General features: G+C 72.7%; 45 protein-coding genes and 1 pseudogene. 24 read left to right on the forward strand and 22 right to left on the reverse strand.

What is annotated here, in order from left to right; genetic code table 11:
• Window positions 1-215: 215 nt before the first annotated feature.
• Both hutH and hutI read right to left on the reverse strand, forming a co-directional pair.
• Complete coding sequence (gene hutH, locus QR78_RS10215) at window positions 216-1,751, reverse strand: histidine ammonia-lyase (protein WP_048427411.1); 1,536 nt, start codon at window positions 1,749-1,751, stop codon at window positions 216-218.
• Window positions 1,748-2,971, reverse strand: coding sequence for an imidazolonepropionase (gene hutI / locus QR78_RS10220; RefSeq protein WP_089504263.1), 1,224 nt, complete (start codon window positions 2,969-2,971; stop codon window positions 1,748-1,750). The genes hutH and hutI overlap by 4 nt, the downstream gene beginning before the upstream one ends.
• A 120-nt stretch (window positions 2,972-3,091) precedes the next feature.
• On the opposite strand from hutI, the gene QR78_RS10225 reads away from it, so the two are divergent.
• From QR78_RS10225 to mqo, 4 genes are all read left to right on the forward strand, one after another.
• Window positions 3,092-4,450 (forward strand): formimidoylglutamate deiminase, encoded by a 1,359-nt coding sequence (locus QR78_RS10225; RefSeq protein WP_048427413.1) that lies wholly within the window; start codon window positions 3,092-3,094, stop codon window positions 4,448-4,450.
• 374 nt (window positions 4,451-4,824) lie between these two features.
• A complete protein-coding gene (gene hutC, locus QR78_RS10230; protein WP_048427414.1) occupies window positions 4,825-5,595 on the forward strand; it encodes a histidine utilization repressor in 771 nt (256 codons plus the stop codon).
• A gap of 140 nt (window positions 5,596-5,735) precedes the next feature.
• Window positions 5,736-6,242 carry a CYTH domain-containing protein gene (locus QR78_RS10235; RefSeq protein ID WP_048427415.1) on the forward strand — a complete coding sequence of 169 codons (507 nt, stop codon included), beginning with the start codon at window positions 5,736-5,738 and terminating at the stop codon, window positions 6,240-6,242.
• A 497-nt stretch (window positions 6,243-6,739) separates the two neighbouring features.
• A complete protein-coding gene (mqo, locus tag QR78_RS10240; RefSeq protein ID WP_048427416.1) occupies window positions 6,740-8,446 on the forward strand; it encodes a malate dehydrogenase (quinone) in 1,707 nt (568 codons plus the stop codon).
• A 66-nt stretch (window positions 8,447-8,512) separates the two neighbouring features.
• Here mqo and QR78_RS10245 read toward each other — a convergent pair whose 3' ends face one another.
• Window positions 8,513-9,562 (reverse strand): DUF2278 family protein, encoded by a 1,050-nt coding sequence (locus QR78_RS10245; RefSeq protein ID WP_048427417.1) that lies wholly within the window; start codon window positions 9,560-9,562, stop codon window positions 8,513-8,515.
• A 56-nt stretch (window positions 9,563-9,618) separates the two neighbouring features.
• Window positions 9,619-11,349 (reverse strand): phospholipase D-like domain-containing protein, encoded by a 1,731-nt coding sequence (locus QR78_RS10250; protein ID WP_048427418.1) that lies wholly within the window; start codon window positions 11,347-11,349, stop codon window positions 9,619-9,621.
• A 461-nt stretch (window positions 11,350-11,810) separates the two neighbouring features.
• Here QR78_RS10250 and QR78_RS10255 point away from each other — a divergent pair, with 461 nt between their 5' ends.
• Both QR78_RS10255 and pepT read left to right on the forward strand, forming a co-directional pair.
• Window positions 11,811-12,431: a glutathione S-transferase family protein gene (locus QR78_RS10255; RefSeq protein ID WP_048427419.1), complete on the forward strand. Its 621-nt coding sequence runs from the start codon at window positions 11,811-11,813 to the stop codon at window positions 12,429-12,431.
• Between the two features lie 14 nt (window positions 12,432-12,445).
• Window positions 12,446-13,708 carry a peptidase T gene (gene pepT, locus QR78_RS10260; protein WP_048427420.1) on the forward strand — a complete coding sequence of 421 codons (1,263 nt, stop codon included), beginning with the start codon at window positions 12,446-12,448 and terminating at the stop codon, window positions 13,706-13,708.
• A gap of 36 nt (window positions 13,709-13,744) precedes the next feature.
• Here pepT and QR78_RS10265 read toward each other — a convergent pair whose 3' ends face one another.
• Window positions 13,745-14,320: a TetR/AcrR family transcriptional regulator gene (locus QR78_RS10265; RefSeq protein ID WP_048427421.1), complete on the reverse strand. Its 576-nt coding sequence runs from the start codon at window positions 14,318-14,320 to the stop codon at window positions 13,745-13,747.
• Window positions 14,321-14,411: 91 nt separating this feature from the next.
• Here QR78_RS10265 and QR78_RS10270 point away from each other — a divergent pair, with 91 nt between their 5' ends.
• A complete protein-coding gene (locus QR78_RS10270) occupies window positions 14,412-15,620 on the forward strand; it encodes an MFS transporter (protein ID WP_048427422.1) in 1,209 nt (402 codons plus the stop codon).
• Between the two features lie 566 nt (window positions 15,621-16,186).
• Here QR78_RS10270 and QR78_RS10280 read toward each other — a convergent pair.
• Together QR78_RS10280 and QR78_RS10285 are read right to left on the reverse strand one after the other, a co-directional pair.
• Window positions 16,187-17,581, reverse strand: a complete 1,395-nt coding sequence (locus tag QR78_RS10280; protein ID WP_048427424.1) for a Hint domain-containing protein — start codon at window positions 17,579-17,581, stop codon at window positions 16,187-16,189.
• Between the two features lie 482 nt (window positions 17,582-18,063).
• A complete protein-coding gene (locus QR78_RS10285; RefSeq protein ID WP_048427425.1) occupies window positions 18,064-18,717 on the reverse strand; it encodes an outer membrane protein in 654 nt (217 codons plus the stop codon).
• 206 nt (window positions 18,718-18,923) lie between these two features.
• Between QR78_RS10285 and QR78_RS10290 the strand changes: the two genes are divergently transcribed.
• From QR78_RS10290 to QR78_RS10305, 4 genes are read left to right on the forward strand one after another with little or no spacing between them, the layout of a single operon-like run.
• Window positions 18,924-20,129, forward strand: coding sequence for a glycosyltransferase family 2 protein (locus tag QR78_RS10290; RefSeq protein WP_244276398.1), 1,206 nt, complete (start codon window positions 18,924-18,926; stop codon window positions 20,127-20,129).
• Entirely contained in the window at window positions 20,122-21,267 is a 1,146-nt protein-coding gene (locus QR78_RS10295) for an acyl-CoA dehydrogenase family protein (protein ID WP_089504158.1), read from the forward strand. Before QR78_RS10290 ends, QR78_RS10295 begins: the two co-directional genes overlap by 8 nt.
• Complete coding sequence (locus tag QR78_RS10300) at window positions 21,267-22,004, forward strand: PIG-L deacetylase family protein (protein WP_048427426.1); 738 nt, start codon at window positions 21,267-21,269, stop codon at window positions 22,002-22,004. Before QR78_RS10295 ends, QR78_RS10300 begins: the two co-directional genes overlap by 1 nt.
• Window positions 22,005-22,015: 11 nt before the next feature.
• On the forward strand, window positions 22,016-22,606 hold the full coding sequence (locus QR78_RS10305; RefSeq protein WP_048427427.1) for a class I SAM-dependent DNA methyltransferase: 591 nt from the start codon (window positions 22,016-22,018) through the stop codon (window positions 22,604-22,606).
• Window positions 22,607-22,610: 4 nt separating this feature from the next.
• Here QR78_RS10305 and QR78_RS10310 read toward each other — a convergent pair whose 3' ends face one another.
• Window positions 22,611-23,591 carry a catalase family peroxidase gene (locus QR78_RS10310; RefSeq protein ID WP_048427428.1) on the reverse strand — a complete coding sequence of 327 codons (981 nt, stop codon included), beginning with the start codon at window positions 23,589-23,591 and terminating at the stop codon, window positions 22,611-22,613.
• 187 nt (window positions 23,592-23,778) lie between these two features.
• Window positions 23,779-24,738 carry a LysR family transcriptional regulator gene (locus QR78_RS10315; protein WP_048427429.1) on the reverse strand — a complete coding sequence of 320 codons (960 nt, stop codon included), beginning with the start codon at window positions 24,736-24,738 and terminating at the stop codon, window positions 23,779-23,781.
• Between the two features lie 254 nt (window positions 24,739-24,992).
• On the opposite strand from QR78_RS10315, the gene QR78_RS10320 reads away from it, so the two are divergent.
• Window positions 24,993-25,880 carry an alpha/beta fold hydrolase gene (locus tag QR78_RS10320; RefSeq protein ID WP_048427430.1) on the forward strand — a complete coding sequence of 296 codons (888 nt, stop codon included), beginning with the start codon at window positions 24,993-24,995 and terminating at the stop codon, window positions 25,878-25,880.
• A 275-nt stretch (window positions 25,881-26,155) separates the two neighbouring features.
• Here the strand turns inward: QR78_RS10320 and QR78_RS10325 are convergent, their stop codons facing one another.
• Together QR78_RS10325 and QR78_RS10330 are read right to left on the reverse strand one after the other, a co-directional pair.
• Window positions 26,156-26,821, reverse strand: coding sequence for a ribonuclease T2 family protein (locus QR78_RS10325; RefSeq protein WP_048427431.1), 666 nt, complete (start codon window positions 26,819-26,821; stop codon window positions 26,156-26,158).
• A complete protein-coding gene (locus QR78_RS10330; RefSeq protein WP_048427432.1) occupies window positions 26,821-27,306 on the reverse strand; it encodes a hypothetical protein in 486 nt (161 codons plus the stop codon). Before QR78_RS10330 ends, QR78_RS10325 begins: the two co-directional genes overlap by 1 nt.
• A gap of 262 nt (window positions 27,307-27,568) precedes the next feature.
• Between QR78_RS10330 and polA the strand changes: the two genes are divergently transcribed.
• Both polA and QR78_RS32605 read left to right on the forward strand, forming a co-directional pair.
• The gene (polA, locus tag QR78_RS10335) at window positions 27,569-30,631 is read left to right on the forward strand and encodes a DNA polymerase I (protein WP_048427433.1); all 3,063 of its coding nucleotides are present in this window, start codon (window positions 27,569-27,571) and stop codon (window positions 30,629-30,631) included.
• Between the two features lie 73 nt (window positions 30,632-30,704).
• Window positions 30,705-31,478, forward strand: a pseudogene (locus QR78_RS32605) (IS5 family transposase); the annotation flags it as partial.
• 40 nt (window positions 31,479-31,518) lie between these two features.
• Here the strand turns inward: QR78_RS32605 and QR78_RS10340 are convergent.
• Both QR78_RS10340 and QR78_RS10345 read right to left on the reverse strand, forming a co-directional pair.
• Complete coding sequence (locus tag QR78_RS10340; protein ID WP_179945821.1) at window positions 31,519-32,229, reverse strand: NUDIX hydrolase; 711 nt, start codon at window positions 32,227-32,229, stop codon at window positions 31,519-31,521.
• On the reverse strand, window positions 32,226-33,128 hold the full coding sequence (locus QR78_RS10345; protein WP_048427434.1) for a PhzF family phenazine biosynthesis protein: 903 nt from the start codon (window positions 33,126-33,128) through the stop codon (window positions 32,226-32,228). The genes QR78_RS10340 and QR78_RS10345 overlap by 4 nt, the downstream gene beginning before the upstream one ends.
• Before the next feature lie 149 nt (window positions 33,129-33,277).
• Here QR78_RS10345 and QR78_RS10350 point away from each other — a divergent pair, with 149 nt between their 5' ends.
• Window positions 33,278-34,282, forward strand: coding sequence for a DUF2891 domain-containing protein (locus QR78_RS10350; RefSeq protein WP_048427435.1), 1,005 nt, complete (start codon window positions 33,278-33,280; stop codon window positions 34,280-34,282).
• A 24-nt stretch (window positions 34,283-34,306) separates the two neighbouring features.
• Here the strand turns inward: QR78_RS10350 and pdxY are convergent, their stop codons facing one another.
• Window positions 34,307-35,155 (reverse strand): pyridoxal kinase PdxY, encoded by an 849-nt coding sequence (gene pdxY, locus QR78_RS10355; RefSeq protein ID WP_048427436.1) that lies wholly within the window; start codon window positions 35,153-35,155, stop codon window positions 34,307-34,309.
• A gap of 251 nt (window positions 35,156-35,406) precedes the next feature.
• Between pdxY and QR78_RS10360 the strand changes: the two genes are divergently transcribed.
• From QR78_RS10360 to QR78_RS10370, 3 genes are all read left to right on the forward strand, one after another.
• Window positions 35,407-35,931, forward strand: a complete 525-nt coding sequence (locus tag QR78_RS10360) for a DedA family protein (protein ID WP_048427437.1) — start codon at window positions 35,407-35,409, stop codon at window positions 35,929-35,931.
• Between the two features lie 158 nt (window positions 35,932-36,089).
• Window positions 36,090-37,259: a GGDEF domain-containing protein gene (locus QR78_RS10365; RefSeq protein WP_048427438.1), complete on the forward strand. Its 1,170-nt coding sequence runs from the start codon at window positions 36,090-36,092 to the stop codon at window positions 37,257-37,259.
• Window positions 37,260-37,372: 113 nt separating this feature from the next.
• Window positions 37,373-38,140, forward strand: a complete 768-nt coding sequence (locus QR78_RS10370; RefSeq protein ID WP_048427455.1) for an EAL domain-containing protein — start codon at window positions 37,373-37,375, stop codon at window positions 38,138-38,140.
• A gap of 99 nt (window positions 38,141-38,239) precedes the next feature.
• On the opposite strand, the gene QR78_RS10375 is transcribed toward QR78_RS10370, so the two are convergent.
• A complete protein-coding gene (locus tag QR78_RS10375) occupies window positions 38,240-41,686 on the reverse strand; it encodes a DEAD/DEAH box helicase (RefSeq protein ID WP_048427439.1) in 3,447 nt (1,148 codons plus the stop codon).
• Window positions 41,687-41,882: 196 nt separating this feature from the next.
• Between QR78_RS10375 and QR78_RS10380 the strand changes: the two genes are divergently transcribed.
• Window positions 41,883-43,331, forward strand: coding sequence for a phospholipase D-like domain-containing protein (locus QR78_RS10380; protein ID WP_048427440.1), 1,449 nt, complete (start codon window positions 41,883-41,885; stop codon window positions 43,329-43,331).
• Here the strand turns inward: QR78_RS10380 and QR78_RS10385 are convergent.
• From QR78_RS10385 to QR78_RS10395, 3 genes are all read right to left on the reverse strand, one after another.
• Window positions 43,285-44,298, reverse strand: a complete 1,014-nt coding sequence (locus QR78_RS10385) for a lysylphosphatidylglycerol synthase transmembrane domain-containing protein (protein WP_082171731.1) — start codon at window positions 44,296-44,298, stop codon at window positions 43,285-43,287. The two genes, QR78_RS10380 and QR78_RS10385, sit on opposite strands and share 47 nt — an antisense overlap.
• Window positions 44,295-45,062, reverse strand: a complete 768-nt coding sequence (locus tag QR78_RS10390; RefSeq protein WP_048427441.1) for an endonuclease/exonuclease/phosphatase family protein — start codon at window positions 45,060-45,062, stop codon at window positions 44,295-44,297. Before QR78_RS10390 ends, QR78_RS10385 begins: the two co-directional genes overlap by 4 nt.
• A 98-nt stretch (window positions 45,063-45,160) precedes the next feature.
• Window positions 45,161-45,955: an SDR family NAD(P)-dependent oxidoreductase gene (locus QR78_RS10395; protein WP_048427442.1), complete on the reverse strand. Its 795-nt coding sequence runs from the start codon at window positions 45,953-45,955 to the stop codon at window positions 45,161-45,163.
• A gap of 132 nt (window positions 45,956-46,087) precedes the next feature.
• Here QR78_RS10395 and QR78_RS10400 point away from each other — a divergent pair, with 132 nt between their 5' ends.
• Together QR78_RS10400 and QR78_RS10405 are read left to right on the forward strand one after the other, a co-directional pair.
• Complete coding sequence (locus QR78_RS10400; protein WP_048427443.1) at window positions 46,088-46,984, forward strand: LysR family transcriptional regulator; 897 nt, start codon at window positions 46,088-46,090, stop codon at window positions 46,982-46,984.
• 113 nt (window positions 46,985-47,097) lie between these two features.
• Entirely contained in the window at window positions 47,098-47,292 is a 195-nt protein-coding gene (locus tag QR78_RS10405; protein ID WP_125940039.1) for a hypothetical protein, read from the forward strand.
• Here the strand turns inward: QR78_RS10405 and gcvA are convergent.
• Window positions 47,261-48,202, reverse strand: coding sequence for a transcriptional regulator GcvA (gene gcvA, locus QR78_RS10410; RefSeq protein ID WP_048427445.1), 942 nt, complete (start codon window positions 48,200-48,202; stop codon window positions 47,261-47,263). The genes QR78_RS10405 and gcvA overlap by 32 nt on opposite strands.
• Before the next feature lie 123 nt (window positions 48,203-48,325).
• Between gcvA and QR78_RS10415 the strand changes: the two genes are divergently transcribed.
• Together QR78_RS10415 and QR78_RS10420 are read left to right on the forward strand one after the other, a co-directional pair.
• A complete protein-coding gene (locus QR78_RS10415; protein ID WP_048427446.1) occupies window positions 48,326-48,556 on the forward strand; it encodes a DUF1127 domain-containing protein in 231 nt (76 codons plus the stop codon).
• 86 nt (window positions 48,557-48,642) lie between these two features.
• Window positions 48,643-49,581, forward strand: a complete 939-nt coding sequence (locus tag QR78_RS10420) for a DMT family transporter (RefSeq protein ID WP_048427447.1) — start codon at window positions 48,643-48,645, stop codon at window positions 49,579-49,581.
• 142 nt (window positions 49,582-49,723) lie between these two features.
• On the opposite strand, the gene ycaC is transcribed toward QR78_RS10420, so the two are convergent.
• Together ycaC and QR78_RS10430 are read right to left on the reverse strand one after the other, a co-directional pair.
• Window positions 49,724-50,359, reverse strand: coding sequence for an isochorismate family cysteine hydrolase YcaC (ycaC, locus tag QR78_RS10425; RefSeq protein ID WP_048427448.1), 636 nt, complete (start codon window positions 50,357-50,359; stop codon window positions 49,724-49,726).
• A 155-nt stretch (window positions 50,360-50,514) separates the two neighbouring features.
• Complete coding sequence (locus QR78_RS10430; protein ID WP_048427449.1) at window positions 50,515-51,384, reverse strand: AraC family transcriptional regulator; 870 nt, start codon at window positions 51,382-51,384, stop codon at window positions 50,515-50,517.
• Window positions 51,385-51,655: 271 nt separating this feature from the next.
• On the opposite strand from QR78_RS10430, the gene QR78_RS10435 reads away from it, so the two are divergent.
• Window positions 51,656-52,843 carry a phenylacetate--CoA ligase family protein gene (locus tag QR78_RS10435; protein WP_048427450.1) on the forward strand — a complete coding sequence of 396 codons (1,188 nt, stop codon included), beginning with the start codon at window positions 51,656-51,658 and terminating at the stop codon, window positions 52,841-52,843.
• 41 nt (window positions 52,844-52,884) lie between these two features.
• Here the strand turns inward: QR78_RS10435 and QR78_RS10440 are convergent.
• The coding region (locus QR78_RS10440; RefSeq protein WP_048427451.1) for a methyl-accepting chemotaxis protein at window positions 52,885-53,337 on the reverse strand (453 nt) is incomplete at its 5' end.

The raw sequence follows: 53,337 nt of genomic DNA on the forward strand, positions 1-53,337 counted from the left end.
CGGGAGGGGAAGTCAGGGCGCGATTTGCTTCGACGGGTATCAGGTTGGACGGGCAGATCCGCTCATCGATGAGTATCTACAATATTGATTGATATATTCGAATAAAACATGGCAAATCTCCCCTCTCCCATACGCGAGAGGGGATCCCGCGCTTTCATTGATCTGAACCGATCAAACAAAAATCGCATCGATTCTATCGAGCGGATGGATGGCTTCTAGTCGAGCACCGGCAGAGACACCCCCGCCACCGCAGCGACCAGGCTGCCATCTCGCACCAGCGCGAGCGCCGCCGCGATGTCGGGGTGGAAGTGCCGGTCGTCGTCGAGGCGGGGCACCTCGGCGCGCAGCCGCGCCCGCACCGCCTCCAGGGCCGGGCTCGAGATGAGCGGCGCGTGGAAGTCGCAGCCCTGCGCGGCCGCCAGGGCCTCGATCGCCACCACGGCGGCGGCGTTCTCGGCCATCGGCAGCAGGCGGCGGGCGCCGTGGGCGGCCATCGAGACGTGGTCCTCCTGGTTGGCGGAGGTCGGGATCGAATCGACGCTCGCCGGCATCGCCCGCTGCTTGTTCTCGGAGACCAACGCCGCAGCGGTGACCTGCGGGATCATGAAGCCGGAATTCAGCCCCGGCTTCGGCGTCAGGAAGGCCGGCAGGCCCGAGAGCGCCGGATCGACCAGCATGGCGATGCGCCGCTCCGACAGGGAGCCGATCTCGCAGAGCGCCATGGCGATCATGTCGGCGGCGAAGGCCACCGGCTCGGCGTGGAAGTTGCCGCCGGACAGGGCCTCGTCGGTCTCGGAAAAAATCAGCGGGTTGTCGGAGACGCCGTTGGCCTCCGTCGCCAGCGTCTCGGCGGCCTGGCGCAGCAGGTCGAGGCAGGCGCCCATCACCTGGGGCTGGCAGCGCAGGCAGTAGGGGTCCTGCACCCGCTCGTCGCCGGTCAGGTGCGAGGCCCGGATGGCGCTGCCGGCCATCAGGGCGCGCAGCGTCGCCGCGGTGGCGATCTGGCCGGGGTGGCGGCGCAGCGCGTGGATGCGCGGATCGAACGGCGCATCGGAGCCCCGTGCCGCGTCGGTCGCGAGCGCGCCGACGACGAGGGCCGATTGCAGCACCGCTTCGGCCTCGAACAGGCCGGCCAGCGCGTTGGCGGTCGAGAACTGGGTGCCGTTGAGAAGGGCCAGTCCCTCCTTCGGGCCGAGCGAGGCCGGGACGAGGCCGGCCGCCGCCAGCGCCTCGGCGGCGGGCAGGCGGCCGGCCGGCGTAAAAGCCTCGCCGACCCCGATCATCACCGCGGCCATGTGGGCGAGCGGCGCCAGGTCGCCGGACGCCCCCACCGAGCCCTGGCAGGGCACGACCGGGATCACGTCGCGGGCGAGCATCGCGCCCAAGAGGTCGAGGGTGGCGGGCTGCACGCCCGAGGCGCCCTGCGCCAGGCTCGCGAGCTTGAGCGCCAGCATCAGCCGCACCACCGGCACGGGGCTCGGCTCGCCGATTCCGGCGGCGTGGGAGAGCACGATGTTGCGCTGGAGCGTCGCGAGGTCGCCGGCCTCGATCCGCACGCTCGCCAGTTTCCCGAATCCGGTATTGATCCCGTAGACCGGCTCGCCGCGGGCGAGGATCCGGGCGACCGCGGCCGCGCTCTCCGCCACGACGGCCGCGCAGGAGGGATCGAGGCGGGCGGGCGCGCCGCGATAGATCGCGCGCCAGCCGGCCAGCGGCACCGCGCCCGGCACGAGGGTGATCGTCTCGGTCATCGTGTCCCCCGGATGCGGGCGTGGAGCGGGTTGAAGCCCATGCGGTAGACGAGCTCGGCCGGCCGCTCGACCGACCATACCGCGAGGTCGGCGCGCTTGCCGGCCTCGAGGGTGCCGATCTCGGACAGGAGGCCGAGGGCGCGGGCGGCCTCGCGGGTGGTGCCGGCCAGGCACTCGTCCACGGTGAGGCGAAAAAGGGTCGCGGCCATGTTCATGGCGAGCAGCGGCGAGGTCAGCGGCGAGGTGCCCGGATTGGCGTCGGTCGCGACCGCCATGGGCACGCGATGGCGGCGAAACAGCTCCACCGGCGGCAGCCTGGTCTCGCGGATGAAGTAGTAGGCGCCGGGCAGCAGCACCGCGACGGTGCCGCTCCGCGCCATGGCCATCGCCCCGGCCTCGTCGGTGTGCTCCAGATGGTCGGCCGAGAGGGCGTCGTGGCGGGCCGCCAGCGCGGCGCCGCCGAGATTCGAGAGCTGGTCGGCATGGAGCTTCACCGGCAGGCCGAGGGCCTTCGCCCGCGCGAACACCCGCTCCACCTGCTCGGGCGAGAAAGCGATGCCCTCGCAGAATGCGTCGACCGCATCGACGAGCCCCTCCGCGGCGAGCGCCGGCAGTATCGCGTCGGCGACCTCGCCGATGAACGCGTCCTTGTCGCCGCGGGCCTCCGGCGGCAGGGCGTGGGCGCCCAGGAAGGTGGTGCGGATCGAGACCGGCCGCAGCCCGGCGAGGCGGCGGGCGGCCCGCAGGGACTTGCGCTCGCCGGCGAGGTCGAGCCCGTAGCCCGACTTCACCTCGACGGTGGTGACCCCCTCGGCCATCAGCGCGTCGAGCCGCGGCAGGGTCTGGCGCACGAGGTCGTCCTCGCTCGCCTTGCGCAGGGCCGCGACCGAGGAGACGATGCCGCCGCCGGCCCGCGCCACCTCCTCGTAGGAGGCTCCGCGCAAGCGCAGCTCGAATTCGTGCGCCCGGTCGCCGGCCCAGACGAGGTGGGTATGGCAGTCGATCAGCCCCGGGGTGATCCAGCGGCCCTCGCCGTCGATCACCTCGGCCTCGCTCAGAGCGGCGCCCGGCAGCGCGGCCTCGGGCCCGGCATACAGGATGCGGCCGTCGCGGATCGCGAGGGCGCCGTGGTCCACCGCGCCGATCCCGGGACGTCCGGGCGCGAAGGTGGCGAGCCGGACGTTGCGCCAGACCCGCGGTCCGTCCTCTGTCTCGCTCATGCGCGTCTCCCTTGATTCGTGCATATGTATAGACATGATCGATGCGCTTTGTATAGACATGAGCGGACCGGGGCGCAGCCCAGCCCTCCCGTTCCGGGCCCCACCGCAGGAGACGCGCCGATGACCGTGCTGCATGCGAGCCACGCCCTCACCCCCACGGGCTGGCAGGCCGACGTCCGGCTGACCGTGACGGCGGGGCGGTTCTCGGCGGTCGAGGCTGCCTGCGCGCCGGAGCCGGGCGACACCCGGGTGGCGGTGCTGGTGCCGGGGCTGCCGAACCTGCACAGCCACGCCTTCCAGCGCGGCATGGCGGGGCTCGCCGAGCGGCGCGGCCCCTCCGCCGACACGTTCTGGACCTGGCGCGAGACGATGTACCGCTTCGCCCTGCGGATGAGCCCCGACGAGGCCGAGGCGGTGGCGGCCCAGGCCTATGTCGAGATGCTCGAATCCGGCTTCACCCGGGTCGGCGAGTTCCACTACCTGCATCACGCGCCCGACGGCGCGCCCTACGCCCAGGTCGCCGAGATGGCGGAGCGGATCGCGGCGGCGGCCGCCCTCACGGGCCTGCGCCTCACCCTGCTGCCGGTGCTCTACCGCTGGTCGAATTTCGGCGGCGTCGCGCCGACCGACGGCCAGCGCCGCTTCGTCTCCGACCTCGATCTCTTCGCCCGCATGGTCGACGCCTCCCGGACCGTCGTGGCGGGCCTCCCCGGCGCCACGCTGGGCGTCGCACCCCACAGCCTGCGGGCGGTGACGCCGGAGGACCTCTCCGCCGCGGCCGCGCTGGCGGAGGGCGGGCCGATCCACATCCACGCCGCCGAGCAGGTGCGGGAGGTCGAGGATTCCCTGAGCTGGTCCGGGGCGCGGCCCGTGCAATGGCTCCTGGACCAGGCCGGGCTCGATTCCCGCTGGTGCCTGATCCACGCCACCCACATGACGCCCGACGAGACGACGCGCTTTGCCACGAGCGGCGCCGTCGCGGGCCTGTGCCCGGTGACCGAGGCGAGCCTCGGCGACGGCATCTTCCCGGGTCCCGGTTTCGTCGCGGCGGGCGGGCGCTACGGCGTGGGCACCGATTCGAACGTGCTGGTGGGGGCCGCCGACGAGCTGCGCCAGCTCGAATACGCCCAGCGCCTCGGGGCACGCCAGCGCAACGTGCTCGCCGCCCCCGGCGCCTCGACCGGGCGCGCCCTGTTCGATGCGGGCCTTGCCGGCGGCACGCAGGCGCTGGCCGCCGAGGGGGGCGGGCTCGCGGTCGGCGCCCCGGCCGACGGCGTGGCGCTCGACGGAGCGGACCCGGCCCTGATCGAGCGCCGGGGCGACGCCCTTCTCGACGGCTGGATCTTCGCCGCCGGTGCGCGGGCGGTGGACGCGGTCTGGGTGGACGGCCGCCAGGTCGTCGCGGGCGGGCGGCACGTCGCCCGGGAGGCGGTGGCGGCACGGTACGCGCGGGTGCTCGGGCGGCTGATGGCGGCGTGAGGGACGGTCGCCGGTTCGGGATCACCCGGCCGATTCCATCAGAGTACGTCCCGCCTCTCCCGAGTGCGAGGGCCCGGGCGATCGAAAATCCCACGCGATGATGCCGCGGTCATGAGTAAAGCTCGATGGACACGCGGCCGGAACGAAGGATCAGAATTTCACGCTGAAGCGTATCACCCTCACCCCTACCCCTCTCCCACACGGGAGAGGGGATCCCGCGACTTTCCGTCATCGCGTCGGGCCAAGTTGAAATTGTCATGCCGATCCCGCTATCAAGCTCGGGTATGGGGAGGCGGTCCGGCCCTTCCGGGAAGGCCGGCGGACGGCGGAGGCGGCGTGGGCGCGCACGATCACCTGAGCGGACGGGCTGACTCATGACCGCGCACGATCCCGCCCGCCCCGAGGCCCGGCCGATCTCGCTGCACCAGCAGATCCTGTCGGAGATCCAGGGTCATATCCTGTCCGGCCGCTGGCCCCCCGGTCACCGCATTCCGTTCGAGCACGAGCTGACGGCGCAGTTCGGCTGCTCGCGCATGACGGTCAACAAGGTGCTGACCCAGCTCGCCGCCGCCGGGCTGATCGAGCGTCGGCGCAAGGTCGGCTCCTTCGTGCGCCAGCCGCATTCGCAATCGGCGGTGCTGGAGATCCCGGAGATCCGCACCGAGGTCGAGGCCCTGGGCCTGCCCTACCGCTTCGCCCTGCTGGCGCGCCGACGCCGGCGCAGCACGCAGGCCGACCGCGCGGCGCTCGGGCTCGACGCGCCGGCCCCGGTCCTGGCGCTCACCGTGCGGCACGATGCGGGACCGCGCCCGTTCTGCCTCGAGGAGCGACTGGTCCATCTCGCGGCGGTGCCGGAGGCCGAGGCGCAGGATTTCGCCGACGAGCCGCCCGGGACCTGGCTCGTCCGCCACGTGCCCTGGACCGCGGCCGAGCACCGCATCCGCGCCCGCGCCGCCGACGCCGACCTCGCCGCCGCGATGGCCTGCGCCCCCGGCGCGGCCTGCCTCGTCGTCGAACGCCGGACCTGGAGTGCCGGGCGCCCCGTCACGGTCGTGCGCCTGACCTATCCGGGCGAGGCGCACGAGCTCGTCGCCCGCTTCGCGCCCTCGCATGGGCCGGGCCCAGGGGTAGGACGCGAGGCCTAGCTCGCCGGCCCTGGCTCTTACGGGCGCGATCGGCTATCAGCCCCGCCGCCCCGGCCACGGCCGATCCCGGCCCGCGCGGTCGCGCGATCGTCGCCCGGGACGGACCTCCGTCGGGGGCGGGGCACGCGCGGTCGAGGGTGATGCGGTACGAGGTCGAGCGGAAGTTCCTGGTCGCCCATGCGGGTTGGCGCGACCGGGCGGTGAGCCGGCGCCGGCTGACGGACGGGCTCGTCGGCGAGTTCGCCGGCGGCAAGGTCCGGGTGCGGCTCGACGACGAGCAGGCCTGGATCACCGTCAAGGGCCGGCGCGACGGCCTGGCGCGGCCGGAATTCGAGTACGAGATCCCCCGGGCCGACGCGGAGGCGATGCTGGGCCTCGTCTGCGAGACCTGCCTGATCGAGAAGACCCGCCACTGCGTGCCCCATGACGGGATGGAGTGGGTGGTGGACGAGTATGGCGGCGCGCTCGCCGGCATGGTCCTGGCCGAGGTCGAGTTGGAGCACGAGGCGCAACCCCTCGCCCTGCCGGACTGGATCGGCCGAGAGATCACCGCCGATGTGCGCTTCCGCCAGTCGACGCTGCTGCGGCTCGCCCGCGAGGCCGGCCGCCCCGTGACCCTGACCGAGGTCGTCGCGGCGCGGCTGTGAGTCCGGATCGGGCGTCCGGACGATGATTGCAGGGAGCATCCCCCAAGGTCTCCGGGTCCGCTCCGTTGAGGAAGCGTTGACGGTCTTCAGCACGGCCCGCCCTGCGGGCCGATGGAATCGGCTGCGCCGAGGGCGGGGCGGCGATTGTCCTTCGCCTGCGCATCGTCTATGAGGCCGCCACACAACCGCCGAGCTTAGGTCGGCGGCATTCTTCTCGTCCCAGGCGGTCGCGACCGCCCGAGGCCGGCCAGCGGATCGTAGAATCCGCGTCGCCTCGCGCGTCCGATCGAGCGGACCGGGACACGTCGCCGCGAGGGACCGACCGGACCGGGTCGGGGTGCCGCGGCCCCGCGACAGCGGCCTCACGAGGAAACCACCCCGAAAATGGCTTCACGCGCCGTGCGGGCCCGCCCGCGCGTCGCGATCGGACGCCTGTCACGACCGGGGGGCCGCGCATCGCGCGGCCGGCCCGGCCTGAACGAGAACGGGATTGGGCCATGCGCGCCGACGACACGACCACCTCCCCGAAGGCCACCGGCTCCGCCGGGATCAGCCGCCGCCGGATCCTCGGGGGTGCCGCGGCCGGCCTCGCGGCCTCGGCCCTGCCCGAGTCGCTCGCCCTGGCGCAGGGCGCCGACACGGTCGACGTGCTGCTGATCGGCGGCGGCATCATGAGCGCGACGCTTGGCGTCTGGCTCAACGAGCTGGAGCCGACCTGGTCGATCCGCATGCTCGAGCGCCTCGACAAGGTGGCGATGGAGAGCTCGAACGGCTGGAACAACGCCGGCACCGGCCATTCCGCGCTCGCCGAGCTGAACTACACGCCCGAGAAGAAGGGCAAGATCGAGATCGCCAAGGCGGTCGAGATCAACGAGGCGTTCCAGGTCACCCGCCAGTTCCTGGCCTGGCAGGTCAAGAACGGCGTGCTGAAGGACCCCAAGACCTTCATCAACTACACCCCCCACATGAGCTTCGTCTGGGGTGACGACAACATCGCCTATCTCAGGAAGCGCTACGAGGCGCTGAAGGCGAGCCCGCTGTTTGCCGGGATGGAGTTCTCGACCGACCCCGAGCAGCTCAAGACATGGGTCCCCCTGATGATGGAGGGGCGCGACCCGAACCAGAAGGTCGCCGCCACCTGGTCGCCGCTCGGCACCGACGTCGAGTGGGGCGAGGTCACCCGCCAGTACGTCGCCCACCTGCAGGGCCAGAAGACCTTCCGGCTCGATGCCTCGACCGAGGTCCAGGGCATCGCCAGGAACGCCGACGGCTCCTGGCGGGTCACCGCGCGCAACCTCAAGGACGGGTCGCGCCGGAGCATCGACGCCAAGTTCGTGTTCATCGGCGCCGGCGGCGGCGCCCTGCACCTGCTCCAGGCCTCCGGCATCCCGGAGGGCGAGGACTATGCCGGCTTCCCGGTCGGCGGCTCGTTCCTGATCAACGAGAACCCGGACGTCGCGACGCTGCATCTGGCCAAGGCCTACGGCAAGGCCTCGGTCGGCTCGCCGCCGATGTCGGTGCCCCATCTCGACACCCGGGTGCTGGGCGGCAAGCGCGTCCTGCTGTTCGGGCCGTTCGCGACCTTCTCGACCAAGTTCCTGAAGGAGGGCTCCTATTTCGACCTGCTCACCTCGACCACGAGCAGCAACGTCTGGCCGATGATGCGGGTCGGCATCGACGAGTACCCGCTGGTCGAGTACCTCGCCGGCCAGCTGATGCTCTCCGACGACGATCGGATGGCGGCGCTGCGCGAGTACTTCCCGAACGCCAAGAAGGGCGAGTGGCGCCTGTGGCAGGCCGGCCAGCGCGTGCAGATCATCAAGCGCGATACGAACAAGGGCGGCGTGCTGAAGCTCGGCACCGAGATCGTCAACGCCAAGGACGGCACCATCGCGGCGTTGCTCGGCGCCTCGCCGGGCGCCTCGACGGCCGCCCCGATCATGCTCGAGGTGCTCCAGCGGGTCTTCGCCCAGAGGGTCGCCACCCCCGAGTGGCAGGAGAAGATCCGCCGGATCGTCCCGAGCTTCGGCGAGAAGCTCAACGACGATCCCGAGAAGGTGGCCCGGGAATGGGCCTATACCAGCGAGCAGCTCCAGCTTCCGACCCCGCCGGCCATCGACCGCGGCACCCTGAAGCCGATTCCGGTGAGCGCGTCCGGCGGCGAGGCCCCCGCCAAGGGGCCGGTGGGCGATCTGGCGCCCTGATCGACCTCGCCCCCGGCGACGTCCGGGTCCGGTCGGCGTTCCCGGTCGGACCCGGGGCGAGGTGGTTCAGGCCTGGAACGGGATAGTGCGGCCGGGCTGGCGCGCCTGCTCCTTCGTGTAGGCGACGCCGTGCACCTTGATCTCCTTCTCGTCGAGGAGGGTGATGATGCCGCCCTTGTTCGACAGGGCGACCGGCGCCTGCACCGCCACGGTCAGCGTCGCGCCGGCCGCGATCGTGCCGGTGAGCGGCATCGCGTTCTTCTGCTTGTCCTTGAGCGACCAGCCGGTCAGGTCGACGGGGACATCCGCGGTGTTGAGCAGCGTCACCGTCTCGCGCTCTGGCGTGTGGGTGTCGTTGACGAGAGCCGCGATGATGCGCACCAGCCCGTCCGGCACGTCGCGAGGCGGGATGCGGTCGCGGTCGACCGGGGCGTGCGGCTCCCCGCCGTGGTCCGGATCGGCCGGCACCGCGGGATTCGCCGAGGCGTCGTCCGAGTGCCAGGCCTGGGTCTGGAACTTCAGGAACACCGACACCCACTGCTCCTCGCGCGGGAACCAGAAGATCAGGCCCCCATCCTGGTAGGGGCCGTTATCGCCGGCGAAGCGCCCGGGCGGGTTGCCCTGGTTCATGTGGATGTCGTGGATGCCCCGGCCCGGCCGAAAACCGAAATACCGGTCGGCCTTGTCGTTCTCCGGTCCCCAGGTCTCGCCGAAGGCATAGATCCAGGATTCTTCGTCCGCCATCGCGCGCTGCACGTAGGCGTCGAGCTTCTCGTTGAGGTCGTTGTCCGGTCCGGCGGCCGAGAGGGGCAGCGGTTTCAACTCCCAGGGCTGCATCAGGTTGCCCCGGACGTAGTCGAGAGCGATGCCGTTCGGCTGGCTCGGCGCCGGGCTCACGCCCTCGGCAAGGGCCGCCAGCGCCTCGGTGATCGGGTGCTCGAAGCGGGAGCGGACGAGGAACTGCACCTCGCTGCCGTCCTGCGACTGCACGTTGATGGCGATGCGGTGCAACTCGCCGTTGGCCGAGACGAGCACCTGGTAATGCGGGCTGCGGCCGGTGGCCAAGCGGTTGTTGATCGGCCGGCCCTTCAGGACGGAATAGTTCTTGAGCGGCATGACGGAGCTCCCGGGTGATGTCTCGGACGCGGATCGGTCCGGGGGAACCGGTCCGTTCAGCGGTCGGGCCAGGCGGGAAAGAACAGGCGCTGGCGGTTGGTCTTCATCCGGCCGGGCGCGACGTAGGCGTCGAGCCAGCCGGCCGTCTCGTCGAGGAACTTGGCCTCGGCCAGCGGCGCTCCCCGCTCGGCGAGGCGGTCGATGGTCTGGCGCGCGTAGAAATGGCGGAAGAGCCGGTCGAACTCGGTCAGGTAGATGTCGGCTACCCGCGTGTCGCCGCGGATCAGCAGCATGTTCTCGTCGTTGCCGGTGAGCGACGAGGAGGAGAAGTTCGCGGAGCCGGTGCACACCAGCGGATCGTCGCCGAGCGGATCGATCAGCAGGAACTTGGTGTGGATGAAGAACACGTGGCCCTGCTTGCGGAAGAGCTCCTCCTTCAGGAACCAGTCGTCGAGGCTTGTGTCCGGGAACGCCTTCTTGCCCTCGGCATAGGCGCCCAGCAGCGCGCCGTAGGCGGCCACCACGTCCGGGTCGCTCCTCAACGTGTCGCGCAGCTCCCGGTCCGGCGCGTCCTCGAGCAGGAGGAAACGCACGAAGTTGCGGTCGAGGCCGAACTGGGCTGCCAGGAGCTTGTTCACCCCGAAGGCCGCGGTGAACATCACCGTCTCCTGCGCCTCGGCGATGCGGGCCGCGTACCAGCTCAGCATCGCGTCGTTCTTGCGCGGCGAGAAGAACGGCGTGGTGCCGGGCACGGCCGTCAGGGCGTCGAGCGCGTCCGGCGGGATGCGCCCCTGCGTCCAGGTCGAGAGCGTCGGCGTCGTGGGGTCGCGCGACAGCTCGGTCCAGTAGTCGAGATAGGCCCGCGCCACGCCCTCGTCGCGCACGACATGCAAGACGTTGGTCTGGCCGATGAAGCCCGAGGCGGTGAAATTGGTCGAGCCGGTCAGGACCTCGCGGGCGCCGCCCGCCCGAATCCAGACGATGAACTTGTTGTGCGGGATCTTGCGCCGCCGGATGCGCGGGATGAGCCGCAGGTTCGCCTGCCCGTCGAGGCCGAGCGCCTCGATCGCGGTGCGCGCCGCGACGGTGGCGGAGGTATCCTCCAGCCGCTTGTCGTCCCGGTCGTAATCCTGGCCGCCCTCGTGCACGACCCGGACGTCGACCCCGCGGGCGGCCGCCCGCTTCAGGGCGAGGAGAATCGGCGGGTAGGTGAACTCGTAGGCGGCGACCCGCAGCGCTTCGCCGTCCCGCGCGCGGTCGATGAAGGCGAGGGCGGCATCGAGGGCGCCGCGAGAGAGCCAGCGCACCTCGGGATCGGCGGGATCGTCCTCGTCCTCGGGCGGCCGGTTCTGGAAATGGCTGGAGAAGGCCTGCGAGGCGATGGCGCCGCGGTTGAACCAGATCCCGTGGGTGCCGGTTGCGGGGTCCTCGGTCGTGACCGTGATCTCGGTCCCCTCGCCGAGGACCGGGGCCGCGGGCGTGCCGCGGACGGGCTGCACGCGGTAGCGCGTGGTCGTGCCGGGCCGGGCCTCGTAGTCTGACCAGATCAGGCTCTGGATCGGGTGCAGGTTGCTCGGAAAGCGGTCCTGGGGATCGGGACGGGGCACGACCGAGCGGAAGACCTTGCGGCCCTCGAGCCAGTCGGGCGCCTCCCCGTTCATCCGCGCGATGGCGAAGCCGAGAAGGCCCTCGCGCGCCTCCTCGGCGATCGCGATCGCGAGGAGCACCACCCGCGTGCCTGCAATCGCCTTCAGGTCGATCGATCCGCCCGCCGTCGCCGCCCGCATCCCTGCGTCTCCCGCCAAAGGAATGTCGATTGCGAGGCCAGGGTAGCGATATTTTATAAATTCAGCAATTGTATTACAGGTTAAGCCGCACAAAATATCCGATCGCGATCGGCGATCGATACGACGACGATTTCAGTAGCCGACTATATTGATGAGAAATCGAGTGCGGTAATGATGTTTATCAAGCAAAAATGTCGTCCATCCGTATATAATTCAAGATTCGGTAGAAATATATAGATGAAATAATTGAATAAAATATATTTTAAGTAAATTTCTTTTGTTCGTCGAGGATGCGACCGACTATCCAAGGCTGATTCCGTTGTCGGTGCGCCGAGACCGATCCCCATCGTCCAAGAGGTGGAGGGCGCACGATCCGCAGCGGATATGCCGGCTGCAGAACCGACACGACTCCGGGCCGGAACCGCATTACGGTCCCTCCCCGTCACCGGAGGAGGCACCGCATGATCCAGCTCTACGCCTGGGACACGCCGAACGGGCGCAAGATCAGCGTCGCGCTCGAGGAGATGGGGCTCCCCTACCGGGTCGAGCCCGTCGACATCACCAAGGGCCGGCAGTTCGAACCCGACTTCCTCGCCATCAGCCCCAACAACCGCATCCCGGCGATCGTCGATCCCGACGGGCCGGACGGGGCTCCGCTCCCGGTGTTCGAATCCGGCGCGATCCTGGTCTACCTCGCCGAGAAGACCGGGCGCTTCCTGCCGGCGACCGGCCGCGGCCGGGTCCAGGTCATGGAGTGGCTGATGTGGCAGATGGGCGGCTTCGGGCCGATGCCGGGCCAGGTCCACCACTTCCTCTCGGTCGACGAGACGGACCGCGCCTACGGGCTCGCCCGCTACCAGAAGGAGACGCACCGGCTCTACGGCGTGCTCGACCGGCGCCTGGCCGATCGCGCGTTCGTCGCCGGGGACCTCTCGATCGCGGATTTCGCCATCCTGGGCTGGGCCTGGCGCCACGCCCGGCACCGGGTCGACCTCGCCGAGTATCCGAACGTGCGGCGTTGGTACGATGCCCTGATGAGCCGCCCGGCGGTGCAGCGCGGCTTCTCGGTCGCGCTCAGCTGATGGAGCCCCACGCCATGACGGACGAGACCGCGCTCCGGGCGCAGCTCATCGCGCGGTTCTTCCGCTACCTCGCCGTGCCGAGCCAGAGCGACGCCCGGGCGGCCGCCCTTCCGAGCACGCCGGGCCAGCGCCGGCTCGCCGAATTGCTGGCCGGGGAACTGCGCCAGCTCGGCCTCCGCGACGTGGTGCTCGACGCGCACGCGATCCTGACCGCCCGCAAGCCCGGGACCCGGCCGGGCGCCCCGCGGATCGGCTTCATCGCCCATCTCGACACGGTCGATGTCGGGCTCTCGCCCGAGATCCGCCCGCAGGTCCTGCGGTTTACCGGCGACGACCTCTGCCTCAATCCCTCCGAGGACATCTGGCTGCGTGCCGCCGAGCATCCCGAACTCGCGCACTACCGCGGCGAGGACGTGATCGTCGGCGACGGGACGAGCGTGCTCGGGGCCGACAACAAGGCGGCGATCGCCGTGGTGATGACGCTGCTCGCCACCCTGACGCCCGAGGACGCGCACGGCGACATCGTGGTGGCCTTCGTGCCCGACGAGGAGATCGGCTTGCGCGGCGCCAAGGCCCTCGACCTCGCGCGCTTCCCTTGCGACTTCGCCTACACGATCGACGCCTGCGCGGTCGGCGAGGTGGTGATCGAGACCTTCAACGCGGCCGGCGCCGAGATCGTGTTCACCGGCGTCGCCGCGCATCCGATGTCGGCCAAGGGCGTGATGGTGAACCCGCTCCTGATGGCGCACGACTTCATCGGCCGGTTCGACCGGGCCGAGACGCCAGAGACCACCGAGGGGCGCGAGGGCTACGTCTGGTTCAACGGCCTCCAGGCGCATTCCGGCGAGGCCCGCCTCCAGGCGATGATCCGCGATTTCGACCGCGAAGGCTTCGCCGCCCGCAAGGCGCGCCTGCACGCGGTGGCCGAGGACATCGCCGCCCTCTACCCGACCGGGCGGGTCGAATGCCGGATCGCCGACACCTACGGCAACATCCACGACAGCCTCGGCGACGACCGCCGCTCCGTCGACCTCCTGTTCGCCGCGCTGGCCGCGGAGGGGATCGCGCCGAAGACGATCCCGATGCGCGGCGGCACCGACGGCGCGGCGCTCTCGGCCCGCGGCCTGCCGACCCCGAACTACTTCACCGGCGCCAGCAACTTCCACTCCCGGTTCGAGTTCCTGCCGGTCCCGGCCTTCGCGGCGTCGTACCGGGTGACGCGGCGAATCTGCGGGCTGGCGGCGGGGGAGGGGAGCGTCGATTCGGGGCCGAAATGATTCGGGCGGAGGCTTTCATCCCGTGGTTCGTGAAAACTACGGATCGTCGACGCGCCGATCGCCCTCGAACACCCTCTCGACCAGTTCCCCGACCCGCGCGGGGCCGAGCGCCTCGTCGAACAGGATCCGGAACAGGATCGGCGCGAGCACGCCGTCGAGCACGGCGTCGAGGCTCGGAAACGCCTCGCCCCGGGCGGCGGCGCGCTCGGCGATGAGGGCGATCTGCTGGCGGGCGTAGCTGCAGCAGCGGCGGGGGCCGGTCCCACCCTCGGCCGCCAGCACGTCGCGGATCATCTCGCGGCCGAGGCCGGACGACATCTCCTCGGCATATTGCTCGGCCCAGGCCAGGAGGTCGCCGCGGCCGTGACCGGTCTCGACCGGTACCATGTCCGGGCGCAGGCGCTCGACCGCGACGTCGGCCAGAAGCTCGTTCAGCTCGCCCCAGCGGCGATAGATCGTCGAGGGCGTGACGCCGGCCTCCGCGGCGATGAGCGGGATCGTGACCTCGGCGCGGTCCATCCGGGCGAGCAGGTCGCGGGCGGCCCGGTGGACCGCGGCCTGGACCCGCGCGCTGCGCCCGCCGGGGCGTGGCCCTCCCCCCCGCTCCGCCATTCGTCCCATCCTCCAAACGCAAAGAATTTGCTTTTAGCGCGCCGCAGCTTTAGACCATTAACGCAACGGATTTGCTTTAAGGGCCACAGCGATGCGCGAAGGTCAAGAATTCCGGTGGCGTGGCCCCCAGTGGCGTGACCCGCTCGTCTTCCACGCCGCGACGCTCGGGGCGTTCTTCGTCGCCGCAGCCGCCCCGACGCCGCTCTATCGCATCTACCAGGAGACCATGGCGCTCTCGCCGGTCTTCGTGACGCTCGTCTTCGCGGTCTACGCGGTCGCCCTGCTGAAGGCGCTGCTCGTCGCCGGTTCGCTCTCGGACCATCTCGGGCGGCGCCCGGTGATCGCCGGGGCCCTGGCGCTCGAGGCGCTGGCCATGGGGCTGTTCCTGCTGGTCGGCCAGGGCGCGGGCTGGCTCGTCGTCGCCCGGATCGTCCAGGGGCTCGCCACCGGCACCGCCGCCGCCTCCCTGGGCGCGGCCCTGGTCGATGTCGATCGCGCCCGCGGGCAGGTCGTCAATGCGGTGGCGCCGCTCGCCGGCATGGCGCTGGGGGCGCTCGGCACCGCCGCGCTGATCCAGTACGGCCCGTGGCCGCTCCACCTCGTCTACGGGGTGCTGCTCCTCGTCTTCGCCGGTCTGGCGCTCGCCATCTGGCGCATCCCGGAGACCGCCATGCTCCGGCCGGGGGCGCTCGCCTCGCTCCGGCCCCGCATGGCGGTGCCCCCCCGGATCCGCCGGCCCCTGGCGCTGGTGACGCCGATCAACCTCGCCAACTGGACGCTCGGCGGCTTCTACCTGTCCCTCGTCCCCTCGGTCGTCGCCGCCGCCACCGGCAGCCGGGCGCCGCTCACCGGCGGGGCCGTCGTCACCGCCCTGATGGTGGCCGGCGCCGTCTCGGTGCTGGTGCGGCGCATGGCGGCGCCGCGCACCAACCTGACCTTCGGGGTTCTCGCCACGGCTTTCGGGGTCGTCACGGTCGTCGCCGGCATTCACGCGGCGAGCGTACCGGTCCTGATCCTCGGCACCCTCGTGACCGGCGCCGGCTTCGGCGCCAGCTTCCTCGGCTGCCTCGGCACGATCATGCCGCTCGCCGAGCCCGAGGAACGGGCCGGGCTCCTGGCCGCCTTCTACGTCCAGAGCTACCTCGCCTTCAGCCTGCCGGCCGTCGCCGCCGGCTTCCTCGCCCGCAGCCTCGGCTACGCCGCGACGGCGGACCTCTATGCCGGGGTGGTCCTGGCCGTGAGCCTCGGCGGGCTCACGGTGATGCGGGCGCGGATGGGGCGGGGGCTGGCGGCGGCGTAAAAGTGTGCCGGGCGATGGATAGTCCCTCCGGCCGGCGGTCTGAACCGCGCGACGGGATCCGGCGGGCGAACGGCAGCGGCCGGCCCCCCGTCAGGCAATCGCCCGGCGAACCCGCCCCGGACCGCGGCGAGAATATCGGTGGTTTCCGTCTCCCGCCCGATCTCGGCCCGGAATCGCGCCCGCTCTTCTGCTGCAGCGGGGAGCGCCTTCTGCCCCGTCGGCCCTTTATCCGTCGACGGACCCTTGCACCCGCCGGAGCCGCGACGCTTCTGGGCCGATGGGCCCCAGGCTCTCGTTGTCGCGGTAGACGAGCTCGGCCACCGCAGAGAGCGGCATCGGACGGTCGGCGAGATCGGGCTCCGGAACCGAATCCGCCAAAGGGTACGACGAAGGCAGGCGGATTGCCCGCGGGCGTACCGTCGTCAGGATCCCGGGCCGGAAGGCGTGGCGCTCGAGCAAGCCGGGAGCGACGTTTCGGTGCGAGGCTGGCAGCCGGCACCGGACGTCGGCGTGACGGGTCAGGGCCGGAGACCGAGGCCTCCGGCCCTGACGGCGAGACCGCAGCCTCAGGCGGCGATGCCGGCCCGGGTCGGGGAGGCCGCGCTCTCCGCAGCGACGGCCGGCGCGAGCCAGGCCTGCAGGGTGCCCTGATCCGGGGCGGTCTCGACCACCAGCGTCACGTTGCCGTCGCAGCCGGCCCACAGCGAGGCGGGCAGCGGAGCCGCGCCGGTCGTCCAGCGCCAGGGACCTGCCTGGCCGTCCTGCACGAAGGAGAAGCCGGTCTCCAGCACGGCGCTGTCCATCGGCAGGGCACGGATCACGCCGTGGCCGTCGATCGCCGAGATGCCCCGCACCGGCACGCCGAGGCGCCGCCCGTCGCCCGCGCCGACCCGCACCCGCTCGGGCACGAAGCTGCGCGACGTCAGCCACGCCGTGACGATCCCGGCCGGCAGGACGAAGCGCGCCGTCGTCCCGTCGCGCTCCGGACGGATCGCCACGCCGTCGGCGACGAGGTGGAGGTCGTCCTCGTCGGTCAGGGTCCAGCCCAGCGCCTGGGCGCGGGCGATCAACCGGGTGCGCACGGCGTCGACGATCGGCCCGTCCTGCACCAGCGGCAGGCAGAAATCGTCGAGCGAGAGCGGGGTGAAGTCCGGGTGGAGCGTCATGTGCTCGGCGCCGTTCTCGAAGCCGGCGCGCACGCCGGTGTCGAGGAAGCTCTCGGCCGGCAGGCCCTCGGCGATAAGGATGTCGTGGCTGTCGAGCTCGACGTGCCAATAGGTGATCTCGTCGACCGGCTCCTGGGCGATGGTGGCGTCGTTCAGAAGGTGCTTGATCGGGATCAGCACGTCGTCGAGCACGGTGACGCGCACGGCATGGTCGGGGGAAAGCCATAGGTCGCGGGCGGGCAGACCGTCGCCGAAGGCGTGGGCGAGGACGCGCACCGGGTGAACCGCCGCGCTGTTGGGGTGGCGGGCGCAATGCACCGTGCGGTGGCCGATCCAGCGGATCGGGCGGGCCTCGCCGGAGGCGGTGACGACGCGGTCGCCGACGGACAGCGCCTCGACCGCGACGTCGCCGATCGCGGTGCGGATCAGCGTGCCGCTGGCGTAGCAGGGTGCGTAGTCGCCGACCGTGTTGTTGCTGTCGAAGGTCACCTGCTGACGCGGGGCCAGCTGCGTGTTGGAGAAGATGTAGCGGTTCGCCGGAGTGGTGGTGCTGTCCGTGAACTGGATCAGGCTACTGGAATCGTACTGCGTCGCGTAGAGGGTCTGGGTGGAGGAGGCCGTGGCACCCGGCAGGATGCCGACGGCCTGGACGGGATCGCCTGCCTTGTTGACCGTGCCGGTCAGGGTGACGTTGCCGGTCGAGACGCTGTCCAGCCGGAAGCTCGCCGACGGCGCGCCGTCGTCCTGCCCCGCAAATCCCGGTCCGTAGACCGTCCCGTTGAAGGTGATCGCCATCGCGCCGTCCCCCTGTCGTTGTTCGGTGCCTGCGTCGGGGCGGCACCGCCGAAATCGCGTCGGTGCACGATTTTTCGCAACAGGTCCGGGATTCGGTAAAGAGCCGTCGGGGTCAATCCGGGGCTTGTTGCATCATCGATGACACATCGTGGTGAGATGTGATCTTATTGAGACATTCTTGATAACATCGGGTGACATGATGGCATGAAAAATCGTCTTCGCGCGGTAGAAAAATTGCCAGATTATCCTGCGTCAGTCGGTAACTCGTCTTCGTGCAGGATCCCGGCTTGGCCGACGCCGAACGTCCGCGGCATGCCGGCGATGCGCCGCTCCCGGCCCTCGTCGGACGGGACGATCGAGAGGGACAGGGCTGCGCGCGGTTCCGGGCTTTCGGATCGCTCGTGCCGATCAAGGAGCACGCGAAGGAACTTGCGGGATCGCCGCGACCCGGGACGGCCGTGATCGGCGCGGGGCTGTGCGGCTCAGCGCAGCCCGTAGCCGCCCACGCCCGCCTCGACGGCGACCGACAGGCGGTCGGTGATCGCCCATTCGACCCCGACATGCGCGTCGGGCTGGACCACGACGTCGTCGCGCGAGAACGGCATCGAGACCGGGGTTGCCCCGGCCCGCAGCGTGCCGTGCACGGCCGCCGCCCCGGCGCGGGCATAGAGCAGCACGTCCGGCGTCAGCAGGGTGCCGACCTTGACCTGCACCGCCCCGGCGAAGTCGCGGGTGTAGGACAGGCCACCGAAGCCCGGGGTGAGACCGCCGGAGGTCGCCGCCAGGTAGTCGAACCCGCCGGCGATGCCGTAGACGAAGTCGCCCTCCCGCCACATCCGTCCGCCCTCGAAGCCGATCGTCGGCCCGGCATAGCTGCCGAAACGCCGCGACGACACCGCCTCGAACCCGGTGGAGAACCGGGCGTAGGAGCCCGACCAGCGCGATTCCTCGCCGAGCCGGTCCTCGAGACCCCGGGGCCAGGCGAAGACGGGCAGGAACCCGAACCCGGCAAGGCCCTGGGCGGCGGCGGGATCCGGCCGCAGGGCCGCGACGCCCGAGGTCGCGACGCCGAGGGCGGCGCAGAGGACGGAGCAGGCCGCGAGGCGGCGGGGACGGCGATCCGCAGGTGCGATCATGCCGGCAGCATAGCCGAGCTCGCTCGGATTCGCACCCGGTCCGTGCGGGCTGCGCGGCGCGGCGGTTTGAACCTGCAAACTTCGGGAAGCGGCCGACGAGGCCCGGCCTCCCGGTGTCGACAAGGTCGCACCCCAGAGAACTGGGGTGGGGTATGAATTAGGTTGTTCCGGAGGGCCGGCTTTGCGGCCCGCCGGAGACCCCGTACGTGACGAATCGAGAGGGGCCGACTCATCGAGAGCAGCCGACCTGCGGCTGCATCCCTGAGCCGGCCGGCCCGCCGCGCTGCGTCGTCGCCGTGCCGGTCCGCAACGAGGTCGACCGGATCGGCCCCTGCCTGCGGGCACTCGCCGGGCAGGAGGGGGCCGGGGCCTTCGGGATCGTCCTGTTCCTCAACAACTGCACCGACGGCACGGCGGCGGCCGTCGCGGAACTCGTGGGCCCGCTCGGCCTGCCCTTGCGGGTGATCGCGCGCGACTGGCCCGGGGCCCAGGCCGGCTGGGCCCGGCGCGAGGCGATGGAGGCGGCCGCCGCCTGGCTCGACGAGGGGGCGTCCGAGGGCGTGATCCTGACCACCGACGCGGACAGCCGGGTGCCGCCGGATTGGATCGCCCGCAACCTCGCGGCGCTGGCGCGGGGGGCCGACGCGGTCGCCGGCCGGATCGCCCTCGACGAGGCCGAGGCCGCGCGGCTGCCGGATGCCCTCCATGCCCGCGGGCGGCGCGAAGGCGCCTACGAGGCCTTGCTCGTCGCCCTCGAAGCCCGCATCGATCCGCTGCCGCACGATCCCGCGCCGCGCCACGCCACCCGCTCCGGCGCGTCGCTCGCCGTGAGCCTGTCGGCCTATCGCGCCGCCGGCGGCCTGCCGGCGCTCCCGCTCGGGGAGGACCGCGCCTTCGTCGCGGCCCTGCTGGCGATCGATGCCCGGGTGCGCCACGACCCCGGCATCGTCGTCGTCACCTCGGGCCGGCTCGACGGCCGCGCCCCCGGAGGCGCGGCCGACACGATGCGGCTGCGCTGCGAGGCGCCGCAGAGCCCGTGCGACCCGCGCCTCGAACCCTTGGGCCGGGCGCTGTTCCGCTACGCCTGGGCGCGCCGGCTGCGGCGCCTGCACGGGGCCGGGCGCCTCGGCCGCACCCGGCTCTGGGCGCCGTGGCTGCGGATCGCGCCGGCGGAAGCCCGCCGCATCGCCGCCCTGCCGGCCTTCGGCGCCGCGCTTCCCGCGATCGAGGCGGCGAGCCCGCTCCTCGCCCGCCGGCCCCTGCGCCCGGACGCGCTGCCCCGGCGGATCGCCGCGGCGCGCCTCGTCCTCGCCGGGTTGCGGCACGGGACCGACGTTTTGCGCCGCCTGAGATCCGTCCGGCGCGGCTGCCCGGTGCTCGGCCGGGCCTCGGGGGAGGCGGGCAATGCCTGATCCGATCGACCGCGGCCGGGACCGCGAGCCCGCCCGCGCGGTCGCCGCCGCGCGCCGGATCGCGTCCCTGTCCGCCGGCCGGGCCGACGCGCAGGACCGCGACGACGGCTTCCCGGCCGCCGACATCCTCGACCTCGCCCGGCTCGGCCTCCTCGCCGCGCCGGTGCCGGCGGAGGAGGGCGGCGACGGCCTCGGCGGCGAGCCGGGGGCGGCCGACCTCGCCGAGGTCCTGCGGCTCGTCGGCTCGGGCAGCCTGGCGCTCGGCCGGCTCTACGAGGGCCACGTCAACGCCCTCGACCTCGTCCTGCGCTATGCCGCCCCGGCGGAGCGCCGCGCCCTCCTGGCGGATGCCGTGAGCGGGCATCTGTTCGGGGTCTGGAACACCGAGCCGCCGACGGGCGGCCTCGTCCTTGACGAGGACGGGTCCCTGCGCGGCCGCAAGACCTTCGCGTCCGGGGCCGGCCGGGTCACCCGCGCCCTCGTGACGGCGCGCCGCCCGGGGAGGACGGAGCCCGAGATGCTCGTCGTCGCCCTCGATCCCGGCACGCGGGCCGACCTCTCGGCCTGGCGCGCGCAAGGCATGCGGGCCTCGGCCACCGGCACCGTCGACCTCACCGGCCTTGCCCCCCTCGCCCGCCTCGGGGAGCCGGACGACTACCACCGCGAGCCGCATTTCTCCGGCGGCGCCTGGCGCTTCGCGGCGGTGCAGCTCGGAGGCATCGAGGCGGTGTTCGAGGCCTGGCGCGGCCACCTCGCCCGGACCGGGCGCGGCGCCGACCCCCACCAGCTCGCCCGCCTCGGCGAGGGCGCCATCGCGCTCGAAGGCGCCCGGCTCTTCGTCGCCCGGGCCGCCGGCCTCGTCGCGGACGAGACCCTGGCTCCCGAGCGCATCGTCGCCTTCGTGGGCCTGACCCGGCTCGCGGTCGAGCGGGCGGGGCTCGAGGTGCTGGGCCTCGCCCAGCGCTCGGTCGGCCTGCAGGGGTTCCTGAGCGGTCACCCGCTCGAGCGCCTGTCGCGGGACCTCGCGACCTATCTGCGCCAGCCCGCCCCCGACCGGGCGCTCACCGCCGCCGCCGCCACGATCCTGGCCGCCGGAGAGCCGGCCGACCGGCTCTGGGTCCCGGGAGGCGCGGGCTGATGCGGGCCGACGCCTTCCTCGCCGCCGCGGCGGCGCTGCCGCTTCGCGACCTGCGGGAGATCGTGCCGCGCGGCGGGATCGTCGTGGTGGCGCCCCATCCCGACGACGAGAGCCTCGGCTGCGGCGCGCTCATCGCCGAGGCCTGCCTTCGCGGGATCCCGCTCCGCCTCGTCGTGGTGAGCGACGGGACCGGCTCGCACCCGACCTCGCCGAGCCACCCGCCCGAGCGGCTGCGGGCCCTGCGCGAGGCCGAGACCCTGGCGGCGGCGGCCTGCCTCGGCCTGCCCGCCGCCCACGTCGCCTTCCTGCGCCTGCCCGACCGGTTCGTGCCGGCAGAAGGCCCGCGGGCCGAGGCGGCGGCCGAGGCGATCGCCGCCGCGGCCCGGGATTGCGGGGCGGGCGCCCTGTTCGTGACCTGGGCGCACGACCCGCATGGCGACCACCGGGCGAGTGCGGCCCTCGCCCGCACGGCGCGGGATCGTTTGGGGGACGTGCGGCTCTACGCCTACCCGGTCTGGGGCTGGACGCTGCCACCGGAGACGGAGGTCGGTCCGCCGCCCCGGGGCGCGCGCCTCGCCGTCGCCCCGCACCGCGACGCCAAGGCGGCGGCCATCGCCGCCCACCGCTCGCAGACCACCACCCTGATCGCCGACGACCCGCAGGGATTCCGCCTGGAACCGGCGATGATCGCCCGCTTCCTCCGGGAGGACGAGATCGTCCTCGCGGTCGATCCGTGAGGACCCGTTCGATGACCCGCTACGCGACCTCGCTGCCGCCGGACTACTTCGACGCCCGCTACGCCGCCGATCCCGATCCGTGGAACTTCGCCGAAAGCCCCTACGAGCGCGACAAGTACGCCGCCACCCTCGCGGCCCTGCCGCGGGCGCGCTACGCCTCGGCCCTGGAGGTCGGCTGCTCGATCGGGGTGCTGACCGCGGCCCTCGCCTCCCGGTGCGATACCCTCATGGCCCTCGACGTGGCCGAGGCCGCCCTGGCCCAGACCCGGGCGCGCTGCGGCGACCGGCCGGGCTTGCGCCTGATGCGGGCCCGGATCCCGGAGGAGTGGCCGGAGGGGCGCTTCGACCTGATCCTCCTGTCGGAGGTCGTCTACTACCTCGATGCCGGCGACGTCGCCCGCCTCGTCGCCCGGGTCCGGGCGAGCCTGCACCCGGACGGCGACGTCGTGCTGGTGCACTGGACCGGCGAGACCCACTACCCGCTCACCGGCGACGAGGCCGCCGACCTGTTCATCCGCGAGACCCGCGGCCACCTCGCCCTCGATCGGCAGGTCCGCACGGCGGATTACCGCCTCGACGTGCTGCGCGGCCGCGGGGGGTGATCCCTCAGTTCGAGCGGCGCGACAGCGACACCGCGTAGGCCGGCGAGCGGATCGCGAACATCGGGTCGTCGGCCGGGCCGGCGATGCCGTCGGGCAGGTCGACCACGGGATCGAAGGTGGCGGCGTCGCAGGTGGCGTCGGGCTCGATTCCCGTGATCGCCAGGGCGCCGAGGCTGCGGGTCTGGCGCTCCTCCTCCGGCCAGGTCGCGGTGACGTCCGCGGTCGGGTCGCCGGACTTGGCCAGGATCGCCACGAGGTCGAACCGCGCCGGGCCTCGCGCCAGCCGCTCCTTCAACTCGTCGGCGTAGAACGAATCGGGCTTGGTCTTCAGCTCCTCGTCGGAGAGGCCGGCCTTGTCGGCGGCGACGAACTTCAGCTTCGCGACGGTCTTGTCGCCCTTGGCGTTCGTCAGCGTGTAGGCGTGGACCGCCCAGTAATCGGTGCCCGCGAAGCTCGCCGGCACCGGCCGGGCGTTGAGCCACGCCGCCTGGCGGCCAGTCTCGGGGTTCTGCGCCGCGAAGGCCTTGATCCTGTCGGCATCCGGCTTGCCGTCCGGCCCCGGCACCCGGACCTTCAGGAATTCCTCCAGCTGCGCCGGCGTCTTGGTCGAGAAGACCGGGGCGGAGATGATCACGAAGGTCATGTCGCCGCCCGGGTCCGCCATCCGCATCGCGAAGCCGCGGGTCGTGGCCTTCGTCTTGTCCGAGATCTTCGGATTGCCGCCGCCCATCGAGAAGCGGGCGGTGACCGGCACGGTCTTCGTGAATTGGGGCGCCTTGGACAGGGAGGCGGCGTCGGCGGCCGGCGTGAAGGTGCCCTTCAGGCAGATGCCCTTGGCCCCGCTCGCCCGCACGCCCTTGTGGTTGCCGCTGACCGCGAATTGCAGGCCGACGATGGCGGCGGGATCGGCCTCCTCCGCGTGCACGGGAGCGGCGAGGGCGGCGAGCGCGGCGGCGCCGGCCAGGAGCGCGGAAGATCGGATCATGACGGCGTTTCCCCAGGATTCTGCGGCGGCAGAATGAATTGGGCGCAACTTGTTGGCAAGTCTGTTTCTGGCGTGTTGCCGATGCTCTCTGCCAAAGGGGCACGCCGGAGGGGCGGAATCGCGCGGGACCGGCCGCCGGACGGACTGCGTTCGACTGAGTTATTTCGCCTGAACGCTGCGCCGCAGGTCACCCGGAGCGGACATCCGACGAAGCACCTGCGGCGCGTGCGGTACGATCCGAGACGTTTCTGACGGCCGCCCTCAATCTCGGCGTCGCATGGTCGACGAAGGCGCGCAGGGCCGCGTTCCGCCGCGGAATCGCATGGAAGACCAGGTGGATCGGCAGCGGCTCGGGCTCGAAGTCGCACAGGAGCGCCGTCAGGCGGCCGGCTTCGATGTGCTCGACCGCCTGATAGGCCATGGCGCGGCAGACGCCTTGACCGCGGATCGCGGCATCGATGGCGGCGCCTGCGCCGTTGAGTGCGATGCGGGGCTGGACGGCCATCGAGAGCCGGCGTTCGCGGGCCGAGGTGCGATCGATGAAATGCCACTGCTCGCGGGCGGCGCCGTCCTCCGTGCCGATGCAGCGGTGATGCTGCAGGGCGCCCGGATCCGGCGGTATCCCCGCATGGGCAAGATAGTCCGGTGCCGCGCATACCAGCCTGCGCATCTCGCCGAGCCTGACGGCGATCATGCCCGAGGCGGGGAGCGGCGCGAGCCGGACCGCGACGTCGACGCCTTCCTCGACCAGGCTCACCACGCGGTTCAGCAGGAGCATGCGCAGGCTGACGTCGGGGTGCTCGTCGAGGAACGTCTCGACGACGGGCATCAGGACGGAGCGGCCGAACAGCTCCGGCGCGGTCAGGGTGATCCGGCCCGCGACCCGGTCGCCCGCCGCATCGCCACCATCCGCTTCGGCGAGCTCGGCCAGGATGCTGCGATAGACGGCGACCTGATGCTCGCCGCGTTCCGTCAATCGCAGCGCCCGGGTCGAGCGGTGCAGCAGACGCTCGCCCAGGCGCTCCTCCAGCATCGCCACCGCCCGGGTGACGGTCGCCGGTGAGTGGCCGAGCTTTCGCCCCGCGGCGGCGAGCGAGCCGGTCTCGACGACGGCGGCGAACACCGCCATCGCATCGAGCCGATCCATCGTTTCATGTCCTGAAATCGTAGCTTGCGATGGGGCGATCTTATTGCATCTGCAGCAAGGTGCTAGATCCCCTTCGTCCAGCGGCGCGGAGCCGCGGGGATCATGACGACGCCACGAGACGGCCAGGCGCGACGCACGCGTCTCAGGAGCGCTCGGACCGGGCGGGACCGTGATGCGTCTCGCCGCGACGGTCCGTGGAGGCAGCGCCGCATGAGCCTCGTCCGCACGCTCCCTCCCCATCGGAGAACGGCACTATGACGGTCGGCTACGGCACCAAGCAAGTCGGCGATGTTGGCGTCTTCTACCGGGAGGCGGGTCCGCGCGATGCGCCGGTCCTCCTCCTGCTGCACGGCTTCCCGACCGCCTCGCACATGTTCCGCGATCTGATCCCACTCCTGGCCGATCGCTACCGCGTCATCGCCCCCGATCTCCCGGGCTTCGGCAACACGACGTCGCCCGGGCGCGATGCCTTCGATTACAGCTTCGATCGTCTTGCCGGGGTGATCGAAGGCTTCGTCGAGGCCATGGGACTGACTCGCTACGCGCTGTACATCTTCGACTACGGCGCCCCCACCGGACTCCGGCTCGCCATGCGTCATCCCGAGCGGGTGACGGCCATCGTCTCCCAGAACGGCAACGCCTACCTCGAGGGGCTCAGCCGGGAATGGGAGCCGTGGCAGGCCTATTGGCGCGACCCGAGCCCGGGGAACCGCGAGGCCTGCCGCGCAGCGCTCACCGACGAGGCGATCCATGTGCAGTACGCGCACGGCGCGCCGGCCGGCCGCCTATCCCCCGACGGGATGGTGCTGGACATGCACTACATGCATCGTCCGGGAGCCCGGGAGATCCAGCTCGATCTGATCCTCAGCTACCGTACGAACGTGGCACTCTACCCGCAATTCCAGGCCTACTTCCGCGAGCATCGGCCGCCGCTGCTGGCGGTATGGGGGAAAAACGATCCCTTCTTCATCCCGCCCGGGGCGGAGGCCTACCGACGCGATCTCCCCGAGGCCGAGATCCATTTCCTCGACACGGGACACTTCGCCCTGGAGACGCACGCCGCCGAGATCGCACACCTGATGGGCGATTTCCTGGGTCGACATCTCGAGAGAGACGAGAGGGGGTTTTCGACGACGGACTGACGGGTCCTTCGAAGCAAAGTCGGCAAAAATCGAAGGCCGGGGGCATTGCCCGGCGGCAAGGCGATCGGGCCCGGCGCCACGATCGCACGCCGTCGAGGCCCGCTTTGTCGACACCGCGAGCCGAAGCGGGCCGACGGCTTTCCACCGCGGCGGCCTTTCCGCGGGATCGCGCGCGGGCCCCGGCACGACGACGTCGGGCGTTCACGTCGGGCGTTCACCGCCCCGGGCGCTCCGCGGCGCCCGCGCGCGAACGCCCCCCACGGGACGGCGAGGCGCTACCGCCCCGCCCCCACCGTCACCTCGCCGGCCCGGCAGTTCTGGCGCGCCACCTCGGGGCAGGCGGCAAAGCCGCGCAGATCCTTGGTGAAGCAGATCCGCACCTCCTGGAGCTGCCCGGACCGGCACGTCACCGACATCATGTCCGGGCGCAGGCCCGGATTGGCGGCAACGAACTGGCGGGCGATGTCGATCGGCGCGGCGCGCAGATCCTCCTTGGGGCTCGCGAGCGCGGCGGGGATCGTCACCGCGTCGCGGGCCTTGGCGGTCGCGCGGAAATAGGCGGCGGGGTCGAGGCCCGAGCAGGTGCCGTGCTGGCGCCATTCGTGGCGGGCCAGGCCCTCGCTCGGGAAGACGCCCTCGGCCTCCTGCAGCGCCGGGCGGCTCGGGCTGCGGGAGAAGGCGCCGCACTCGCTCGGGAAGCCGCGGTCGTATTGCGGCCACAGACCGTGGACCACGAAGCCGGGGTTGCGGCCGGTCTCGCACTGGCGGTCGTTGCGCCGCTCGCCGGTGAGCGCGCAATAGGTCGGCGACCACGACAGGGCGAGGACGTAGAAGTCGAACACGCCGGGCTCGCCGCCCCCGCGCCCCTGCGCGGCGGCCGGGCCGGCGGCGAGCGACCCCGCGACGCTCGCCGCGAGGAGGAGGGCGGCCAGCGCGCGCATCAGGGCCGGGCCTCGCGGCAGGACGAGGCCGAGGCGTAGGCGTAGGCGAGGTTGCGGTCGAGGCCGTGGACGCAGAACTCGACGCCGTAGGTCGACCCGATGATGCCGAGGCTCTCGCGCACCGAGTAGTCGACCCGCCGGCGCACCCCGTCCGAGGTGGTGGCGACCGCGGTGCAGAAGCGGCGCGGGTAGAAGTCGAGGCCCCAGGGACGCCAGGCGGTGCGCTCGATGCTGTCGTAGGTCGCGATCGTCAGCGTCGAGTTCCAGAACTTCGCCTCCTTCTCGGCGAACTGGTAGGTGATCTTCTCCAGCACGCCCTCGTCCTGGCAGCCCGGGATCTGGGCGTCGAACGGGAATTCGCGCTCCTCGGCCGGGGCGATCTCCTGGCGGGCCGAGCGGGCTTGCGCGGCCGACAGGCCGGCGGCGGTGAGACCCAGCAGGAGGGCGGCGAGAAGGGGTGTCCTGCTGATGGATGTCTTGGGCATGGGCCGGTCCCCGGGCCCGGTCGGCGCCGGCCCGAAGGCGGCACCCTGTCCCCGGGCGAATGACGGTTGCTCTCTCACCCGACACCAGGCTTCCGCCCGCGCCAAGTCAAGCTTCCGGGCTAGTCCGCCCGCGCTTTCACGGGCTCCTGGTGTGCGGGAGGCACACCCATTCCCCGGGGAGCGCGCCCGCGCCGCGGTTTGCCTCGTCCCGGCGACGCACTAAGACGGGTCTCGACCGACCGCCGCAAAAGTGTCAGCCCGCATGAGCACCGAGACCGCCCCCGAGACGAAGCCCGTCGGCCCCGGCGATCAGGTGCTCCTGGTCGACGGCTCGTCGTTCATCTTCCGGGCCTATTTCCAGTCGATCAACCAGCCCGAGCGCTACAACTTCCGGCCCTCCGACGGGCTGCCGACCGGGGCGGTGCGGCTGTTCTGCGCCAAGCTCGCGCAGTTCGTGCAGGAGGGCGCGGCCGGCGTGGTGCCGACCCATCTCGGCATCGTGTTCGACAAGTCCGAAGGCTCGTTCCGGAAGGAGATCTTTCCGGACTACAAGGGCCACCGGCCCGACGCGCCCGACGACCTCAAGCGCCAGATGCCGTTGATGCGCGACGCGGTGCGCGCCTTCGGCCTGCACCCGATCGAGTTGCAGCGCTACGAGGCCGACGACCTGATCGCGACCTATTCCCGCCAGGCGGAAGGCCGGGGGGCGGGCGTGATCATCGTGTCCTCCGACAAGGACCTGATGCAGCTCGTCGGCGACCTCGTGCGGTTCTACGACTTCGAATCTGGCCAGAAGGGCAAGCCGGGCTACCGGCCCGAGCGCAACCTCGACCGCGCCGCCATCCTGGAGCGCTGGGAGGGCCTGGGGCCCGAGCAGATCGGCGACGCCCTGGCGCTGATCGGCGACACCTCCGACAACGTGCCGGGCGTGCCGGGCATCGGGCTCAAGACCGCCGCGGCCTTGATCAAGGAGTTCGGCAGCCTGGAGGCGCTGCTCGACAAGGCCGCCACCATCAAGCAGCCCAAGCGCCGCGAGACGCTTCTGGCCAATATCGACCAGGCCCGCCTGTCGCGCCGCCTCGTCGCCCTCGACGAAGCGGTGCCGGTGCCGGTGCCGCTCGACGACCTCAGGCTTCCGAAGCCCGACCCCGAGCGCCTCGTCGGCTTCCTCAAGGCGATGGAGTTCAACACCCTGACGCGCCGCATCGCCCAGATGCTGCACGTCGACCCCGAGGCGGTGCGCCCCGACCCCTCGCTCCTGCCGGCGGGCGCCGATTCCGGCTTCACGAACGAGAAGGGCGGCAGCGACGTCACGCCGTTCTTCGGCGACACGCCCGACGGCGCCCCCACTTCGGCCGCGGCCGAGGTCGATCCCTTCGCCGATCTCGCCCTGCCGGACGGGCCGCCCAAGCCCAAGGCCCCGACCGAGGCGACGCCCACCACCCTGGTGGCGGCGCGCGCGGCGGAATCGGTCAAGCCATTCGACACCGCCGCTTACGAGACCGTCACCACGGTCGAGAGCCTGGAATCCTGGATCGCCGAGGCGGTCGAGGCGGGCATCGTCGCGGTCGATACCGAGACGACCGCGCTCGACGCCAACAAGGCCGACCTCGTCGGCGTGTCGCTCGCCACCGCGCCGGGCCGGGCCTGCTACATCCCGCTCAGCCATCGCGGCGGCGAGGACCTGTTCGGCGGCGGCCTGCTGCCGGGGCAGCTCTCCTGGGAGGCCGTGCAGGCGCGCCTGAAGCCGCTCCTGGAAAACCCGGCGGTGCTCAAGATCGGCCAGAACGTCAAGTACGACTGGCTGGTGCTCGCCCGCCACGGCATCGAGGTCCGGCCCTTCGACGACACGATGCTGATCTCCTACGTGCTCGATGCCGGCAAGGGCTCGCACGGCATGGACGAACTGGCCCGCCGCCATCTCGGCCACCAGCCGATCACCTTCGCGGACGTCGCCGGGACCGGGCGCCAGAAGATCACCTTCGATCGTGTCGCCCTCGACAAGGCCACGGCCTACGCGGCCGAGGACGCCGACGTGACGCTGCGGCTGTGGCGGCTGATGAAGCCGCGGCTCGCCGCCGAGCGCCGCGCCACCGTCTACGAGACCCTGGAGCGGCCCCTCGTGCCGGTGCTGGCGCGGATGGAGCGCGAGGGCATCAAGGTCGATCGCCAGATGCTGAGCCGGCTCTCGGGCGATTTCGCCCAGTCGCTGGCGCGACTCGAGGACGAGATCCAGGAGATGGCGGGGGAAAAGTTCTCCGTCTCGTCCCCGAAGCAGATCGGCGACATCCTGTTCGGCAAGATGGGCCTGCCCGGCGCCAAGAAGACCCCGTCCGGCCAGTGGGCGACGCCCGCGACCCTGCTCGAGGAGCTGGCCGGCCAGGGTCACGACCTGCCGCGCCGGATCCTCGAATGGCGCCAGCTCTCGAAGCTGAAATCGACCTACACCGACAGCCTGCAGGAGCACGCCGACCGCGGCACCGACCGGGTCCACACCTCCTTCGCGCTCGCCGCGACCACGACCGGACGCCTCTCCTCGTCGGACCCCAACCTCCAGAACATCCCGGTCCGGACCGAGGAGGGCCGGCGCATCCGCCAGGCCTTCGTGGCCGATGCCGGGCACAAGCTGATCTCGGCCGATTACAGCCAGATCGAGCTGCGCCTGCTCGCCCACATCGCCGACATCCCGCAGCTGCGCCAGGCCTTCGAGGACGGCATCGACATCCACGCGGCCACCGCCTCGGCGATGTTCGGCGTGCCCCTCGACCAGATGACCTCGGACCTGCGCCGCAAGGCCAAGACCATCAATTTCGGCATCATCTACGGCATCTCGGCCTTCGGCCTCGCCGACCGGCTCGGCATCCCGCAGGGCGAGGCCGCGGCCTTCATCAAGCAGTATTTCGAGCGCTTCCCCGGCATCCGCGCCTATATCGACGACACCAAGAAGCTCTGCCGCGACAAGGGCTACGTCACGACCCTGTTCGGCCGGGTCTGCCACTACCCGCAGATCCGCTCCAACAACCCGCAGGAGCGCGCCTCGGTCGAGCGCCAGGCGATCAACGCGCCGATCCAGGGCACGGCCGCCGACATCATCCGGCGGGCGATGGCCCGGATGGAGGGCGCGCTGGCGGAAGCCGGCCTCGCGACCCGGATGCTGCTCCAGGTCCACGACGAGCTCGTGTTCGAGGCGCCCGACGACGAGGTCGACCGCGCGCTGCCGATCATCGCCCGGGTGATGGAGGAGGCGCCCCACCCGGCCGTCACCCTGCGGGTGCCGCTCGCCGTCGAGGCCAAGGCGGCCTTGAACTGGCAGGAGGCGCATTGAGGGCGGCTCGTCCCGCGTCCTCGAGAGCGCCCACCAGACCGGCACGAGCGGGTCGGGTGGGCGTTGGGTTGTTATGGCTCGCCCGCTTCTCCCCGACGATCTCCGGGCTGCGATCGCCCCCCTTCTGCCGCCGCACCCGCTCCGCCCGAGGGGCGGGCGTCCCCGGGTGGACGATCGGGCTGCCCTGACGGGCATCCTGTTCGTGCTGCGCTCGGACATCCCCCGGGAGATGCTGCCGGCCGAGATGACGTGCCGCTGCGGCATGAGTTGCCGGCGCCGACTGCGCGACCGGCAAGCGGCCGGCAAGCGACCGGTATGTGGCGGGCGAGATCGACGGGAGCCGGGCGAGCGTCGACGGTGCGAGCGTGCCGGCGAAGAAAGGGGGTCTGCCACCGGCCCGAACCCGACGGATCGGGGCAAGGCGGGGACCAGGCGCCACCTCGTCACCGACGCGCGCGGCACGCCGCTCGGCCTCGTTCGGATCGGTGCCCATTGCCACGACAGCCCGCCGATGGCCCCGACGCTGGACGCGATCCCGCCTCTGCGCAGCGGGCGGCGAGGACGCCTGCGCGGGCGCCCCGACAAGCTGCACGCCGACAAGGCCTACGATGCCAAGGTGCGGTGGCAGGAGCGCCGGGCGCGCGGGATCAGGCCGCGGATTGCCCGGCGCGGCATCGAGCGAAGCGACGGGCTCGGGCGGCATCGCTGGGTGGTCGAGCGCAGCCATGCCTGGTCCAGCCGCGCCCGCCGCTTGCCCGTCAGCGACGAACGGCGCGCCGACATCTACGACGCCTTCACGTTCCTCCAGCCCAGCCTCGTCACACTCACCCGGATCGTGCCGTTCTGTCAGGCGCTCTCAATACAGTTGCGCTTCGCCGAACGCACGTTCAGGCGGTCCCCGCCAGCACGGCCTCGAGGTAGTGCCGCGCGAAGCCCGGCATCAGGGCGGGGTCGAGGTCCGCGGCCTTGCGCACGGCGACGATGCCGGACAGTTCCGGCTCCGCCTCGGCGGCGAGGTGGGCGGCGATCCGCGTTCGTACCTCCGCCTCGTCCTCGGCGAGCTGAACCGGGCGCAGGAGCGCCATCAGGCCGCCGTCGCGCACGACGATCCAGCCGGGATCCGGCCCCTCCGGCGCGGTGAGACCGGTCTCCTCCCGCAATTCGCGCAGCGCGCTCGCCGCGAGGTCGACCCGGCCGTCGGGGGCGATGTCGCTGCGGTCCGGGGTGCCGCAGGGGAAGTAGATCCGCCCCGCGGCGGCGGTCTGCGGTCCCATCTCGCCGAGCAGGAAGGCGCCGTCCCGGGTGCGGGGCACCGCCGCCGCGAAGACGTTGAGGACGCTCCCGTCCGGGAAGCCCCAATCCTTGAAGGCCAGGAGGGCGGCGAACTCGGCCTCGAACAGGTCGAGGTCCAGAACCCCGTCGGCGAGCGACCAGCGCCGCAGCATCAGCACGGTACCGTTGAACATCGCCGGCCGGGCTGCCCGGCGCCGCTCCCAATGCGCCGCGATGGCGGCCCGGTTGTCGCGGGCCCAGGGCCAGTCCTGCGCGACCATCCGGGCCGCGACCGCGCGGGCCGGCGTGAGGGTGACGCCGGTCACAGGTGCAGCACGCCCTCGGAGACCAGGACGGCGCTGCCGCCGATCTCCGCCGCCCGCAAGGCCCCGTCCTCGATCGTGAGCTGGAGCAGGATCTCGCTTGGCCGGCCCATCTCGATCCCTTGCGCGATGCGGAGGTCGTGGGTGCCGCCGCCCAAGGGCTCGAACTGGATCAGGGCGCCCGCGAAGGCCGCCACCGCCCCGCCGGTCGCCGGGTCCTCGGCGATGCCGGCGGCGGGGGCGAACATCCGGGCCCGGAAGTCGTGGGCGGGATCGCCGGTCTCGCCGGTATAGAGGAAGACCTTGGCGCCGGGCCCGAGGGCCTCGGTCAGGGAGGCGGCGCTCGCCCGGGCCCGCCCGAGGGCGTCGAGGTTCCGCACCGGCACGAGGTGGAACGGCGTGCCGGCGCTGTAGCGGCTCGGCCGGTGGCGGGCGAACCCGATCTCGGAGGGCGACAGGCCGAGCGCCCCGGCGAGCGCCGTGGCGTCCGGCTCCTCGCCCCAGCTCTCTGGCAGGCGCGGCAGGCGGAAGCGGGCGCGGCCGCGCCCCTCGCCGGCCTCGACCACGCAGGGCACCACGCCGACCTGCTCCTCGAGCCCGAACGCCACCGCGTCGGCGACCTCCGCCCGCTGGTCGCCCAGCGCGAGCAGCACCGCGGTGCCGACGGTCGGGTGCCCCGCGAAGGCGAGCTCCTGGGTGGGCGTGAAGATCCGCAGCCGCGCCCGGTGCCGGCTCTCGGCGGGCGGCAGCACGAACACCGTCTCCGACAGGTTGAATTCCCCGGCGATGGCCTGCATCGCGGCCTCGTCCAGCCCCTCGGCGTCGAGCACGACCGCCAGCGGGTTGCCGGCGAGCGCCGTCTGCGTGAACACGTCCAGGGTGGCGTAGCGGCGTGCGGGCATTGGACCATCCATCCGTCCGAAGGCGTGGCGCGAGGCAGCACGGATCGGGGGGAGGGCGCAAGGGGAAGGCACAAGGTCTGACGGCCGGAGATGATGCGCCGCCCCCGGATGGTGTAGGCGTGCGGGACGATCCGACGGAGCGCCCTGCCATGCCCCATATTCTCACCCCCGAGACCGGCGCCCGCTTCGCCGCGCTCACCCTCGGCCACGTCACCCGGGAATACCCGAACAAGCCCGACCACACGCTGGCCGGGCCGGACGACGCGCGCACGCCCGCCGCGCTGCACCCGGTGTTCTACGGCAGCTTCGACTGGCATTCCTGCGTCCATGGCTACTGGCTGCTCGCCCGGGTGCTGCGGCTCTTCCCCGAAGGACCGCAGGCCGCCGCGATCCGCGCGCTGTTCGATCGCCAGCTGACGCCCGAGAAGGTCGCGGGCGAGTGCGCCTACCTGGAGGCCCCGACCGCGCGGGGCTTCAAGCGGCCCTACGGCTGGGCCTGGGCCCTGAAGCTCGCCGACGAGCTGGCGCGCCTGCCCGATCCGCGCTGGGCGCGGGCGCTCGCCCCGATGGCCGAGATCTTTGCTCAGCGCTTCCGGGACTTCCTGCCGCTCTCGCCGTACCCGGTGCGGGTCGGCACGCATTTCAACACCGCCTTCGGGCTGCGCATGGCGGCGGATTACGCGCAAGGAACCGGGGATGCGGCGCTGAGCGATCTGCTGCGCGCCACCGCCCTGCGCTGGTACGGCGAGGATGTCGATTGCCCGGCCTGGGGCGAGCCGAGCGGCGACGACTTCCTGTCCTCCGCGCTGATCGAGGCCGAGTGCCTGCGCCGCCTGATGCCGGCGGACGCGTTCGGGCCGTGGTTCGACCGCTTCCTGCCGCGCCTCGCCGAACGCCGCCCCGCGACCCTGTTTCGTCCGGCCACCGTCACCGACCGCAGCGACGGCAAGATCGCCCATCTCGACGGACTCAACCTCAGCCGGGCCTGGTGCCTGCGCTCCCTCGCCGGCGCGCTCACCGATGGCGACCCGCGGGTCCTGATCCTGCGCGAGGCGGCCGAGGCGCATCTCGCCGCGGCGCTGCCGCACCTCGCCGACGACTACATGGGCGAGCACTGGCTCGCGAGCTTCGCGCTCCTGGCGCTGGAGGCCTGAGACCGGCTCCGGAGGCGTGACCGCTCACACCGCCTCGACCGGGAAGGTCCGGCTCGGGGCCACGAACTCGTCCTGCGCCGCGACCGTCAGGATCTCCCGGGCGCCGGCCTCCTCGGTGCGCCGCAGGAGGCCGAAGACCGAGGCGGCGGCGGCCCCCAGCGCCTCGCCGGCCGAGCGGGTGCGGGCGTAGTGCACCAGGAACAGGGCGGCGGTGGCGTCGCCCGCGCCGTTGACGCTCAAGGACAGGCGCGGGGTGCGCAGGCGCCAGAACCGGCCGGCCTCGCCGGCCAGCATGTCGATGCTGTCGTCCGGCGTCTCCTCGGTGTGGAGCGAGGTGACCAGCACCACCTTCGGGCCGCTCGCCTGCACGGCGGCGACGGCCGCCTTCGCGTCGGCCAGCGTCCGGGTCTCGATGCCGCTGAGGTAGTCGAGCTCGAACTGGTTGGGGGTGATGAGGTCGGCCGCCGGCACCGCGTGGTCGCGCATGAATTCCGGGATGCCCGGGCGCACGAAGACGCCGCGGCCGACATCCCCGATCACCGGGTCGCAGCAATAGAGCGCCGCGGGGTTGGCGGCCCGCACCCGCGCGACCGCCCTGAGGATCGCCGTGCCGATATCGGCCGAGCCCATGTAGCCCGACAGCACCCCGTCGCAGGTCGGCAGCACCCCGCGCTCGGCGATGCCCTCGACCAGCTCCTCGATCGCCGGCCCGTCGAACACCCGGCCGCGCCAGGCGCCGTAACCGGTGTGGTTGGAGAACTGCACCGTGTGCACGGCCCAGACCTCGACCCCGAGCCGCTGCATCGGGAAGACCGCCGAGGCGTTGCCGACATGGCCGTAGGCGACGTGGGACTGGATCGACAGGACGTTCATCGCGGCACGGGACCCTCGCGGGGGCGCCCTCGGCCGGGGCCGGGGCGCGAGGCCCGCACGATCCCCGGATCGGGCGCTCCTGGCAACCGCCCCGAACGGCGGGAGGCCCCCCGCGGGATTCACCCGGCGCTCACCGCGCCGGACCGATACGATCTGCGACGCGCAACGCCCCGGCGGAACGTCCCCGCGGAACGTCCCCGCGGCCTTGCGACTTCTCCCTGCTGCCCGCCACCCCAAGGTCAAGGTTCGAGATGGACTTCGAGAGCATGCGCACCACGGTGCTCGATTTCGTGCGCGACCACCAGGCCTGGGCGCCGGTGATCACCGGGATCATCGCCTTCTGCGAATCCCTGGCGGTGCTCTCGCTCCTCGTGCCGGCGACCGTGATCCTGATCGGCATCGGGGCGCTGATCGGCTCGGGCGCGATCCCGTTCCTGCCCGTGATGGTGGGCGCGGCGATCGGGGCCATCCTGGGGGACTGGGTCTCCTACGAGGTCGGCCGCTACTACAAGGACGGTGCCAAGCGGATGTGGCCGCTCAGCCGCTACCCCGAGATGGTGCGGAAGGGCGAGGCCTTCTGCCAGCGCTGGGGCGCCTGGGCGATCGTCGTCGGCCGCTTCATCGGCCCGGCCCGGGCGGTGGTGCCGCTGATCGCCGGGGTGGCGCTGCTGCCGCGGCTGCCGTTCTGGCTCGCCAATCTCTCCTCGGCCTTTCTCTGGGCCTTCGTCTGGCTCGCCCCCGGCGCCGGGCTGATCGACTGGCTGCGGCGGGCCTGACGCAAGGAATTCTTTCAGTGGAGGACAGACCTTGCCCAGAGGAACATGGCTGAGCGTCTGGAACGCGACGACGGGCGATCGCCGCGTCATCGATTCTTAAGGTGCCTGACCGAAAGCTCTTTTGCGGACGCGCGAGAGAGTGATCCCGGATACCAGCGATGCACGACCCGACGCCGTCCTACCTGTTGCCGAAGGCGGCGCTGCTGCGCTGGCTGGCGGATCCGGGTCTCGACCTGCCGGACGACGTGCGCGTGCGCCTGCTCGCGACGCTGTCCTCCTCCCTCGCCTCCCTGGCGCTCGGCGCCCTGGCGATGCTGGCCGTCGAGCTCGCGGCCGCGATCCGGCATCCCGGGCCGCTCTTCCTCGGCCTGCTGGCGGCGGACCTGACTCTGCTCGCCGCCCGGATCGGGATCATCCTGCGCGCCCGGCGTGCCGTCGCCGAAAACCGGCCGGCCCCGACCGACCTCCTGCTCGCCTCGAGCGTGGCCTGGGCCGGGATGGTCGGGACCATGACGCTCCTGTGCTTCCTCAGCGGCGACCCGCTGCTGCAGGTCCTGGCGCCGCTGACGATGATGGGCATTCTCAGCGGGATCGTGACCCGCAACTACGCCGCCCCACGCCTCGCCGTGGCGATGATCGTTCTCTGCGACCTGCCGCTGAAGATCGCGCTGCCGCTGTATTACGGCGATGCGTGGTTCCTGCTCGCCGCGGGCCTCGGCCTGATCTTTGCGGGGGCGACCGGCATCACGACCGTGCGGCTCAACCACACCTACGTCGAGGTGCTGCTCGCCAAGCGGGAGAACCAGCGCCGCGCCACGCACGACCCGCTGACCGGCCTCCTCAACCGCACCGGGCTGATGGACGGCCTCGCGGCCCGTCTGCCCGCTGGGGGCAAGTCCCTCGCCCTGCTCTACCTCGACCTCGACGGCTTCAAGGCGGTCAACGACTGCTTCGGCCACGGCGTCGGCGACGCCCTGCTGATCGAGGTCGCCGGCCGGATCGCCGCCGCGCTCCCGCCGGACTGGGAGGCGGCGCGCCTGGGCGGCGACGAGTTCGTGATCCTCGCCGGCGGCGACCGGGCGCACGAGGCCGCGATCGTGGCGGCGCACCTGATCGAGGCCGTGAAGGCCCCCTGCGACCTCGGGCCGGATTGCCCGGGCGGGCTCGGCATCGGCGTCAGCGTCGGCATCGCCTGGGCCGCTCCCGGCATGGAGCCGGCGGCGCTCCTGGCGGAGGCCGACGCGGCGCTCTACCGCGCCAAGGCCGCCGGCAAGGGGCGGTGGGCGGCGGGCACCGTGCCGGCGAGCCGGGACGTCCGCGTCGGCTGACGTCGCGCCGAATTCACGGGCATGTCCACCATATCCGGCATGTGAGCCGCAGGTTTTACCTTACATGAAGATAACCCTGGGAGGGTATTCCCAGACGGGTTCGGAGCAGGATGATGACAGAGCGGAGCGGATGCGGGCAATGCAGGAGCGGCGAACCGCTTCCCTTCGCCTTCACGATGGCCTTCCACCCCATCGTCGACATCGAGACTGACGGGGTCTGGGGCTACGAAGCGCTGGTGCGGGGCACCGAGGGGCAGGGGGCCGGCTACATCCTCGGCCAGGTCAACGACGACAACCGCTACCGGTTCGACCAGGCCTGCCGCACCAAGGCGATCGAGCTGGCCGGCGGGCTGTTTCCGGCCGGCGACGTGCGCCTGTCGATCAACTTCCTGCCGAACGCGGTCTACGAGCCGGCGGCCTGCATCCGGGCGACGCTCGAGGCGGCGCGGCGGATCGGGTTTTCCCACCAGCGGATCATGTTCGAGTTCACCGAGAACGAGCGCATGACCGACGTGGCCCACGTCCAGCGCATCATCACCGATTACCGCCAGCGCGGCTTCCTCACGGCGCTCGACGATTTCGGCGCCGGCTATGCCGGCCTCGGCCTGCTGGCGCGGTTCCAGCCCGACCTGATCAAGCTCGACATGGAGCTGATCCGCGGCATCGCCGATTCCCCGGCCCGGCGGGCGATCGTCGCGGGCGTGATCGGCATCGCGCGCGCGCTCGGCGTCGCTGTGATCGCCGAGGGGATCGAGACCCCCGACGAGCTCGCCGCCCTGCGCGAGGCCGGCATCACCCTGTTCCAGGGCTACCTGTTCGCGCGGCCCGCCGTGGCCGCCCTGCCGGAGCTGAGCCCCGCGGGGATGCGGCAGGCGGCGTGAGCGCCGCGGCAATGCGGCGGGCGGCGTGAGCGCCGTTGGGATCCAGCAGGCGGCGTGAGCGCCGCCGGGTGGTGCCGAGGCCCTGGTTCCGGCGCCGCCTCACGCCTCCAGCAGCGCGTCGATGTCAGCCGGCGTCAGCGCGCTCGTCGGGGCACCGTCGTGGTCGAACAGCGCCTCGGCGAGCGCGCTCTTGCGGGCCTTGAGCGCCTCCATCTTCTCCTCGATGCTGCGTGCCGCGACGATCCGGTGGACGAAGACCGGCTTGTCCTGGCCGATGCGATGGGCGCGGTCGGTCGCCTGGGCCTCCACCGCCGGGTTCCACCAGGGATCGTAGAGGATCACCGTGTCGGCGGCGACGAGGTTGAGTCCGGTGCCGCCGGCCTTGAGGCTGATGAGGAACACCCGCGCCGCGCCGGTCTCGAAGCGCCGTATCGCCCCCTCCCGGTCGCGGGTGCGGCCGGTCAGTTCCGTGTAGGCGATGCCGGCCCGGTCGAGCCGCGGCTTGATCAGGGCGAGCATCGCGGTGAATTGCGAGAACACCAGCACCCGGCGCCCCTCGGCGAGCAGCGCCTCGAGCAGCTCCTCCAGCCGTTCGAGCTTGGCCGAGGCGGCCTCGGCCGCGTGGTCGAGCTTCAGCAGGCGCGGGTCGCAGCAGGCCTGGCGCAGCTTGAGCAGGGCGTCGAGGACGACGATCCGGCTGCGCTCCCAGCCCTTGGCGGCGATCGCCTCGCGCACCCGGGCGTGCATCGAAAGGCGGATCGATTCGTAGAGGGCGCGCTGGGCCTCGCCCATCTCGACCTCCTCGGTGATCTCGGTCTTGGCCGGCAGGTCGCGGGCGACCTCCTCCTTGGTCCGGCGCAGCAGGAACGGCCGGATCCGCCGCGCCAGCAGCCGGCCGCGCTCGGCGTCGCCGTGCTTCTCGATCGGCGTGCGCCAGTCCCGCGCGAAGGTGCGGCGCTCGCCGAGCAGGCCCGGGCAGGCGAAGGAGAACAGGGACCAGAGTTCCGCCAGGTTGTTTTCCAGCGGCGTGCCCGAGAGGCAGAACCGGTGCCGGGCGGTGAGCGCACGGATGATCCGGGTCGTCGCCGCGTCCGGGTTCTTGATCGTCTGGGCCTCGTCGAGGACCAGGAGATGCCACGCCTGCGCGCCGAGCACCGCCTGGTCGCGGGCGACGAGAGGGTAGGTGGTGAGCACGAGGTCGTGCCGGGGAATCGCGTCGAAATGCTCCCGGCGGCCGAGCCCGTGCAGGACCAGCACCGCGAGGTCGGGGGCGAAGCGCTCCGCCTCTCGGCGCCAGTTCGCCATCAGGCTCGTCGGCGCGACCACGAGGGCGGGCCTGTCGAGGCGCCCGTCCGCCTTCTCGCGGGCGATCAGCGCCAGCGCCTGCACGGTCTTGCCGAGCCCCATGTCGTCGGCGAGGATCCCGCCGAGGCCGGCCTCGCGCAGGAAGGAGAGCCAGGACAGCCCTTCCGCCTGGTAGGGCCGCAGGGCCGCGCGAAACCCCTCCGGCGGCGCCACGGGCGGGATGCCGCCCTCGGCGAGCAGGCGCCGGCCCATGGCGCGTAACGACTCGCCGCCGCGCCAGGCGATCCTCGCCTCTGCGCTCGCCCGCTCCAGGGCCGCGAGCGTGGCGGCGTCGACGAGGCCGAGCTTCAGGCGCCCGCCCTCGCCGGTGCCGCCGAGGCTCAATTCGCGCAGGGCGAGCAGGATCGGCCTGAGCCGGGCCGCCGGCAGCGCCAGCACCCGCCCGTCCGGCAGCGGCACCAGCACGGGCTCGGGCGAGGTCTCGTCGAGCGTCTCGATCGCGAAGCCGGGCTGCGCCAGCAGCGCGGCGACCGGCTCGGCGAGGGGGATGCGCTCGCCCTCGATCTCGACCCCGAGGTCGAGCTCGAGCCAGTCGATCCCGGTGCTCTCGCGGATCGCGACCTCGACCGCCCCATCCGGATGGAGCACCCGGCCGCGGAAGCTCGGATCGGCCGTGACCTCGAACCCCGCCGCCTCGAGGCCGGGCAGCGCCTCGGCCTGGATCGCGGGCCAGGCATCCTCGCCGGCATCGGGCAGGAAGTCCCGGGCATGGGCCTGGTGCTGGGCGTAGCCGAGGGCCAGGGGCGTCCGGCGCTCCTGGAGCGGCGACAGGCCGTGGGCGAGGAGCCGCGCCACCGCCCGCCGCTCGGCCGGGCCGTCGCGCTCCACGACGTGGAGCCGGCCGCCGGCGAGCCGGCTCGGCCGCTGCCGCGGGTCGCCGAACGGCACCGCGACGGGGCCGTAGCGGAACGACAGCGCGGCGAGGCGCACGGGCACGGTCGAGGGCGGCTGCCCGTACAGGAAGGGCGCCGGTGCCTCGATCTGGAACAGGCGCAGGACCGGCACCGGCGCGACGTCGACGATCGTCTCCCGCGGCGGCTCCGGCAGGCGCAGGGGCAGGTCCGGCACCGCCTCGGCGAGCGCCGCGTTGAGGGCCCGCGCCGAGGCCGCCGGCACCGCCGGGGCCGCCATGAGGGCGGCGGCGAGGTGGGGCGGCACCCCGACCTCGATCGGCCCGACGAGCCCGGACCCGGGATCGAGATAGGCTGGCGGTCGGGCCGCGAGGGCCAAAACCGTGCCTTGGCTCGTCGTTTCGTCCGCCCCTTCACCCGGCCCCGCGCCCGTGCCGTCCCCGTCGTCGAGGCGCGGGTGGGGCGCTAGGGTCTCCTCGCCCTCGACCCAGTCGATCCGGCCGGGCCGGGGCGGGCCCGCCGCCAGGGCCGGTCCCAGCACGGTCCCGAACCGGGCCCGGCCGGTCGCCAGGACCCGTTCCAGGATCTCGGCCCCGGCCTCGTCGAGCAAGAAATAGGCCGGCGGCGCGTCGGCCTCGGCCTCGCGCGGCCGCCCGGCGAGGGACTTGAGGATGCGCAGGTCCGACGGGCGCAGGTAGGCGCTCGGAGTCCCCGCGTGGACGATGGCGTAGGGCTCGACCGGGCGGGCCTTGGCCGACAGCGCCCCGCTCTTCAGGATACGGGCCTGCATCGGCGCGACGCCGAGGCGGGGCGCCGTGCCGCCGTGGCCGGGCAGGGCCAGGAGGACGTAGATCAGGCGCCGGTCGATCTCGGGCGGAAACGCCTCGCTGCCGGTCCGGCGGGCGCGGTCGAGGGTCCGGATCCAGCTCTCCAGCTCCGACGGCAGGGCCTCGGGGCCGGCGGAATCCTGGAGCTGGAGCAGCCGGGCCGCCCGTGTCTCGGGAGTCGGCGGAGGCGGGGGCGGGGCGCGCAGGACGGTGCCCCGGAACGCCCCGAGCAACACCGCCGCGACGTGCCGGCAATTGGTGCGGTCCGGGCAGGTGCAGTGCCCGGTGATGACGGTGCCCGTGCGGCCCTTCTCCACGGCGACCGTGACGCTGTACACCGTCTTGCCCGTGCGGCTCTCGACGTCGCCTTCGATGGTCTTGTCCCCGTCGCACTCGATCTCGCGCACCCGGCCCGCGGCGAGGTCGCGCGCGCCGTCGTGGAAGGAGGCGTGGCCGCAGTTGCGCAGGATGTCGCGTTCGGTGAATGAGGACGTCCTGCGCATTGGAACGGTGCTCGCCTCCGGCCTGCCGCCCGCAAGGTAGGGAGGCGGGCCGGCGCTGGGAACCGGGCGGTGGCCGGTCCGGCGAATCGCCTGGGGGCGGCCGGCGTTCGGAACGGATGGCTCCGCTTGCCGTTCCGGCACTCGACACCGTTAGGCGTGCAGGAGGGAACGAGCGTCTCATGACCGGACAGGCCCGATGAGCGACGAGCACCCCGTGACCGGCGAACCCGCGGCCCTCGCGCCCGCGACCGAGACCCTGTTTCAGCCCGGCCGCACCTGCTGGTGCGTGGCCCGGGCCGAGCGGGTCGCCGTGATGGTCGATTCCGCCGAGTACTTCGCCCGTCTGGAGGAGGCCTTGCGCCAGGCGCAATCCTCGATCCTGATCGTCGGCTGGGACTTCGACGGGCGCATCCGCCTGCGCCACGACGCGTCGCCGGAGGAGTCGCCCCCGCTCGGGCCGCTCCTGCGCGACCTCGCGGCGCGGCGGCCGGACCTCCAGGTACGGGTGCTGGTCTGGAGCGTCGCCACCCTGCACGGGCCGGGCGCGGCTTTGCCGCTGCTGTTCGGGGCCGAGTGGGAATCGCATCCGCGGGTCGAGCTGCGCCTCGACACCCACCACCCGCTCTATGCCGCCCACCACCAGAAGCTCGTCTGCATCGACGACCGCATCGCGTTTTCGGGCGGCATCGACCTGACGGTCGGGCGCTGGGACACCCCCGCCCACACGGCCGGCGACCCCTTGCGCACCAACCCCGACGGCGAGCTCTATCCCCCGGTGCACGACCTCCAGATGGCGGTGGACGGCGAGGCGGCCGCGCGGATCGGCGCGATCGCCCGCGAGCGCTGGCGCGCCGCCACCGGCGAGGTGCTGGCGCCCGTCCGCGGCGCCGCGCCGGTCTGGCCGCGGGACCTGGCGCCGCTCTTCACCGACATGCCCGTCGCCATCGCCCGCACCATGCCGCTCCAGGGCGACGAGCCCTCGGTCGAGGAGGCGGCGGCGCTCACCGCCGCGTCGCTCGCCGCGGCCCGAAAGACCCTCTACCTCGAGGCGCAGTACCTCACCGCCGACTTCGTGGCCGACGCGCTCGCCGCCCACCTCACGGCGGAGGACGGACCCGAGATCGTCGTGGTGATCACGCGCCGCTCGCACAACTTCACCGAGCGCGTCGCCATGGGCACGCCGCGGGACCGGGTGCTGCGCCGCCTGCGCGCCATCGACCGCTTCGGGCGCCTGCTCGTGGCCTATCCGGTCGTGCCGGGCGCCGACGGCGAAGAGTGCGAGATCGAGGTCCACGCCAAGCTCGTCATCGTCGACGACGGGTTCCTGCGCATCGGCTCCTCGAACCTCAACAACCGCTCGGTCGCCCTCGACACCGAATGCGACCTCGCGGTCGAGGCCCGCACGCCCGAGGAGCGCCGGGCGATTCTGTCCTTGCGCGACCGCCTGGCGGCCGAGCACCTGGGCGTGGCGCCCGAGGTGCTGGCGGAGGCCGCCGAGCGGGACGGCCTGATCGCGGCGATCCGGCGCCACATGGGCGGTCCCCGCAGCCTGCGGGTCTGCGAGGTGCCGGAGGAGGAGGGCTTGCTCGATCCGCTCGTCAGCTCCGAGCTGCTCGACCCGGAGCGGCCGTTCGGGACGGGGTAGGGCTGCGCGCCCCGCCCGCATCGCGCCACCGGAACACCGCCTCGGTCGCCGCGAAGGCGACGAGGCCGAGCGCCAGCGGGACCAGGAAGTAGATGCACCGGAAGGCGATGAGCGGGCCGATCACGTCGGTCTTCGGCAGGAGGTGGACGACCACGCTCTCGATCACCCCGACGCCGCCCGGGACGTGGGTGATGAGCACCGCCGCGTTGGCGATGACGAAGACCGAGGCGACGGCGAGGTAGCCGACGTCGGAGACCGCCATGAGCACCTGGTGCAGGCAAGCCGAGACCAGGGCGAAGTTGACGGCGCCCAGGGCCACCTGCGCGGCGGCGAGCGGCAGCGGCGGCATCTCGATCGACCAGCGCCGGAAGGTCAGCGGCTTGCGCCACCAGGCGGCGAGGCCGAGATAGGCCGCGACGCAGGCCGCGCAGGCGAGGCCCGCCGCCAGGACGGCACCGGTGCCGAGCCCCGTCACCTCCTGGGCGAGACCGGGATGGACCAGCACCGCGACCGCGCCGAGCGCCATCAGGCCGACCGCCACGGTGACGCCGCAGAACAGGACCGCCTTGGCGACATCCGCCGTGCCGAGGCCCCAGCGGGTGTAGAACCGGTAGCGGATCGCCCCGCTGCTGAGGCCGGCGAATCCGATGCTGTGGCCGAGCGACAGGCTGATGAAGGCGGCCAGCGCCACCCGGGGATAGGGCAGGGGCTTGCCGGCGGCGCGGAGCGCCAGCCAGTCGATGCCGGTGAGGCAGAGATAGCTCGCGGCGGCAAACCCCCCGGCCGCGAGGAGCCGGCTCGCCGGCAGGGCCCGCACCGCGTCGACGAGCTGACCCGGGCTGTAGCCGGAGAGCGTGCGGTAGAGCAGGTAGCCGCCGAGCGCGACGCTGACGAGGGTGGCGAGGATGGTCCAGAACCGGCGCCGGGCGGAAGTCTTTTCGCGGTCCTGGTCTTGTGTCGTCGTCACGCGGGTTCCTCCCGGAGCGCGAGGGCAGGGGGCGCGACGTCCGGCGCGAGGTCGAGGTCGGCGACGAGGGGCAGGTGGTCGGAGGCGGTCCGGGCGAGGCGGCCCTGGACTCGATGCACCTTCCGCACCGCGACGCCGCGGCTGACGAAGACGTGGTCGATGCGCAGGAGCGGCAGGCGGGCCGGGAAGGTCGGCCGCGCCCAGGCCCGCCGGACGGGGCCCTCCGCGTCCGGCAGCCGGGCGGCGAGGCGGCGGTGGACGGCCGAGCCCGGCAGGGCGTTGAAGTCGCCGAGCAGCACCACCGGATCGCGGCAGGCGGGATCGCCGAGGAAGCGGGGTCCGAGGAGCGCCGCCGCCTGCGCCGCCCGCTCGCGCCGGTCGAGGCCGAGATGGGTCGTGACGACCTGCACCTCGGCGTCGCCGACGCCGACCGCGGCCCAGAGCGCGCCGCGGGGCTCGCGGCCGGCGCTTTCCGGCAGCCCTTCCGCCCGCACCAGCCGGGAGGGGAGGGCGGTCAGGATCGCGTCGCCGTAGAGTTCCTCCATCACCCGCATCGCCGGATGGAAGTGCGAGCGCATCCCGAGCCGGGCGGCGATCACCTCCGCCTGATCGATCCCGCCGCTGCGGGCGCGCCCGACATCGAGCTCCTGGAGCGCCACCACGTCCGCCCGGCAGGCCGCGATCACCGCGGCGATGCGCGCCGGATCGAGGCGGCGGTCGGCGCCGAGGCAGCGGCGGACGTTGTAGGTGAGGACGCGGAGCAACCGGGCGGGGCCTTCCGTAGCGGGCATCCCCCCTCAACGGCCGAGCCTGCGCCCGGTTTCGCCTGTCTTGCCACGCTTGGCGCCGCGGGCGGTCCCGCTCAGGCGATCGTCGGCACGATCCCGCCCTCGACCCGGAGGCTCGCGCCGTTGGTGGCGGCGGCGAGCGGGCTCGCCAGGTAGGCGACGAGGCCGGCGATCTCGTCGGGCTCGATCATCCGGGCGAGCAGCGAGAGCGGGCGGTGGACCCGGAAGAATTCTTCTTCCAGCGCCGCCGCCGGGGCGTCCGGATCGGAGGCGACGCTCTTCAGGAAGTCGACGATGCCCTCCGAACGGGTCGGGCCGGGCAGCACGGAATTCACCGTCACGCCGGTGCCGCGGGTGCGCTGCGCCAGGCCCCGGGCGATGGTGAGCTGGGCGGTCTTCGACACCGCGTAGTGCAGCATGTCGGGGGGCGGCACGAGGCCGGATTCGCTCGACACGAACACGATCCGCCCGGCATTCCGCGCCAGCATGCCGGGGAAGTAGGCCTGGGCGAGCCGCGCGCCCGAGACGACGTTGACCTCGAACAGGCGGTGCCAGTCCGTGTCGGTGATCGCCTCGAAGGCCTTCGATTCGTAGATGCCGAGGTTGTTGACGAGGATATCCACCTCCGGCACCGCCGCGATCAACGCCGCCGCGCCCTCGGCCGTCGCCGGGTCGGCCAGCACCGTCCGGGGCGTCCGGGCGCCGGGCTCGGCCGCGATAGCCGCGGCCGCCGCGTCGAGCTTCGCCTGGTTGCGGCCGGGCAGCACGACCGCGGCGCCCTCCGCCGCGAGGCGGCGGGCGATGGCAAGGCCGATGCCCGCTGTGGCACCGGTGACGAGGGCGGTCCGGCCGCCGATCCTGAGGTCCATGGCTGTGGTCTCCGTCTGGGAGACCCCGGAGGGCCTCCATTCGTGAGACCCCGAGATGACGACGCGGGCGATTGATGACCAGCGCGCGGGCCGGCACGATGATCGTGCATCGGACGCAACAATGGGCCGGCCATGGACAACCGCCTGGGCGAGATGGAGGCCTTCGTGGAGGTGGCGCGCCGCGGCAGCTTCGCGGCCGCCGCCAAGGCGCAGCGGCGCACGCCCTCGGCGGTGAGCCGGGCGGTGGCGCGGCTGGAGGCGCGCCTCGGCGTCTCCCTGATCCGACGCACCACCCGGTCGATGGCTCTGACGCCGGAGGGCGAACTGTACCTGCGCCGGGCCGCCGAGCTGATCGCCGAGTTCGACGCGATCGAGGACGGGTTCGGCCGCGACGCGGCGGTGCCGAGCGGCCTTTTGCGGGTCAACGCCTCGGTGCCGTTCGGCACGAAGGTGATCCTGCCGGTCCTGCCGCGCTTCCTCGGCGGGCACCCCAGGATGCGGGTCGACCTCGCGCTCACCGACGACGTGGTCGATCTCGTCGAGGCCCGGGCCGACGTGGCGATCCGCATCGGCCCGTTGCGCGACACGCGCCTGCGGGCCAAGCGCCTCGGCCGCAGCCGCCTCGCGGTGGTGGCCTCCCCGGACTACCTCGCGCGGGCCGGCCTGCCCGCCCATCCGGATGCGCTCGCCCACCACAACTGCCTCGCCTTCAGCTTCCGCCGCTCCCTCGACACCTGGCCGTTCCTGATCGACGGGGCGGTGGCGCAGCGGCCGGTGCGCGGCAACTTCTTCGGCAATTCCGGCGAGGTGGTGCGGATGATGGCGCTCGGCGGCGCGGGGCTGGCCCGCCTCGCCCGGTTCCACGTCGAGGAGGACATCGCGGCGGGCCGCCTCGTGCCGGTGCTGGAGGCGTTCAGCCCCGGCGACGCCGAGGACGTCCACGCGCTCTATGCCGGGCACGAGCGGCTGTCCCTGCGCATCCGCTGCTTCGTCGATTTCCTCGCCGCCCATGCGGCGTTGCGGGATTGACGGGTGGCCGATGCGGACGGGCAGGCAAGGAATCGGGACGCCCGGTCATGGAACCGATCGCTCCCCCGCGGCACAACGGTCTCGCGGCCACGCTTGTCCGGCCGATCCTGCCCGTGGAGTCGCGTTCGATGATGTCGTTCTGGTTCTCGCGCCTCGCGGCCCTTCTCCGCCGCCTGCTGCCGGGCCGGACGCGGCCCGATCCCGGTTCCTGGATCCTGCTCGGCGAGGGGCGCGGCGTCTCGTGGTCGGGGGACGCGGACGCCGCCCGCCCCGCCCTCACCGGGCCCACGCCTCCGCCTGCGCGGTGATCCAGGCGCGAAAGCACGCCACCTTCGGGGCGTCGGTCTCGGTCGGCGTCACGAGGAAGAAGCTGTAGGGGCTCGCCACCTCGTCCGGGAAGGGCCGTACCAGGCCGGTCGCGCCCTGTCCGATGCCGGCGACGAGGTCGCCCCCGAGCACCCGCGTCGCGAGGCCCACCCCGCCGCCCGCGGTGGCGCATTGCAGGACCATGAAGGTGTGGGTGAAGCGGGGCCCCCGCGAGGCGTCGATGCCGGGCACCCCGGCGGCGGCCAGCCATTGCGGCCAGCCCACCGCCTCGATGTCGATCGGGTCGTCGTCGTGCAGCAGGGTGTGCCGCGCCAGGTCGTCGGGCGCGCGCAGCGGCGGCGCGCCGTCGCGAAGATGCGGGCTGCAGACCGGGAAGACCACGTCGCGCATCAGCAGGTCGGAGCGCAGGCCCGGATAGCGCCCGCGCCCGTGCCGGATCGCGAGATCCGCGTCGTCGCGGGCGAAATCGACCAGGCGGTTGTTGGCGACGACCCGCACGTCGAGGTCGGGATGCTGCGCGCGGAAGCTGCCGATCCGCGGGATCAGCCACAGGCTGGCGAAGGAATGGGTGGTGCTCACGGTCAGCACGTGGTCCCGGCCCAGGCGCTGCAGCCGGGCGGTCGCCTCGGCGAGCTGGTCCAGAATCTCTCCGGCGGTGGCCGCGAAGCGCTGGCCGGCCGGCGTCAGGGCGACGCCCCGGCTCGGCAGCCGGCGAAACAGGGCCAAGCCGAACCAGCCCTCCAGGATCTTCACCTGCTGGGCCACCGCGCCGGCACTGACCCCGAGCTCGTCCCCGGCCTCGTGGAAGGTGGCGTGGCGCGAAGCCGCCTCGAAGGCCCGCACGGCGTTGAGCGGCGGCAGGCGCCGGCGCGGTCCGAGATCGCGAGCCATGGTGCGGATCTCCCGGTGGCCCAGATTTCCTGGGGCGAAGGACGAGGCGATCTGGTTTGCGCGCGCCGTCCCCGAAAGGCAATCTTCTCTCCACGAACCCCATCGTCCGACCCGGAGAGAGCCATGACGAGCCTCGTCGCTGGCCGAGGAAACCTGCGCCTCGTTCCCATCGTCCGCCTCGCGCCCGCGCGCCGGCGCAACCCCGTCTCGCTCGTCGAGCGCCTCGAGCTCTGGGCCGACCGACGCCGCGAGCGCCGCGCCCTGTCGCGCTGCCCCGACGGGCTCCTGAAGGATGTCGGCCTCTCGCGGGCCGATGCGGTGCGCGAGGCGGACAAGCCGTTCTGGCGCGATTGAGCGCCGGGCGGATTGCGCCGCAAGGATCGGGATGCCGCAGGGGCATCCCGTGCGCCAGGGTGCGGCGTCCTCGCCCGGAGAATCCGATGCAGCCCGCCGCCAACCGCCCGATGACCCCTGCCGAATGGGGCCTGCTCCTCGGCCTCTCGGTCCTGTGGGGCGGCTCGTTCTTCTTCGTCGGCATCGCCCTGTCGGCGCTGCCGCCCCTGACCCTGGTGGTCCTGCGCGTCGGGCTCGCGGCCGCGATCCTCGCCCTGGTGCTGCGGCTGCGGGGCATCCCGATGCCGCGGGGCGCGTCCGTCTGGCGCGCCTTCCTGGGGGCGGCCTTCCTCAACAACGCGGTGCCGTTCTGCCTCATCGCCTGGGGCCAGACCCACATCGCCTCGGGCCTCGCGGCGATCCTCAACGCGACCACGCCGCTCTTCGGCGTGCTGGTGGCGCACGTCCTCACCACCGACGAGCGCCTGACGGCCCACCGCCTCGCCGGCGTGCTGGCGGGGCTCGCGGGCGTCGCCGTGATGGTCGGGCCCTCGCTGCTGGCCGGGCTCGGGGCCGAGGTCCTGGCGCAGGGCGCGATCCTGCTCGCGGCCCTCTCCTACGCCTTTGCCGGCCTCTACGGGCGGCGCTTCAAGCGCATGGGCATCCCGCCGCTCTCCGCCGCCGCCGGCCAGGTCACCGCCGCGACGGCCCTGCTCCTGCCCGTCGCCCTCGCGGTCGACCGGCCCTGGACCCTGGGGATGCCTCCTCTCACGGTGGTCGCGGCGGTCGCCGGCCTCGCCGCACTGTCGACCGCCTTGGCCTACGTGATCTTCTTTCGCCTGCTGGCGAGCGCCGGGGCGACGAACCTGATGCTCGTCACCTTCCTGATCCCGGTCTCGGCGCTGCTCCTCGGCGCCCTGGTGCTGGGCGAGCCGGTGGTGCCGCGCCAGCTCCTCGGCATGGCGCTGATCGGCGCCGGGCTGGTGGCGATCGACGGGCGGCTGCTGCGCCGGCGAGGGGCGGGGGGCGTGCCGGGGAGGTCGTGACCTCTCCCCCGCGCCGGAGCGGCTCGAGGAATGGTGCGGGTTTCCCCCGCTCCCCGCGGGCGGGGAGAGGGGATCGCCCGCGCCTTTCCCGTCTCCGACGGTTCCCCGAACGGCCCCGCCGGTCTCCCATGATAGCGCCGGATCAGGCGCCGGAGGCCTGCGGCCGCAGGGCGGCGTAGCTCGTCATCAGGTTGCGGTAATCCGGGATGTGGTCGCCGAGCAGCGTCGCCAGCCCCTCGACGTCCCGGCGCCAGTCGCGGTGCAGCTCGCAGGCGACCGCGAACCAGTTCACCAGCTGCACGCCCGCCGCCGACATCCGGTTCCAAGCGCCGTCGCGCACCAGCGGGTTGAAGGTGCCGGAGGCATCCGTGACCGCGAAGACCTCGTAGCCCTCCGCGATCGCCGACAGGGCCACGAAGGCGACGCAGACCTCGGTGACGACGCCCGCGATGACGAGCTGCCGGCGCCCCGTCGCCTTCACGGCGGCGACGAAATCGGGGTTGTCCCAGGCGTTGATCTGGCCCGGGCGGGCGATGAACGGTGCGTCCGGGAACTTGGCCTTCAGCTCCGGCATGATCGGGCCGTTCGGGCCCTCCTCGAAGCTGGTCGTGAGGATGGTCGGAAGCTTGAAGTAGGCGGCGAGGTCGGCCACCGCCAGCACGTTGTTCTTGAACCGGTCGGGATCGATGTCGCGCACCAGCGACATCAGGCCGGCCTGGTGATCGACCAGGAGGACGACGGCCTGGTCGAGGTCGAGGCGGGCGTAGGGCTTGCTCATGGTCGTCTCCATCGGGGCGCCCGGGCGGTGCGCGGTGTCGATGGAGGGAGTGTGCCGGCATTTGTTAGCTCAACAAATAGAAACGATGGAAAACGATCGTTTCCAGAATTTCAGTATCGAGAGGGGATGAGGCCGCTCCCCCGAACGTGGATCCTTCACACCATGACGGGCACGTGCACGTCGATGACGGTGCCGGGCCGGTCGGGGGCGAAGCGGCCGTCATAGAGCTCGAAGTCGGGGCCGTCGGCCACCGTGAGCCCCGAGGCCGGGATCAGCTCGCCCCAGATCGTCGCCATCGCGCCCTTGACCTGCGGGGGCAGGGCGGTCCCGTCGAGGGTGATGCGGAAGACCGCGTAGGTCGCCGCCGGGATCGCCTTGCGCACGAAGCCCGCCGGCAGAGTGCCGTCCGGCCGCACGCCGACGCCGGCCAGGTAGTCGAAGCTGCCCTCCTCCCGGTCGGCGCTCCAGACGACGCCGTAGGTGGACCAGCTCGGCACCTGACCGTCGACGAAGGGCAGGGCCCGGATCAGGCGCGACCAGAGGTCCGGGATGGTGGCGGCGGTCGTCGGGTCGAAGCGGCGCGTCGGACCGGCGACCGTGAAGGCGTCGCGGGTCGCGAGGCCGGGCAGGCGGGCGACGGCGCGGGAGGTCGCGGCGGGGTGCGGCATGGGCGGGTCTCCATCCGGGAGGGCGAGGCCGCGGCGGAACCGGCCGGGGCTGACGCCGAAATGGCGCCCGAAGGCGCGGGTGAAGGCTTCCTGGGACTCGAAGCCCGATTCGAAGGCGAGGTCGACGAGCCGCAGGCCGGGCTCGGCGACGAGGCGCCGGGCCGCCCGCACCAGGCGGCGCGTGCGGACATGCGCCATCGGCGCGAGGCCCATCCGGGCGGTGAACAGGCGCGAGAAGTGATGGGGCGAGAGCCCCGCCCGGTCGGCGAGGCGGGCCAGCGTCAGGCGCTCGTCGAGCCGGCCCTCGATCCAGGCGAGGGTGTCGGCGACGAGGTCGGGGGTGGGCGGTCGGTCCATGCCCGCACCATGGCCGAGCCGAGTCCCGTCCGTCCTGACCGGTCTTGCTGGTGCCCGCCCTGGCGGGCGTTCCTCCGAGACCGGCTGTCGAGATCGCCCACGCTGTCGTAGGATGCGGCCGGGACGGCCGTCGTCGCGCGCGTCGCGGCGGCCCGCCCGGCGCGAATGCCCGCGCTCCGCCGAAACGGCCTGGCCCATCGATCCTGGCCCCATCGATCCTGACGCACCGCGCGGCCAACGCGCGGGCTCATCTCCGGGAGGACGCCCCTTCATGCCCGATATCGAGACCCGGGACCCCGCCGCGCTGCTCGCGCGCCTTCCGGCCGCCCTCGCGGCCGCCCTGGAGGCCCCGGCCTACGCCGCGCATCTCGCCGGCATCGACCCCGCCGCCGTCACCGACCGCGCCGCGCTCGCCCGCCTGCCGGTCCTGCGCAAGGGCGAGATGCCGGCGCGCCAGCGCGAGAAGCTGCCCTTCGGCGGCTTCGTGCCGGGGGCGGTCGGCGGGTTTCCCCGCCTATTCACCTCGCCGGGGCCGATCTTCGAGCCGCAGCGGGCCGGCGACGACCCGTGGGGCGGCGCGCCCGCGCTCGAAGCCGCGGGTTTCCGGGCCGGCGAGGTCGTCCTCAACACCTTCGGCTACCACCTGACGCCGGGCGGCTTCATCTTCGACACCGCCGCGCGGGCCTTGGGCTGCGCGGTGATCCCGGCGGGGCCCGGCAACACCGAGCAGCAGCTCGACCTGATCGAGGCCTACCGGCCGGCGGGCTATGTCGGCACGCCGGACTTCCTCAAGGTGCTGCTCGATGCCGGCGCCAAGGCCGGGCGGGACGTGTCCTCGCTCGGGAAGGCGCTCGTCTCCGGCGCCGCCTTCCCGGCCTCGCTCCAGGCCGAGTTCCGGGAGCGCGGCATCGCCGCAGCCCAGGCCTACGCCACGGCGGATGTCGGCTTCATCGCGTACGAGACCCCGGGCGAGCCCGGCCTCCTCGTCAACGAGGGGCTGATCCTCGAGATCGTGCGCCCCGGCACCGGCGATCCGGTGCCGGAGGGCGAGGTCGGCGAGATCGTCGTCACGGTGCTCGACCTCGACCGGCCGCTGATCCGCTACGCGCTGGGCGATCTCACGGCCTTCCTGCCGGGCGGTCGCCGCATCCGCGGCTGGATGGGCCGGGCCGACCAGTCCGCCAAGGTGAAGGGCATGTTCGTGCGCCCCGAACAGGTCGCCGAGATCGCCCGCCGCCATCCCGAGCTCGGCCGCCTGCGCCTCGTGGTCACCCGCGCCGACGAGGCCGACGCCATGGCGCTGCGGGCGGAGAGCCCCGCCCCCGACGCCGCCCTGGCGGAGCGCGTCGCCGAGACCCTGCGGGCGGTGACGAAGCTGCGCGGCACGGTCGATCTCGTCGCCCCGGGCAGCCTGCCGAACGACGGCAAGGTCATCGCCGACGAGCGGCCGGTGGGGTGAGGGGAGGGGCGGCCGCCGGCATCCTTGCGGCCGCCCGGCCCTCAGGCCGCCCTGACCTGCGCCAGGAAGCGATCGACCTCGTTCGAGATGCGCGCGGATTGGCGCGACAGCTCGGAGGCCGAGGCGAGCACCTGGCTCGCCGCCGCGCCCGTCTCCTCCGCGGCGCCCGCCACGCCCGCGATGTTGCCGGTGACCTCGCCGGTGCCGTCCGCCGCCTGCGCGATGTTGCGGACGATCTCCTGGGTCGCCGCGCCCTGCTCCTCCACCGCCGCGGCGATCGAGGTCGCGACGCCCGAGATCTCCTCGATCCGCGCGGTGATTCCGCCGATCGCGCCGGCGGCGAGGCCCGTCGAGGCCTGGATCGCCGCGATCTGGCCGGTGATCTCCTCCGTCGCCTTGGCCGTCTGTCCGGCGAGTTCCTTCACTTCCGCGGCGACGACCGCGAAGCCCCGGCCCGCCGCTCCGGCCCGCGCCGCCTCGATGGTGGCGTTGAG

Source organism: Methylobacterium indicum, from assembly GCF_001043895.1.
In the GTDB taxonomy this organism is placed as follows: domain Bacteria; phylum Pseudomonadota; class Alphaproteobacteria; order Rhizobiales; family Beijerinckiaceae; genus Methylobacterium; species Methylobacterium indicum.

Excerpts from the sequence above, each read along its gene's own strand:
- hutH (WP_048427411.1), bottom strand. The coding sequence starts at position 1,751 with ATGACCGAGACGATCACCCTCGTGCCGGGCGCGGTGCCGCTGGCCGGC.
- hutI (WP_089504263.1), bottom strand. The coding sequence starts at position 2,971 with ATGAGCGAGACAGAGGACGGACCGCGGGTCTGGCGCAACGTCCGGCTC.
- QR78_RS10225 (WP_048427413.1), top strand. The coding sequence starts at position 3,092 with ATGACCGTGCTGCATGCGAGCCACGCCCTCACCCCCACGGGCTGGCAG.
- hutC (WP_048427414.1), top strand. The coding sequence starts at position 4,825 with ATGACCGCGCACGATCCCGCCCGCCCCGAGGCCCGGCCGATCTCGCTG.
- QR78_RS10235 (WP_048427415.1), top strand. The coding sequence starts at position 5,736 with ATGCGGTACGAGGTCGAGCGGAAGTTCCTGGTCGCCCATGCGGGTTGG.
- mqo (WP_048427416.1), top strand. The coding sequence starts at position 6,740 with ATGCGCGCCGACGACACGACCACCTCCCCGAAGGCCACCGGCTCCGCC.
- QR78_RS10245 (WP_048427417.1), bottom strand. The coding sequence starts at position 9,562 with ATGCCGCTCAAGAACTATTCCGTCCTGAAGGGCCGGCCGATCAACAAC.
- QR78_RS10250 (WP_048427418.1), bottom strand. The coding sequence starts at position 11,349 with ATGCGGGCGGCGACGGCGGGCGGATCGATCGACCTGAAGGCGATTGCA.
- QR78_RS10255 (WP_048427419.1), top strand. The coding sequence starts at position 11,811 with ATGATCCAGCTCTACGCCTGGGACACGCCGAACGGGCGCAAGATCAGC.
- pepT (WP_048427420.1), top strand. The coding sequence starts at position 12,446 with ATGACGGACGAGACCGCGCTCCGGGCGCAGCTCATCGCGCGGTTCTTC.
- QR78_RS10265 (WP_048427421.1), bottom strand. The coding sequence starts at position 14,320 with ATGGCGGAGCGGGGGGGAGGGCCACGCCCCGGCGGGCGCAGCGCGCGG.
- QR78_RS10270 (WP_048427422.1), top strand. The coding sequence starts at position 14,412 with ATGCGCGAAGGTCAAGAATTCCGGTGGCGTGGCCCCCAGTGGCGTGAC.
- QR78_RS10280 (WP_048427424.1), bottom strand. The coding sequence starts at position 17,581 with ATGGCGATCACCTTCAACGGGACGGTCTACGGACCGGGATTTGCGGGG.
- QR78_RS10285 (WP_048427425.1), bottom strand. The coding sequence starts at position 18,717 with ATGATCGCACCTGCGGATCGCCGTCCCCGCCGCCTCGCGGCCTGCTCC.
- QR78_RS10295 (WP_089504158.1), top strand. The coding sequence starts at position 20,122 with ATGCCTGATCCGATCGACCGCGGCCGGGACCGCGAGCCCGCCCGCGCG.
- QR78_RS10300 (WP_048427426.1), top strand. The coding sequence starts at position 21,267 with ATGCGGGCCGACGCCTTCCTCGCCGCCGCGGCGGCGCTGCCGCTTCGC.
- QR78_RS10305 (WP_048427427.1), top strand. The coding sequence starts at position 22,016 with ATGACCCGCTACGCGACCTCGCTGCCGCCGGACTACTTCGACGCCCGC.
- QR78_RS10310 (WP_048427428.1), bottom strand. The coding sequence starts at position 23,591 with ATGATCCGATCTTCCGCGCTCCTGGCCGGCGCCGCCGCGCTCGCCGCC.
- QR78_RS10315 (WP_048427429.1), bottom strand. The coding sequence starts at position 24,738 with ATGGATCGGCTCGATGCGATGGCGGTGTTCGCCGCCGTCGTCGAGACC.
- QR78_RS10320 (WP_048427430.1), top strand. The coding sequence starts at position 24,993 with ATGACGGTCGGCTACGGCACCAAGCAAGTCGGCGATGTTGGCGTCTTC.
- QR78_RS10325 (WP_048427431.1), bottom strand. The coding sequence starts at position 26,821 with ATGCGCGCGCTGGCCGCCCTCCTCCTCGCGGCGAGCGTCGCGGGGTCG.
- QR78_RS10330 (WP_048427432.1), bottom strand. The coding sequence starts at position 27,306 with ATGCCCAAGACATCCATCAGCAGGACACCCCTTCTCGCCGCCCTCCTG.
- polA (WP_048427433.1), top strand. The coding sequence starts at position 27,569 with ATGAGCACCGAGACCGCCCCCGAGACGAAGCCCGTCGGCCCCGGCGAT.
- QR78_RS10345 (WP_048427434.1), bottom strand. The coding sequence starts at position 33,128 with ATGCCCGCACGCCGCTACGCCACCCTGGACGTGTTCACGCAGACGGCG.
- QR78_RS10350 (WP_048427435.1), top strand. The coding sequence starts at position 33,278 with ATGCCCCATATTCTCACCCCCGAGACCGGCGCCCGCTTCGCCGCGCTC.
- pdxY (WP_048427436.1), bottom strand. The coding sequence starts at position 35,155 with ATGAACGTCCTGTCGATCCAGTCCCACGTCGCCTACGGCCATGTCGGC.
- QR78_RS10360 (WP_048427437.1), top strand. The coding sequence starts at position 35,407 with ATGGACTTCGAGAGCATGCGCACCACGGTGCTCGATTTCGTGCGCGAC.
- QR78_RS10365 (WP_048427438.1), top strand. The coding sequence starts at position 36,090 with ATGCACGACCCGACGCCGTCCTACCTGTTGCCGAAGGCGGCGCTGCTG.
- QR78_RS10370 (WP_048427455.1), top strand. The coding sequence starts at position 37,373 with ATGACAGAGCGGAGCGGATGCGGGCAATGCAGGAGCGGCGAACCGCTT.
- QR78_RS10375 (WP_048427439.1), bottom strand. The coding sequence starts at position 41,686 with ATGCGCAGGACGTCCTCATTCACCGAACGCGACATCCTGCGCAACTGC.
- QR78_RS10380 (WP_048427440.1), top strand. The coding sequence starts at position 41,883 with ATGAGCGACGAGCACCCCGTGACCGGCGAACCCGCGGCCCTCGCGCCC.
- QR78_RS10395 (WP_048427442.1), bottom strand. The coding sequence starts at position 45,955 with ATGGACCTCAGGATCGGCGGCCGGACCGCCCTCGTCACCGGTGCCACA.
- QR78_RS10400 (WP_048427443.1), top strand. The coding sequence starts at position 46,088 with ATGGACAACCGCCTGGGCGAGATGGAGGCCTTCGTGGAGGTGGCGCGC.
- gcvA (WP_048427445.1), bottom strand. The coding sequence starts at position 48,202 with ATGGCTCGCGATCTCGGACCGCGCCGGCGCCTGCCGCCGCTCAACGCC.
- QR78_RS10415 (WP_048427446.1), top strand. The coding sequence starts at position 48,326 with ATGACGAGCCTCGTCGCTGGCCGAGGAAACCTGCGCCTCGTTCCCATC.
- QR78_RS10420 (WP_048427447.1), top strand. The coding sequence starts at position 48,643 with ATGCAGCCCGCCGCCAACCGCCCGATGACCCCTGCCGAATGGGGCCTG.
- ycaC (WP_048427448.1), bottom strand. The coding sequence starts at position 50,359 with ATGAGCAAGCCCTACGCCCGCCTCGACCTCGACCAGGCCGTCGTCCTC.
- QR78_RS10430 (WP_048427449.1), bottom strand. The coding sequence starts at position 51,384 with ATGGACCGACCGCCCACCCCCGACCTCGTCGCCGACACCCTCGCCTGG.
- QR78_RS10435 (WP_048427450.1), top strand. The coding sequence starts at position 51,656 with ATGCCCGATATCGAGACCCGGGACCCCGCCGCGCTGCTCGCGCGCCTT.